This is a genomic window from Streptomyces sp. NPDC055189, from assembly GCF_053606765.1.
Genome location: NZ_JBSGSG010000027.1, coordinates 55,634 through 97,956, shown reverse-complemented (window position 1 = coordinate 97,956; position 42,323 = coordinate 55,634). Strand labels below are relative to the sequence as shown.

At 70.8% G+C, this 42,323-nt stretch carries 37 protein-coding genes (1 of these 37 cut by a window edge); 12 read left to right on the top strand and 25 right to left on the bottom strand.

Going from position 1 to position 42,323, the window contains the following annotated elements:
* Positions 1-54 precede the first annotated feature (54 nt).
* Entirely contained in the window at positions 55-357 is a 303-nt protein-coding gene (locus ACWFR3_RS21070; protein ID WP_365823753.1) for a WXG100 family type VII secretion target, read from the bottom strand.
* 341 nt (positions 358-698) lie between these two features.
* On the opposite strand from ACWFR3_RS21070, the gene ACWFR3_RS21065 reads away from it, so the two are divergent.
* On the top strand, positions 699-5,402 hold the full coding sequence (locus ACWFR3_RS21065) for an FtsK/SpoIIIE domain-containing protein (RefSeq protein ID WP_453736120.1): 4,704 nt from the start codon (positions 699-701) through the stop codon (positions 5,400-5,402).
* Between the two features lie 31 nt (positions 5,403-5,433).
* Positions 5,434-6,033, top strand: coding sequence for a hypothetical protein (locus ACWFR3_RS21060; protein ID WP_453736119.1), 600 nt, complete (start codon positions 5,434-5,436; stop codon positions 6,031-6,033).
* An 18-nt stretch (positions 6,034-6,051) separates the two neighbouring features.
* Here the strand turns inward: ACWFR3_RS21060 and ACWFR3_RS21055 are convergent, their stop codons facing one another.
* Entirely contained in the window at positions 6,052-7,674 is a 1,623-nt protein-coding gene (locus tag ACWFR3_RS21055; RefSeq protein WP_453736118.1) for a serine/threonine-protein kinase, read from the bottom strand.
* Between the two features lie 141 nt (positions 7,675-7,815).
* Positions 7,816-8,724, bottom strand: a complete 909-nt coding sequence (locus ACWFR3_RS21050; RefSeq protein WP_453736117.1) for a menaquinone biosynthetic enzyme MqnA/MqnD family protein — start codon at positions 8,722-8,724, stop codon at positions 7,816-7,818.
* Between the two features lie 312 nt (positions 8,725-9,036).
* On the opposite strand from ACWFR3_RS21050, the gene ACWFR3_RS21045 reads away from it, so the two are divergent.
* Positions 9,037-9,240: a cold-shock protein gene (locus tag ACWFR3_RS21045; RefSeq protein WP_006138897.1), complete on the top strand. Its 204-nt coding sequence runs from the start codon at positions 9,037-9,039 to the stop codon at positions 9,238-9,240.
* A gap of 264 nt (positions 9,241-9,504) precedes the next feature.
* On the opposite strand, the gene ACWFR3_RS21040 is transcribed toward ACWFR3_RS21045, so the two are convergent.
* From ACWFR3_RS21040 to ACWFR3_RS21015, 6 genes are read right to left on the bottom strand one after another with little or no spacing between them, the layout of a single operon-like run.
* A complete protein-coding gene (locus tag ACWFR3_RS21040; RefSeq protein WP_453736116.1) occupies positions 9,505-10,305 on the bottom strand; it encodes an ABC transporter ATP-binding protein in 801 nt (266 codons plus the stop codon).
* Positions 10,305-11,243 (bottom strand): ABC transporter ATP-binding protein, encoded by a 939-nt coding sequence (locus ACWFR3_RS21035; RefSeq protein WP_453736115.1) that lies wholly within the window; start codon positions 11,241-11,243, stop codon positions 10,305-10,307. The genes ACWFR3_RS21040 and ACWFR3_RS21035 overlap by 1 nt, the downstream gene beginning before the upstream one ends.
* Before the next feature lie 4 nt (positions 11,244-11,247).
* Positions 11,248-12,096 (bottom strand): ABC transporter permease, encoded by an 849-nt coding sequence (locus tag ACWFR3_RS21030; protein WP_453736114.1) that lies wholly within the window; start codon positions 12,094-12,096, stop codon positions 11,248-11,250.
* Complete coding sequence (locus ACWFR3_RS21025) at positions 12,096-13,043, bottom strand: ABC transporter permease (RefSeq protein ID WP_453736123.1); 948 nt, start codon at positions 13,041-13,043, stop codon at positions 12,096-12,098. Before ACWFR3_RS21025 ends, ACWFR3_RS21030 begins: the two co-directional genes overlap by 1 nt.
* 9 nt (positions 13,044-13,052) lie before the next feature.
* Positions 13,053-14,711, bottom strand: coding sequence for an ABC transporter substrate-binding protein (locus ACWFR3_RS21020; RefSeq protein WP_453736113.1), 1,659 nt, complete (start codon positions 14,709-14,711; stop codon positions 13,053-13,055).
* Entirely contained in the window at positions 14,708-15,898 is a 1,191-nt protein-coding gene (locus tag ACWFR3_RS21015; protein ID WP_453736112.1) for a C45 family autoproteolytic acyltransferase/hydolase, read from the bottom strand. The genes ACWFR3_RS21020 and ACWFR3_RS21015 overlap by 4 nt, the downstream gene beginning before the upstream one ends.
* A gap of 121 nt (positions 15,899-16,019) precedes the next feature.
* On the opposite strand from ACWFR3_RS21015, the gene ACWFR3_RS21010 reads away from it, so the two are divergent.
* The gene (locus ACWFR3_RS21010; RefSeq protein WP_453736111.1) at positions 16,020-16,958 is read left to right on the top strand and encodes a MurR/RpiR family transcriptional regulator; all 939 of its coding nucleotides are present in this window, start codon (positions 16,020-16,022) and stop codon (positions 16,956-16,958) included.
* 73 nt (positions 16,959-17,031) lie between these two features.
* Here the strand turns inward: ACWFR3_RS21010 and ACWFR3_RS21005 are convergent, their stop codons facing one another.
* Complete coding sequence (locus ACWFR3_RS21005; protein WP_453736110.1) at positions 17,032-17,601, bottom strand: helix-turn-helix domain-containing protein; 570 nt, start codon at positions 17,599-17,601, stop codon at positions 17,032-17,034.
* 97 nt (positions 17,602-17,698) lie between these two features.
* On the opposite strand from ACWFR3_RS21005, the gene ACWFR3_RS21000 reads away from it, so the two are divergent.
* Positions 17,699-18,472 carry an AzlC family ABC transporter permease gene (locus ACWFR3_RS21000; protein WP_453736109.1) on the top strand — a complete coding sequence of 258 codons (774 nt, stop codon included), beginning with the start codon at positions 17,699-17,701 and terminating at the stop codon, positions 18,470-18,472.
* A complete protein-coding gene (locus tag ACWFR3_RS20995; RefSeq protein WP_453736108.1) occupies positions 18,469-18,783 on the top strand; it encodes an AzlD domain-containing protein in 315 nt (104 codons plus the stop codon). The genes ACWFR3_RS21000 and ACWFR3_RS20995 overlap by 4 nt, the downstream gene beginning before the upstream one ends.
* A 13-nt stretch (positions 18,784-18,796) precedes the next feature.
* Here the strand turns inward: ACWFR3_RS20995 and ACWFR3_RS20990 are convergent, their stop codons facing one another.
* Positions 18,797-20,545, bottom strand: coding sequence for an AMP-dependent synthetase/ligase (locus ACWFR3_RS20990; RefSeq protein WP_453736107.1), 1,749 nt, complete (start codon positions 20,543-20,545; stop codon positions 18,797-18,799).
* A 188-nt stretch (positions 20,546-20,733) separates the two neighbouring features.
* On the opposite strand from ACWFR3_RS20990, the gene ACWFR3_RS20985 reads away from it, so the two are divergent.
* The gene (locus tag ACWFR3_RS20985; protein WP_453736106.1) at positions 20,734-21,768 is read left to right on the top strand and encodes an AraC family transcriptional regulator; all 1,035 of its coding nucleotides are present in this window, start codon (positions 20,734-20,736) and stop codon (positions 21,766-21,768) included.
* 97 nt (positions 21,769-21,865) lie between these two features.
* Complete coding sequence (locus tag ACWFR3_RS20980; protein WP_453736105.1) at positions 21,866-23,053, top strand: lipase family protein; 1,188 nt, start codon at positions 21,866-21,868, stop codon at positions 23,051-23,053.
* A gap of 72 nt (positions 23,054-23,125) precedes the next feature.
* Here ACWFR3_RS20980 and ACWFR3_RS20975 read toward each other — a convergent pair whose 3' ends face one another.
* From ACWFR3_RS20975 to ACWFR3_RS20965, 3 genes are all read right to left on the bottom strand, one after another.
* Positions 23,126-24,025 (bottom strand): AraC family transcriptional regulator, encoded by a 900-nt coding sequence (locus ACWFR3_RS20975; RefSeq protein ID WP_453736104.1) that lies wholly within the window; start codon positions 24,023-24,025, stop codon positions 23,126-23,128.
* Between the two features lie 133 nt (positions 24,026-24,158).
* Complete coding sequence (locus tag ACWFR3_RS20970) at positions 24,159-24,818, bottom strand: hypothetical protein (protein WP_453736103.1); 660 nt, start codon at positions 24,816-24,818, stop codon at positions 24,159-24,161.
* A 699-nt stretch (positions 24,819-25,517) separates the two neighbouring features.
* Entirely contained in the window at positions 25,518-26,939 is a 1,422-nt protein-coding gene (locus tag ACWFR3_RS20965) for an MFS transporter (protein WP_453736102.1), read from the bottom strand.
* Between the two features lie 260 nt (positions 26,940-27,199).
* On the opposite strand from ACWFR3_RS20965, the gene ACWFR3_RS20960 reads away from it, so the two are divergent.
* Positions 27,200-28,054 carry a helix-turn-helix transcriptional regulator gene (locus ACWFR3_RS20960; RefSeq protein WP_453736101.1) on the top strand — a complete coding sequence of 285 codons (855 nt, stop codon included), beginning with the start codon at positions 27,200-27,202 and terminating at the stop codon, positions 28,052-28,054.
* 34 nt (positions 28,055-28,088) lie between these two features.
* Here ACWFR3_RS20960 and ACWFR3_RS20955 read toward each other — a convergent pair whose 3' ends face one another.
* The 3 genes from ACWFR3_RS20955 to ACWFR3_RS20945 all read right to left on the bottom strand — a co-directional run bounded on the left by ACWFR3_RS20955 (position 28,089) and on the right by ACWFR3_RS20945 (position 33,135).
* Positions 28,089-29,699 (bottom strand): alpha/beta hydrolase, encoded by a 1,611-nt coding sequence (locus tag ACWFR3_RS20955; RefSeq protein ID WP_453736100.1) that lies wholly within the window; start codon positions 29,697-29,699, stop codon positions 28,089-28,091.
* A 94-nt stretch (positions 29,700-29,793) separates the two neighbouring features.
* Complete coding sequence (locus ACWFR3_RS20950; RefSeq protein WP_453736099.1) at positions 29,794-31,692, bottom strand: AMP-dependent synthetase/ligase; 1,899 nt, start codon at positions 31,690-31,692, stop codon at positions 29,794-29,796.
* 165 nt (positions 31,693-31,857) lie between these two features.
* Positions 31,858-33,135, bottom strand: a complete 1,278-nt coding sequence (locus ACWFR3_RS20945; protein ID WP_453736098.1) for an acetyl-CoA C-acetyltransferase — start codon at positions 33,133-33,135, stop codon at positions 31,858-31,860.
* A gap of 72 nt (positions 33,136-33,207) precedes the next feature.
* Here ACWFR3_RS20945 and ACWFR3_RS20940 point away from each other — a divergent pair, with 72 nt between their 5' ends.
* Positions 33,208-34,563, top strand: coding sequence for a 3-oxoacyl-ACP reductase (locus ACWFR3_RS20940; RefSeq protein WP_453736097.1), 1,356 nt, complete (start codon positions 33,208-33,210; stop codon positions 34,561-34,563).
* A 275-nt stretch (positions 34,564-34,838) separates the two neighbouring features.
* On the top strand, positions 34,839-35,654 hold the full coding sequence (locus ACWFR3_RS20935; protein WP_453736096.1) for a MaoC family dehydratase: 816 nt from the start codon (positions 34,839-34,841) through the stop codon (positions 35,652-35,654).
* Between the two features lie 10 nt (positions 35,655-35,664).
* Here ACWFR3_RS20935 and ACWFR3_RS20930 read toward each other — a convergent pair whose 3' ends face one another.
* From ACWFR3_RS20930 to ACWFR3_RS20905, 6 genes are all read right to left on the bottom strand, one after another.
* Positions 35,665-36,312 (bottom strand): TetR/AcrR family transcriptional regulator, encoded by a 648-nt coding sequence (locus tag ACWFR3_RS20930; RefSeq protein ID WP_453736122.1) that lies wholly within the window; start codon positions 36,310-36,312, stop codon positions 35,665-35,667.
* Between the two features lie 184 nt (positions 36,313-36,496).
* Positions 36,497-37,858, bottom strand: coding sequence for a dicarboxylate/amino acid:cation symporter (locus ACWFR3_RS20925; RefSeq protein WP_453736095.1), 1,362 nt, complete (start codon positions 37,856-37,858; stop codon positions 36,497-36,499).
* A 435-nt stretch (positions 37,859-38,293) separates the two neighbouring features.
* Positions 38,294-38,584, bottom strand: coding sequence for a DUF4229 domain-containing protein (locus ACWFR3_RS20920; RefSeq protein ID WP_453736094.1), 291 nt, complete (start codon positions 38,582-38,584; stop codon positions 38,294-38,296).
* Between the two features lie 117 nt (positions 38,585-38,701).
* The gene (locus ACWFR3_RS20915; protein ID WP_453736093.1) at positions 38,702-39,226 is read right to left on the bottom strand and encodes an N-acetyltransferase family protein; all 525 of its coding nucleotides are present in this window, start codon (positions 39,224-39,226) and stop codon (positions 38,702-38,704) included.
* A 114-nt stretch (positions 39,227-39,340) separates the two neighbouring features.
* Complete coding sequence (mqnE, locus tag ACWFR3_RS20910) at positions 39,341-40,504, bottom strand: aminofutalosine synthase MqnE (RefSeq protein ID WP_453736092.1); 1,164 nt, start codon at positions 40,502-40,504, stop codon at positions 39,341-39,343.
* A 98-nt stretch (positions 40,505-40,602) separates the two neighbouring features.
* Positions 40,603-41,058, bottom strand: a complete 456-nt coding sequence (locus ACWFR3_RS20905) for an Lrp/AsnC family transcriptional regulator (RefSeq protein ID WP_383269287.1) — start codon at positions 41,056-41,058, stop codon at positions 40,603-40,605.
* A gap of 148 nt (positions 41,059-41,206) precedes the next feature.
* Here ACWFR3_RS20905 and ACWFR3_RS20900 point away from each other — a divergent pair, with 148 nt between their 5' ends.
* Positions 41,207-41,347: a hypothetical protein gene (locus tag ACWFR3_RS20900; RefSeq protein ID WP_453736124.1), complete on the top strand. Its 141-nt coding sequence runs from the start codon at positions 41,207-41,209 to the stop codon at positions 41,345-41,347.
* On the opposite strand, the gene ACWFR3_RS20895 is transcribed toward ACWFR3_RS20900, so the two are convergent.
* Both ACWFR3_RS20895 and mqnP read right to left on the bottom strand, forming a co-directional pair.
* Complete coding sequence (locus ACWFR3_RS20895) at positions 41,344-42,024, bottom strand: UbiX family flavin prenyltransferase (protein WP_453736091.1); 681 nt, start codon at positions 42,022-42,024, stop codon at positions 41,344-41,346. The genes ACWFR3_RS20900 and ACWFR3_RS20895 overlap by 4 nt on opposite strands.
* 9 nt (positions 42,025-42,033) lie before the next feature.
* Positions 42,034-42,323: the 3' end of a menaquinone biosynthesis prenyltransferase MqnP gene (gene mqnP, locus ACWFR3_RS20890; RefSeq protein WP_453736090.1), read on the bottom strand. It continues 634 nt past the right edge of the window; the window shows 290 of its 924 coding nt (coding positions 635-924); its start codon lies off the right edge, out of view; the stop codon is at positions 42,034-42,036.

Here is a 42,323-nt window from a genome sequence, read left to right as displayed (position 1 = left end):
CCGCGGAATGCGGCGGCCCATCGCACCGGGTTGTTGCTCACCTGCAAAGCAGGGCTACTTGCCCTTGACGCCCTTGGCGAGGTCGTCGTCCAGGTCCTCGTACGCCTTCGCGGCGCTGGTCAGGAACTTGCCCATGCCCGTGAGGCCCTCGATCGTGTCCTTGGCGCCCTTCTTGAACTCCTTGAAGGAGTCCTCGAAGGCCTGCGAACCCTTGCGAGTCGTGTAGCCGTTCTTCACCAGGTTCTCGACGAAGCGCTCGAGTGCGTCGAGCTTCTCGTCGATCTTGTCCTTGGCGTCGTTCAGCTTGCCCGCCGCGGTCCGCATCTCCTCATAAGTGATATCGGCGTCTTTGGCCATGTGGCTTCACATCCAATCCAACTCGCCGCAGGGCCATCCCCCTTGGCTCCACCAGTGCGGGCCCGCTCAAGCCCGTGCGCCCCCGCGTGCGAGGACGATCGGTTGCTCGTGCGATCTTCCGCTCTTGGGTCAGCAGCTTACGGGTGGGGCAGAAGTGAGCACAGCCCGGTTGAGTCACAGCTCTGCTATGAGCCCGTGCGGCCCGTGCACAACCCGTTGCCTGCGGGAAGGGTGGAGCGGCTATCGTCACAGGAACTGTGGACAGCCTCACAGGCACTGTGGACCAGCCGCTGTGACCGCGTTCCGGAAGCGGTCAAAAGGGGCTTATGGGGAGGACGATCGTGCGCCTGACTCTGACCGTCGTCGATCCGCTCGGCGGCGCGAACGCCGACGTCGTGCTCGACGCCGATCCTGAGTCCTCCGTCGGGGACATCGCCAAGGAGCTGGCCCAACAGGTGGGATACGGCGGCGGTGACGCCCAGATCATCCCGATCGGCGGGCACCAACTCCAGCCCGGCGGCGGCCAGGGCGGGGCACCGGTCGTCTTCGTGGACGGCTACCCCATCGACGCCTCCGCGACCATCGGGACCTCCGCGCTGCGCGAGGGCGCCGTCGTCAGCCTGCACGACCCGGCGGGCTGCCTGCCCGGCGAGCCGACCGGCCTGGTCGAGCTGCGCATCGCGAGCGGGCCCGCGGCCGGCGCCGTGCACCGGCTCGGGATCGGGCGCTACGACATCGGCAGCGGACCCGCCTCGTACATCCGCATCGACGATCCGGAGCTGCCCTCCCGCGCCCTCACGTTGTCAGTTGCAACGGATGGCACCTGCCAAGTCGCCGTACATGGGGACATAGACGGCGTCACACTCGAAGGCAAGAAGTTCTCAGAGGCCGAGGACGGCGACAAAAAGGGCGAGAAAAAGGGCGAGGCGAGCGACAAGCCGGAAAAGCCCAAAAAGCGCGACAAGAACAACAGGGCCGACAGCGACGGGAAAAAGCGCGACAAGGGCGAATGGCCGCTCGGCGCCCAGATCGCCGTCGGAAACACCCTGCTCGAACTCGACAGGTACGCCCCGCCCAACGCCGCTCTGAAATGGTCCGAGGACGGCACGGGACTCGACTACAACCGGCCCCCGCGACTGCGTCCGCCCGAGCGTCAGACGAAATTCAGGCTGCCGGGTCCGGTACGTGATTTCGAGGCGCGTCCGCTGCCCTGGCTGATGGCGCTCACGCCGCTCGTCGGTGCCGTCGTATCCGTGATGATCTTCGGGCGCTGGTACTACCTGATCATGGCGCTGCTCAGCCCGCTGATCCTGTTCGGCAACTACTTCATGGACAAGAAGCACGGGCGGAAATCCCATGCCAAACAGGTCAAGGAGTACAACGAACACAAAGAGCGGATCGAGAAGGACGCGCAGGAAGCCCTCGTCGCCGAGCGGATCGACAAGCGGCAGGCCATTCTCAGTCCGGCCGGAGTTCTTTCGCTGAGCACCGGACCCCGCACGCGCCTCTGGGAGCGGCGGCGCACCGACTCCGACCACCTCCTCGTACGCGTCGGCACCGGGCGGCTCGACTCCGAGGTCGTGCTCGACGACCCCGAGCAGGACGACCACAAGCGCGAGGTCACCTGGAAGATCGAGGACGCGCCCGTCGCGCTCTCGCTGCGCGACCTCGGCGTCATCGGCATCGCGGGCCCCGGCGACTCGGCGAAGGCGCTCGGCCGCTGGGCCGTCGCACAGTCCGCGGTCCTGCACAGCCCCCTTGACGTGCAGTTCTACGTACTGACCGAGAACTCCGCGCGCGAGAACTGGGACTGGACGCGCTGGCTGCCGCACGCGCGGCCCTCCGGCTCCCAGGACGTCAACATGCTGATCGGCACGGACGCCGAGACCGTCGGCTCCCGCATCGGCGAGCTGACCCAGATCCTCGCCGCGCGCCAGAAGGCCGCCAAGGAGAACAACCGCGGCGGCGCCACGTCCTTCGGCGATCCCGACATCGTCGTGGTGTGGGACGGCTCGCGGCGCCTTCGCTCCATGCCCGGCGTGGTGAAGCTGCTGCGCGAGGGCCCCGCCGTCGCCATGTACGCGCTCTGCCTCGACGACGAGGAGCGGTTCCTGCCCGGCGAGTGCCAGGCCATCGTGATCGCCGAGCCGAAGGCCGAGGAGATCGCCCTGCCGGCCAGGCCCGCGCCCGGCGGCCAGGCTCCCGTCCCGCCCGCGCCCGGCGGCTTCCCCTCCTTCCAGGCCTGGCACACGACCGCCGGGGACGACGACGGGCAGGACGCCGAGAAGCCCCTCGAACTGCGGCTGCGCGTCGAGAAGACCGACGCCGCCCGCATCCGTGACGTACGGCCCGACTTCGTCTCCGCCGCCTGGTGCGGCCGCCTCGCCCGTGCGCTTTCCCCGCTGCGGGACATCAGCGGCGAGACCGAGGACTCGGCGCTGCCCGGCTCCTCCCGGCTGCTCGACGTGCTCCAGCTGGAGCCGCCGACGGCCGACCAGATCACCGCGCGCTGGCGGATGGGCGGCCAGTCGACGATGGCCGTCATCGGCGAGTCGTACGACGGGCCCTTCGGCATCGACATGCGGCGCGACGGGCCGCACGGTCTGATCGCCGGTACGACCGGTTCCGGTAAGTCGGAGCTGCTCCAGACCATCGTGGCGGCGCTCGCCGTGGCCAACACCCCCGAGAACATGACCTTCGTCCTCGTGGACTACAAGGGCGGGTCCGCGTTCAAGGACTGTGTGAAGCTGCCGCACACCGTCGGCATGGTCACCGACCTCGACGCACACCTCGTCGAGCGCGCCCTGGAATCCCTGGGCGCCGAGCTGAAGCGGCGCGAGCACATCCTCGCCGCCGCCGACGCCAAGGACATCGAGGACTACCAGGATCTGGTGCGCCGCGATCCCTCGCACCCGCCCGTGCCCCGGCTCCTCATCGTCATCGACGAGTTCGCCTCGATGGTGCGTGACCTGCCCGACTTCGTGACGGGTCTGGTCAACATCGCCCAGCGAGGCCGTTCCCTCGGCATCCACCTGCTCCTCGCCACCCAGCGTCCGAGCGGTGTCGTCTCCCCCGAGATCCGCGCCAACACCAACCTCCGCATCGCCCTGCGCGTGACGGACGGCGCCGAGTCCGCCGACGTCATCGACGACCCGGCGGCAGGACACATCGCCAAGAGCACGCCGGGACGCGCCTACGTCCGCCTCGGTCACGCCTCGCTGGTCCCCTTCCAGTCGGGGCGTGTCGGTGGCCGCAGGCCCGGCGCCACCGACCCCGCGCTGCTCGCGCCCTGGGCGGGCTCGCTCGGGTGGGAGGACCTGGGGCGTGCCGCCCTTGTGAAGCCCAAGGCGGCGGCGCGCGAGGAGGAGGAGATCACCGACCTCAAGGTCCTCGTGGACGCCGTGCGCGACGCGAACGCGACGATGGGCATCCCCTCCCAGCACAGCCCGTGGCTGCCTGCGCTGTCCGAGCAGCTCCAGCTGGACGAGATCCCGCTGCCGGCCGTGAGCGACAAGCCGGGCGCGCTCGCGCCCGCGCCCTTCGGTCTGGAGGACATCCCCTCCGACCAGGCGCGCCGCCCGGTGGTGGTGGACTTCCACTCCTTCGGGCACCTGCTCATCGGCGGCGCCCCGCGCAGTGGCCGCTCGCAGATCCTGCGTACGCTCGCGGGCTCCATCGCCCGCACGCACTCATCGGCCGACGTCCACCTCTACGGCATCGACTGCGGCAACGGCGCGCTCAACGCGCTGACCCGGCTTCCGCACTGCGGCGCCGTCGTCAGCCGTAACCAGACCGAGCGCGCGGTGCGGCTCATCACCCGGCTCAAGGGTGAGGTCACCCGCCGCCAGGACCTCCTCGCCGACAAGGGCTTCGCCGACATCGGCGAGCAGCGGGCCGCGGTGCCCGAGGAGGAGCGCCTCGCGCACATCGTCGTACTCCTCGACCGCTGGGAGGGCTGGCTGCCGACCCTTGGCGAGTACGACCACGGCGAGCTGACCGACGAACTCCAGGCGATGATGCGCGAGGGCGCGAGCGTCGGCATCCACCTGGTCATCACCGGTGACCGCCAGGTCCTCATCGGCCGCATGGCCTCGCTCACCGAGGACAAGTACGGCCTGCGGCTCGCCGACCGCTCCGACTTCTCGATGCTCGGCATGAACGCGCGCAAGGTGCCGGAGGAGATTCCGCCGGGCCGCGGCTTCAAGAACGAGCACGGTACGGAGACGCAGTTCGCGCTCCTCGCCGAGGACTCCACGGGCCAGGGCCAGGCCGCGGCGCTCTCCGAGATCGGCGAGGCGGCGGCCGCGCGGGACGCGGACGTACCGCGGGCCCGCAAGCCGTTCCGCGTGGACAGTCTGCCGAGCCGCATCGGCTTCGCCGACGCGTGGGAGATGCGGGACCCGGACGCCTCGCGCTCCAAGCTGTGGGCGCTCGCGGGCATCGGCGGCGACGACATCATGGGCTTCGGCCCCGACCTCGCGCAGGGCGTGCCCACGTTCGTGGTGGCGGGCCCCGCGAAGTCGGGCCGCAGCACGACCCTGATGAACCTGGCCCGTTCGTACATGACCCAGGGCGTACGCCTGATCATCGCCGCACCTCGCCCCTCGCCGCTGCGCGAACTGGAAGGCCAGGAAGGCATCCTGAAGGTCTTCAAGGACGACGACATCGAGAGCGACGACTTCAAGGAAGCCGTCGAGTCGGCGACGCCCGAGGACCCGATCATCTGGATCATCGACGACGGCGAGGTCCTGGAGGACTGCGACGCGGAACGCGAGTTCAAGCGCCTCGTGCAACGCGGCTCCGAGCGGGGCCTCGGCCTCATCATCGGCGGCGACGAGGAGGAGGTGTGCGGCGGCTTCTCCGGCTGGCAGGTAGAGGCAAAGAAGGGCCGCCGCGGCATCCTGCTCTCCCCCCAGGACTCCTCAAGCGGCGAACTGATCGGCATCCGCACGACCCGAAGCATGGTCGGCGGCCCGATCGCCCCGGGCAAGGGCCTGCTGTACACGGGCAGCGGGGAGCCGGTGACGGTTACTACGCCGATGTAAGTCCGGGGCGGTACGGAAGACGGGAAGATTGATGGCCGGTTCGGCGAAGCCCGCACGGCGCAAGGCCGCGCGGGCGGCGATCGGCGGGGGCGGCGCCTGGCAGGGCAGGCGGCCCCGCGAGCCGAAGGGACAGGGCCCGCGGGAAAACCGCTGGGGCAAGGCCGGGTTCGCCTGCCTGGTCCTTCTCGTCGCGATCGTCGCGGGCGGCGCCCTCGCCCTCGGCCCCTATACGTGGGCCGGCGAGATGTGGCGCGACCTCGCGCCGGTCTGGCCGGGCGAGGGTTATGGCTTCGCGGTCACGGCGGGGCTGCTGCTGCCCGTGGCGGGCGCGCTCGCACTGCTGCCGTTCACTCGCGTCAACTGGGCCGGGGACAAGACCCGTTCGGCGGGGTGGACTGCCGCCGCGCTGCCCGGAATCGGCGTCTGCGTCCTGATCCTCTCCATCGCCACGCACACGGTCAGCCCGAAGCGAAGCCACCGGTACGGATACTGCTCCGACTCCGCGGGCAGCGAGTACTGCTGGGTCAGCTCCACCTATCCCTATGTGTGGCTGGTGGGCCTGGGGGCGACGATCCTGGGCGTGGCGGTTGGCGCCTGGCTGTACTCGGCGTACCGGCGCAGGTCTGCCTGAGGCTTGGTCGGTCAGGCCTCACGTGCGGGACATCCGGGCTTCCGGGTTTCCTGATTCCGCGTTTTCCGAGAGGTACATGAGGTCGTCGCCCTTCGGGCGGAGGCGGACCGTGTGGGTGTTCTTCGTGCACTGGGCCGCGCTGTCCGCCTGGCCCTTGCCCTGTGCCACGATTTCCTTCTTCGTCACCGACTTCAGGGTGAGGTCCACCGCGCAGGTTCCGCCCAGTTGGTCGGTTTGGGTCATGACGGCGAAGTGGTCGCCCACCTTGCCCTGTTCGACCTTGAGCCGGAACGTGCCCATCGGGACCGCGCCGTTCGCCGCGACCGCCTGGCCTTCCCAGGTGCCTCGGTAGGACGCCGGTACCTTGCCGGCGGTGTCCTGCGGCTGCTCGCTCGCGGTGGCGGCCGGGGGTTGCTCGCTGCCCGCGTCGTTCGAGTTCTCTCCGTTTCCGGGGAGCAGGCCGAACACGAAGACCGAGCCGACCGTCACTGCGGCCAGCGCGCCCGCCACACCCAGGACCAGCGTGCAACTGACCTTGCGGCCCCGGCCGTCGGACCCGTTCGGCGTCGATGTCGCGGCCACCGAGAAGCTGACTCGGCCGGGTGGGGTGTCGGGCGGGGTGTCCGATGTTTGTGTGGGGATGTACTTCGCGGAGGGCATCGGTGCGTAGGAAGGGTCCGGGGGGCCGAAGGAGCCGCTGTTGAACGGCACCGGGCCCGACGGCTGCTCCGCGACCCCGGACCCCTCCGTCTCCAGGTCCAGGATCCGCACCGCACTGCGGCTCACCCGCTCCACCAGCGGCCCCGGCAGCCAGCCCGCCGCCACGAGCCCGTCCGCGCCCGTCGGCGCGAGCCGCCGCGCGATCTCCTCCGGCGCCGGGCGCTCAGCGGGGTCCTTGGCCAGGCACTGCCGAGCTAGGTCGCGCAAATCGCCGTCCAGGGAGCCGAGTTCCGGCTCCTCGTGCACCACCTTGTAGAGCAGTGACGCCGAGGAGTCGCCGGGGAAGGGAGACGATCCCGTCGCCGCGTACACCAGGACCGCTCCGAGGGAGAACACGTCCGCCGAGCCCGCGACGCCCCTGCCAAGGATCTGCTCCGGCGCCATATAGCCGGGCGAACCGACGGAGACCCCCGTCGACGTGAGTGAGGCCGTGCCGTCCGTCGCCCGTGCGATACCGAAGTCGATCAGCCGTGGCCCGTCCATCGTGAGCAGGACGTTCGACGGCTTCACGTCTCGGTGGACAAGGCCCAGTCCGTGTACGTGGGCCAGCGCCTCGGCCAGGCCCGCCACCAGGACGCGTACGGAATGAGTGGGCAGAGGGGACAGGTCCCGTACCGCCTGGGCCAGGGAAGGACCCGCCGCATATCCCGTGGCCACCCACGGGACGGCCGCCTCCGGATCGGCGTCCAGGACCGGCGCGGTCCAGTCGCCGCCCACCCGCCGCGCCGCGTCCACCTCCCGCCGGAAGCGGGCGCGGAACTCCTCGTCGAGCGCGAAATGCGGATGGACGACCTTCACCGCGACCGTACGGCCGCCCGAACTGCGCCCCAGATAGACCCGGCCCATACCGCCCGAACCCAGCCGGCCGAGCAGCCGGTAGGGCCCGATGGCGGTCGGTTCGCCGGGATCGAGCGGGTGCATGACGAAGGCCTCCCCCGGACGCGCCGCACGGCCGCGGCCACACGCGCCGCAGGCATTGTCTGCAGCTCAGAGTAGTCCGCGAGCACGCCCGGCGGGCGGGGCGTACAGCCGGGCCCTGCCCCGTCGCGCGCTGGTCGCGTACTAAGGGTGCGACTCCAGCAACTCCACCTTGACGTCCGCCGGGAACCCCGTCGTCTCGCCCACCCTGCGCGCGAATTCCTCCACGCCCTTCAACTGCGCGCTCCCGAACCGGAAGTCCAGCGTCGTGAAGTACTGCTCCAGGACGGTGGCGTCGAAGGCCTCCCAGCGCGATGCCTGCTCGGAGACCTTGCCGACCTCCTCCAGGGAGAGGTCACGCGAGGCGAGGAACGCCTTGTGCACCTCGCGGACGACGGCGGGCTCGCGCGCCGCGTAGTCCTTGCGTGCCGCCCAGACCGCGAAGACGAACGGCAGACCCGTCCATTCCTTCCACATCTCGCCCAGGTCGTATACGTCGAGCCCCAGCCGCGGGGCGTCGATCAGGTTCGCCCGCAGCGCCGCGTCCCCGATGAGCACGGCGGCATCCGCGTCCTGCATCATCAGGCCGAGGTCGGGCGGGCACGTGTAGTAGTCGGGCCGCACGCCGTAGCGCTCGGCGAGCAGCAGCTGCGCCAGGCGTACGGAGGTGCGCGAGGTCGAGCCGAGCGCGACCCTCGCGCCGTCCAGCTGGTCCAGGGGGACCTGCGAGACGATCACGCAGGACATCACCGGGCCGTCGCAGCCGACCGCGAGATCGGGAAAAGCGACGAGATCGTCGGCGTTCCTGAGGAACTCGACGAGAGTCACGGGTGCGATATCGAGATCGCCCCGCACCAACTGCTCACTGAGCTTCTCAGGGGTGTCCTTCGTGAGCTCGAAGTCGAGCAGGGTTCCGGTCCGCGCGAGACCCCAGTACAGGGGCATGCAGTTCAGGAACTGAATGTGACCGACGCGCGGCCTGGGGGTGCGGTGGTGGCCGGGGAGCTGATCTGAGCCGTCCCCGGCGATGGTGTCAACGGGAGAATTGTCCACATCGGGGAGGCTAGCCCCCTTGCGGTACGGTGCAGAAAGCGGGGCCCCGATCCCGCTCTTGTCAAGAGCTTCCGACCTGGTCCGTCAACCCCTCTGGGGGGTCCGTCAAACATCCGGGTGACGTGATCTTGCCCCCTATTGCTTTCGGCTGCCTGCGTGCTAAGCTCGCCGCAAGTTGCAGTTTGGTTTCCCTTGCAGTACAGAGCCTGCGGAGCATGTGACCCGCGGGCTCTCGTCGTTTTCAGACTTATGCAGTTGTTTCAACAATCGCAGGTTCTGGAGCAGGGCAACCCTTTGGCCCAAGGAGGGCTTATGGCTACCGGAACCGTGAAGTGGTTCAACGCCGAAAAGGGCTTTGGATTCATCGCCCAGGAAGGCGGAGGCCCCGACGTCTTCGTCCACTACTCCGCGATCAACGCAAACGGCTTCCGCTCCCTTGAGGAGAACCAGGCCGTGAGCTTCGACGTCACGCAGGGCCCGAAGGGTCCGCAGGCGGAGAACGTCACCCCCATGTAGTGGGGCGCCCCATGCAAATGGGGCGTGTGACAGTTCCGGTGACTTGATCCGGACATGGATAGCAGTACCCAAGGAGCCCTGCCTTCCCGCTTTTGCGGGTTGGCGGGGCTCCTGCCTTTTTCTGGCCCCTGGGCCTCGTGCGGGGTTGGGTGGGGTGGGGGGTAGGGGGTCTTTTCTTCTGCGGGTGCTCTTGGGCTGCGCGCGCAGTTCCCCGCGCCCCCTTCGGGGCGCGGACTTGCCCCGCGCCCCTTTCGGGGCGCGGCGCTACGTCCTTGCCTTGATTGCGTCCTCGGGGTTCCAGTTCTCGGTCGGGACCGAGGCCAGTAGGAGGGTTGTGTACGGGGCTTCGGGTGCTGTCAGGACTCGTTTCGTCGGGCCCTGTTCCACCACCCTTCCCCGTTGCATCACCAGGACCTCGTCCGTTACGTGCTGGACGACTGCCAGGTCGTGGCTGACGAAGACCAGGGCCACTCCGGTGTCCCGGCGGATTTCGCCGAGGAGTTGGAGGATCTGGGCCTGGATCGATACGTCCAGGGCCGCCACCGCCTCGTCAAGGACCAGGACTTGGGGGTCCACCGCGAGTGCCCTCGCGATGGCCAGGCGTTGGCGCTGGCCGCCGGAGAGTTCGCGGGGGCGGGCGCCGGCCTCGCGGGAGCCCAGGCCCACCTGGTCCAGGAGCCCTGACGCCAGTTCCTCGTCCCTGCCGTGCAGGTGCAGGGCCGTACGCAGGCACTGGGTGGAGGTGAGGCGGGGGTCCAGGGAGAGGTACGGGTCCTGGAACACCATCTGGATCTCCCTGGCCCTGGCCAGGCGTGCGGCCCGCTTGCGCGGTGTACGGGCTTCGCGGGGGCGGCCGTTCACCGTCACCGTGCCGGCGTCCTGGCGGGCCAGGCCCACCAGCATGCGGGCGACCGTCGTCTTGCCCGAGCCGGATTCGCCCACGATGCCGGTGGCTCCGCCGGGTTGGAGCGTGAACGTCACCTTGTCTGCCGCTTGGTGGCGGCCGCCACCCGGCAGGGGGTAGCTCTTGCTGAGGCCCGATACGGCCAGCAGGTCCCGGGGCATCAGTGGCTCACCTCTGTTTTGTCCGTGACGGCGCAGGCCGCCGTCCCTCCGTCCGGGAGCTTCAGTTGCTCCGGAACCCACGTCTCGCACCCCGTCTCCGCATCCCCGCACCGCGACACGAACGGGCAGCCCGTGAATGTGTCCGACAAGGAGGGTGGGCGGCCCGGGATCGGGTGGAGGGGGAGGGTCGTGTCGCCCAGGGTCGGTGAGCAGGAGAGCAGGCCCCGGGTGTACGGGTGTGCCGGGGTGTCGAACAGTGCCTTCGCCGTGCGCTCCTCCACCACCCGGCCCGCGTACATGACGTACACCCGGTCGCAGTACGCGGCCGCCAGGTGCAGGTCGTGGGTGATGAAGAGGAGGCCGAGGTCGCGGGTGGAGCGGAGTTGGCGCAGGAGCGCCAGGATCTCTGCCTGGGTCGTGACGTCCAGTGCGCTGGTCGCCTCGTCGGCCAGCAAAAGGCTGGGCTCCGCCGCCAGCGCGCCTGCGATGATCACGCGTTGCAGCATGCCGCCGGAGAGTTCGTGCGGGCGTTGGCGTACGCGGTGTTCGGGGTCGGAGAGACCCACCGCGTCCAGGAGTTCCACCGCGCGCTCGCGCGTCGCTCCCCTCTCGGTCAGGAAGTCGCCGATGCGGCGGACCGGGTTGAGGGCGGCGCGGGGGTCCTGGTGGACCATGGCCACCGTCCGGGCGCGGTGCGTTCGCAGGGCCTCGCCCGTGAGGGTCAGGATCTCGGTGCCGTTCACCCGGACCGAACCCGAGCAAGCCGCCTCCGCCGGGAGGAGGCCGAGCGCCGCCTTCGCCGTCGTGGACTTGCCGGAGCCCGACTCGCCCACCAGGCCGACCACTTCGCCGGGCCTGACGGTCAACGACACCGAATCGAGCAGCGGTCTTGCCGCGCCCGGCACCCGCAGCGTGAGGTCTTCGATCTCTAGCAGCATTGGGTCACTGCCTCCCTAGCCGGTCGGCGGCCCAGACCCCGACCACGTTGAAGGACACGACGACCAGTGCGATGGCCGTGCCGGGGACGAGGGCCGGGAGCAGCGCTCCCTGGACCACCGCCGCCTGCCCCTCCTGCACCATCAATCCCCAGTCTGAGGAGGGGGGTTGGGCTCCGAAGCCCAGGTACGAGAGGGTCGCCAGGGACATCAGGGCCTCTCCGAAAAGGACCACCAAGTAGCCCAGGATCGCGCGGCCCAGGTTCGGCACCAGGTGCGCCACGCAGATCCGCGCGCCGCCCATTCCCTGCACCCGGTAGGCATCCACGTACGCCTTGCGGGACTCCGAGAGGGCCAGCGAGCGGACGTACTTGGCGATGGTCGGGGTGAAGGCCAGGCCCAGGGCCAGTACGGACGTCGTCATCCCGGCGCCGAAGACCGCGATGATCAGGACCGTGAAGAGGAGGCCGGGGAACGCGTACATCACGTCCGTGAGCCGGGAGACCAGCGTGTCCACCCAGCCGCCGCGCCAGGCCGCGAGCACGCCCAGCGTGACGCCGAGTACGGCGGCGACGGCGAGGAGCAGGATCGGGGCGATCAGGCTCGTGCGGGTTCCGTACAGGGCGCGGGACAGCAGGTCCTGGCCTGAGGAGTCAGTGCCCAGGAGGTGTTCTCCCGACGTGCCGACCAGTGATGCGGAGAGATCGATCGCGTCGGGGGCGTAGGGCGCGAGGAGCGGTGCGAAGACCGCTGCCAGTACGACCAGGGCGAGCAGGGCCGCGGCCACCATCACCCCTACGGGGCGCCGACGGCGTACGGCCAGGGGCGCGAGCCCCACCGCTGCGGTGGAAGCCATCAGGGTCGTGCCTCCTTCACGCGCGGGTCGAGCAGCGGGTGGACCACGTCCACCAGCGTCGTCACCACGATGTAGCCGGTGACCATGAGCAGCAGGACCGCCTGCGCCACCGGGAAGTCGTGCGTATTGATCGCGCCCACCAGGAGCGAGCCGATGCCGCTGATGCCGAACGCCGTCTCCACGACCACCGTGCCCGCGAGCATTCCCGCCATGACGAGTCCGCACATCGTGATGATCGGCCCGAGCGCGTTGCGCAGGACGTGCCGCCGGATGATGTCGCGCTCCGGGACGCCCGAGGCGCGCGCCGCCTCCACGTGGTCCGATGCGGCGGCGTCCGCCATCGCCTGGCGGGTGACGCGGCTGATGATGGCCAGCGCCCCCAGTGCCAACGACAGGGCGGGCAGCGTGAGGTGGTGCAGTGTTCCGCCGAAGCCCTCGCCCGAGCCCGCGACCGGGAACCACCCCAGCTGTACGCCGAAGAGCGAGACGAGCGCGATCGCCGCCACGAACGAAGGCACCGATGCCGCGAGCGTCGTGCCGCCCACCACGGCCGAGTCGACCCACGTGGACCGCTTCACGGCGGCCAGGATTCCCGCACCCACGCCGAGTACGACGAACAACACCGTGGCGTAGGCGACCAGTTGGAGCGTGGTGGGGAAGCGGGCCGTGACCAGGTCCGCCACCTGGTCGCTGTATTTGAAGGACCGGCCCAGGTCGAAGTGGACGCAGTCCCACAACCACCGGCCGTACTGGACCACAAGCGGCTCGTCCAGGTGGTACTGCGAACGGACCTGCGCCAGGCGCTCCGGCGTCAGCTTGTCCCGGCCGCCCGCGAGGAACACCGCGGGGTCACCGGGCGCCGCGTACACGGCGGCGAAGATGACGAACGAGGCGGCGAAGAGGGTGGCGACAAGGCCGGCGAGGCGGCGTGAGATACGGGCGAGCACGACCCTCACCTAGCCTTTCTTCGGGCCGAGACGGGCGGCCCACGGGTAGTAGAGGTAGGCCTGCGACGCGGGCGGGCCCGTCAGCTTGTCGCTGATGACCAGGGCGGAGGGCACCTGCGCGACCGGGATCCAGACACCCGCGTCCACGAACCGCCGCTGTACGTCGATCGCGAGTTCGGCCCGCTTCGCGTCGTCCAGGGTGCTCAGCGCTTGGCGCACCAACTTGTCGTACGTCGCGTCCTTGAAGCCGACCCAGTTGTTGGAGGAGTCGGAGAGGCCGTTGTCGTAGAAGCCCATGGGGTCGGCCTTGGAGATGTACCAGTCGCCGACCAGCACATCGATGTCGGCCCGCGCGGCCGGATCGCTGTAGAACTCCTCGAACTGGGCCGTGGGCACCGTCTTGATCTGGCCCTTGAGCCCGATCCGCTGGAGCGCGGAGCGCACCGCGTTGGCGACGACCGTGCGGCCCTGGGTGCTGTCCGTGCCGATCACGATGGGGTCGGCCGGCGCCCCGGCCTCCTTCACCAACTCCTTTGCCTTGGCCAGGTCGTCGGCGTCCGGGGTGTCGGGCGCGGACGCGGACAGCTTCTCCTGCGCCGCCTCGAACGCGTCCTTCTCGTATCCCCAGGCGCCCGAGCCGACCGGTGTGGCCCACGGCTGGACGAGGCCGCCGTAGCCGGACTTGGCGATGCCCGTCCGGTCGATCGCGAGGGACAGCGCACGCCGGATCTGCGCGTCCTTCAGGCCGCCGCGGGCGGTCGGGATGAGCACGAGCGAGGCCGTGGACGGGCCGTAGTGCTCGTCGAGGCCCTTGGCCGTGCGCAGGGCGGACGCGGTGTTCGGGGATTCGGCGTACGTGCCGTCGGCGGCGCCCGTCTTCAGGGCGTTGACCAGCGCGCTGTCCGCGGCCCAGCGGAAGACGACCTGCCTGGTCGGCGGCTTCTCGCCCCAGTAGCCGTCGTACGCCTCGATGGTGATCGAGTCGCCGGACTTCCAGCCCTTCAGCTCGTACGGGCCGCTGCACGCGTCGCCCTGGCCGGGCGTACCGAAGTCCTTTCCGGCACCGGCCACCTGCTCCTTGTTCCAGACGATGCCCGCGTCGCCCGCGAGTGCCTTCTTGAAGAGCGCGTCGGGGGACTTGAAGCGGATGGTGATCTCGCGGTCGCCGGTCTTCTTCATGGACTTGACGTTGCCGAACTCGTCGGCCTGCTCCATGTCCGGATCGGCGTGCCGCTTCAGGGACCAGAGCACGTCGTCTGCGGTCAGCTTCGAGCCGTCGTGGAAGGTGACGCCGGTCCGGACGGTGAGGACGAGGGTCTTGTCGTCGGGTGCCTCGGCCTTCTCGGCGAGGAAGGGCTTCGTCGTCATGTCCGGCTGGAGCTGATACAGCCGCTCGCAGACGTTCGTGAGGACGACGCGGCCCGCGCTCGATCCCTGGGTGTCGAGGTCGAGCGAGTCCGGTTCGTCCTCCAGGAGCCAGTTCGCCTTGTCCAGCGTGCCCTTGGCGGCGGCGGTCGTCGCGGTCAGCTTCAGTTTCGCGGCGTCGGCGGGCTTGCCGCCGGTCGCGGACGTGTCGGCGCCGCTGCATCCCGCCACGGCGGTGAGGAGCGTGGCCGCGGCGAGCCCGGCGACCACCGGGCGCTTCGGAGTCCTGGTGAGAGGCGTCATCTGCTGTCTCCGTACGGGCCGTCGTAGAGGTTCCAGGGCATGTGCTGGTAGTCGCGGTCGCAGGGGGTGCCCGCGGTGACGTGGTAATCGCCGCTGGTCAGGTCCACGCAGGAGGAGACGAGCGTGGCCCAGTGCTTGACCTCGGGTCTGCGCGGGTCGGGGTGGGTGCAGAGCGACTCGGGGTGGCCGAGGTGGTCGGACATGGCCTGCTTGATCAGCCTGCGCGACTCTTCGGCGCCGGTGGAATCGCGCAGGGCCTTGAGGCCCTGTTCGGCGCGGGGTACGCGGACGAGCGAGTCCGACGACATGGGGCGGTAGTCGGCGGCGATCGCGGCCGGGACGCCCGCCTGGTAGTGGTTGCCGTGCACGAGGAGGCCGTCCGTGGGGTACATCCAGCCGTGCCCGGCCGGGGTCGTCTCCAGGTCGACGGCGAAGCCCTCGCGGCAGGTCAGCAGGGCGTTCGACGCGATGTGCGCGCGGGTGCGGCAGAGCACGTCCAGGGCGTCGGTGATGGCGTGCTGGTCGAGGACGCTGCGGCGTACGACGGTCTGCGGGAGGCCGATCGCGTCGTTGAAGCGACCGCCGAGGCCGTTCGCGTTCAGAGCGATACCCGCCGAGTTGGCGCCCTGGCGCCCGATCTGGCCCGCCTCGACCTGCATGATCAGGGTCGGGTGCGGGGGCTGGACGATGCGCAGCATGACGACGGTGTCGGCGACCCCGGCCCGCCAGTCCCAGTTCTGCCCGGCCCAGACGTGACCGTCCCCGCTGGCCTCTCCGTAGGCGGCGAAGGAGGTGCAGCCGTCGGCGGGCTCCTCGTCCTTGGCCTTCATCCCGGCGAAGGAGCGGTCGTAGATGACCTCGCCGCGTGCGTTGAGCGCGAGGACGTCGAGGAGGTTCACACCGGCGCCCTCCGCGATGCCCCGCATCTCGTCGATGAGATGGGGCGCGTAGTCGCGGACGGGCTCCAGCCAGCGGGCGGCCCGGTCGGCCACCTGGTCCCAGGTCAGGCCGGACGACTGGCCGAACGCCTCCTCGTAATAGGCGAGGGCGGCGTGCAGTTGGGGCCGGACGGCTTCGCCGTACTGGCGGCCCCGCTCGACGGGGGTGCCGGATATCTCGACGAGCGGGAGGGAGCGATCGGGGGCTGCGGGGGCGCTGCCGGGTGCGGGGGCGGTGCGGGGTGCCATTCTTCTCCTCGCGACGGAGAGCTTCCGGCGACTGTCCTGTAACGTCGATTACGGGAAGCTCTCCTTCTGGAATGCGTTGCCCAGGAGAGTAACGGCCATCACACGAGAGTCAATAGCTGTAATGGAAATTTCAGAGGATCAGACGGAGTCGGCGGAAGCGACGGGGTCCGGCGCCTCCACCGGCGGTGCGGGGCTCGCGCGGCTGCGGGCCGCCGTGCGCGACCAGTGGGAGACGCTCTCCACGTCCGAGCGGGCCGTCGCGCAGTACGTGGTCAGCGCCCCCGCCGAGTCGCTGCTCTTCGCCAGCGCCCAGGAACTGGGCACGGCGAGCGGCACCAGCAACGCGACGGTGGTCCGCGCCATGCAGCGCCTCGGCTACGCGGGCCTGCCGGCGCTCAAGCGGGAGCTGGCGTCGGACTTCACGTCGGCGGTGCCGCCCGAGGTGCGCCTGAAGCAGCGCATCGCGCACGTGGGCCGGGACCTCGACGACATCTGGGGTGAGGTCTTCGACGAGGCGCAGGAGCGCATCGAGCACGCGCGGCGCCTGACGCCGGGCGAGGCACTGCGGGACGCGGTGGGCTTCCTCGCGGAGGCACCGGAGATCCACTGCTACGGCATCGCGGCATCCGAACTGGCCGCCCGCCACCTGGCGTTGGCGCTGGGCAGGATCGGCCGCCGGGCCCGCTACTTCGGCGACACCGGGTTCGCCCTCGCCGACCACCTGCTCGCGGTCCGGCAGGGCGACGCGGTGGTGATCTTCCAGCCGGGGCGCGCGCTGACGGAGCTGACGGTGCTGATCGAGCGGGCCCGGGCGGTGGGGGCGCGGGTGGTCCTGGTCACGGACGAACTGGCGGAGCTGTACGGGTCACGGGTCGACGCGGTCCTGACGGCACCGCACACGCCGACCGGCATCACGACGGAGGCACTCACTGCACTCCTGGTGGCGGACGCGCTGCTGCTCGCGCTGGCGACGCTGGACGAGGGCCTCGCGGTGGAGACATCACACCAACTCACGGCGCTGCGGGAGCAGTTGCTGGGCTCCAGGCCGCGGAGGGGGTAGGGCCCCGAAAGGGCGCGGGGAACTGCACGACAAGCCACGACGCACCCGCAGGGACAGAGCGCGCCCCGGAGCCCTAGACGTGCTGCATGACCAGCACAAAGGCCGTCCCCGGCTCCAGCGCCTCGTAGAGGTGCGGCACGTCGCCCCGGTACGACATGTAATCCCCGGCGGCCAGCTCCACCGTCGCGTCACGCGGCCCCGCGAGCAGCCGTCCCGTGGAGACGACCAGGTGCTCCATCGATCCCGGGATATGCGGCTCGGACTCGCGCACCGAGCCCGGCTCCAGCGCCGCGTGGTAGATGTCGCGCCGGACGCCGGAGGGCCCGGGGGAGAGCAACGTCCCCGCGTACGAAGCCTGTTCGGCGTGCATGGTCGGCCCCTCCCCCGCCCGGATCACCGTCACGGCGGGGGCCGGCGACTCCACCAGGACGCTGAAGGGCACGCCCAGGGCGACGGCGAGCGCCCACAGCGTCTCGATGCCCGGATTGCCGGTGGCCGCCTCCAGCTGGGAGAGCGTCGACTTCGCGATCCCGGCCCGCTTGGCGAGCTCGGAGAGCGAGATGCCCGCCTTGGTGCGCTCGCGGCGCAGGGCGGCGGCGACCCATTCCCTGGGCAGCGTCCCGGAACCTTTGCCGTCGGTCATTACTCGCGCTCCTTCGCCCTTCACCGACCTACCGTTCGCTACAGCGGACCATTCGTTCGGCTTGACGAACGCAGCCCGCTCCAGCCATCGTACTCTCATGCGTTCGTCACACCGAACAGACAGCCCACCAGAGCGAACGAACGAGGGTTTCGTCCGCCTCTCCCACCTGCCACGCGGCGTCCTGCGCGACATCGCCCTCGTCTGGCTCGCCGACGCCGTCGTCGGCGTCTCCTTCGGCGCGATCGCCGTCGCGGGGGGCCTTCCCGTGTGGGTGCCGGTCCTTATGTCGCTGCTCGTGTACGCGGGCTCCGCCCAGTTCAGCGCGATCGGCATCCTCGTCGCGGGCGGCGGTCCGGTGGCCGCGGCGGCGACCGGCCTGCTGCTCAACTCCCGCACGGCGGCGTTCAGCCTCGCCGTCGCTGACAGCCTGGGCCGTTCCCGGGCCGCGCGGCTCTTCGGGGCACATCTGATCACCGACGAGACAGCGGCCTTCGTGCTCGCGCAGCCAGACCAGAAGCAGCGCAAGGCCGCGTTCTGGATATCCGGGCTCGGCCTGTTCGCCGTATGGAACGTCAGCGTGCTCGGCGGTGCGCTCGCCGGGTCCGTCATCGGCGACACTGCCCGCTTCGGGCTCGACGCCGCGTTCCCCGCGGTGCTCCTCGCCCTGGTCCTGCCCGCCCTGCGCGCCGACAGCATGACGCGGCGGGCCGCGGCCGCCGGTGCCGTGATCGCGGTCGCCGCCGCGCCCGTGCTGCCCGCCGGGGTGCCGGTACTGCTTGCCCTGCTGGGGCTGCTGGCGGCGCGGCGGGGGCCGGGACGCCCCGCCTCCCGTCGACCGAACCGCCCCGCCGACCGGAGGAGCGCCTCGTGAACGCCTACCTCGCCTGCATCCTCGTACTCGCCGCCGGAACGTACGCCTTCCGGCTCGCGGGACCCCTGCTGCACGGGCGCGTCGAGCTGCCCGCCCGCGTCCAGGAACTGCTGACCGTCGGGGCCACCGTCCTGCTCGTCGCGCTGCTCGCCACCGGCGCGCTCACCGAGGGACACGGTTTCGCCGGGTGGGCGCGGCCCATCGGCGTCCTGGCCGGCGGGGTGCTTGCCTGGCGGCGGGCGCCCTTCGCCGTGGTCGTGGTGGGCGCGGCGGCGACCACTGCGCTGTTGCGTCTTGCGGGAGTGTGCTGAGCGGCGGCCCGCCCTACCGGTACAGCCCTTCGACCACCTCCGCGTACCGCTCCGTCACCGCCCGTCTGCGGACCTTCAGGCTCGGCGTGAGCAGCCCGTCCTCCACCGTGAAGTCCTCGTCCAGGAGGGCGAAATCGCGGATGCGGGCCGGGCGCGACACCTGTGCGTCGACCTCGTCCACGACGTCTTGGACGAGAGCGCGGACGCGGGGATCGCGCGAGAGCGGCTCGGTCAGTCCGACGCCCTCCCGCCCGGCCCAGCCTCTGATCTCCTCCGCGTCCAGCGTGATCAGGGCGACCGGGTAGGGGCGCTTGTCCCCAACCATCACCACCCGTGACACGAACCGGGAGCGCTGGATGGCGAGTTCGCTCAGCGACGGGGTGAGGTTCTTGCCGCCGGAGGTGATGATCAGGTCCTTCTTGCGGCCGGTGATGCGGAGGTAGCCGGCGGCGTCGATGGCGCCCAGATCGCCGGTGTGCAGCCAGCCTTCGTCGTCCAGGGCGTCGCGAGTGGATTCCGGGTCCGCGTGGTAGCCGGGGAAGATCATCGCGCCCCGGGCGAGGATTTCTCCGTCGTCGGCGATACGGACCTCGCAGCCGTCGACGGGGCGGCCGACCGTGCCATACCGCACGGCGCCGGGATGGTTGAGGGTGATGACACCGGCCGACTCGGTCATCCCGTACCCCTCGAAGAACGCGATCCCGCAGGCCCGCAGGAAGTCGATGACGTGCGGCGCGATGGGAGCGCCGCCGGTCAGCGCCCACCGCAGACGCCCTCCGAGCGCCTGTCGGACCAGGCTGTAGAGGGCCTTGTCGGCGGCGTCGTACGCGTCCTGGAGTTCGGGCGGCAGGACGCCGTCCGCCGCGAGGACCCCGATGCGTATCGCCTCCTCGAACCGTTCACGGCCCCCGTCCTGCGACTCCGCGAGGGAGAGGACGACCGAGTACACCTTCTCGAACAGGCGGGGCACGGACGGCAGATGCGTGGGCTTCGCCTCGGCGAGTTCGGCGACGACGTTCTCGATCTTCCCGCCGTAGAAGCAGAGCTCGCCGCCCTGGATGAGGGTCGTGAACTCGATCAGCTGGGCCAGGAGATGGGCGAGCGGCAGGTAGAGGTACGTGGAGTCGCCGGGGCCGCCCTGGATCAGGGGCAGCGTGGCGGACTGGACGGCGCCGAGATTGCCGTGGGTGAGGAGGCATCCCTTGGGCAGGCCGGTGGTGCCGGAGGTGTAGATGATGGTGGCCAGGTCGTCGGGGGTACGGGCGCGGGCGCGGGTCAGCAGGGCTTCCGGGTCGTGTTGTTCGGTGCCTTCATCGCCGCCTTCCGTCATGAGCAGTACGTGCCGCACTCCCGGAAGCCGGGCCCGCAGGCGCTCGATCTTCGCTGCCTGTGTGGCGTTTTCGCAGAGCACCACCGACGTTCCCGAGTCGCCGATGACCCACTCGACCTCCTCGTCGCCCGCCGTCGGGTAGACGGGGACGACCACCGCGCCCGCCGCGAACGCGGCGAAGTGGGCGTAGGTCCACTCGGGGCGGGTCTCGGAGAGGATCGCCACGCGGTCGTCCGGGCGGACGTCGAGTGCGAGCAGCCGGGCAGCGAAGTGCCGTACACGGGCGCGCAGTTCCTCGTACGAGATTTCCTCCCACGTCCCGCCGCCCGCGGAATCCGTGGACCTGAAGCGGAGAGCGGGCCGCTTTCCGTGGCGGTCGGCCGCCCATTCGGTGAGGACGGCCAGGGTCTCGGGACGCTCCGTCGGCTGCATGCGTACGACGCTAAGGACAGTGCGGCCCCTCGCGGGATGACGGGAAGCGTCAGCGGAGTTGGCCGCGGCGCTCAGCGGGGAGTTCGCGGAGCACCCCAAGCCGAGCCGCCGAAACCGCACCGCATCGACCGCGCTCCCAAACCGCCCCGCCGAGTTCGAGAAGCCGCCGGACTGGGGAGGGACACCCCATGCCGAGCCGGACCATCACCGTCCACCACGTCCGCGCCATGCTGCACGGCGCCGAACGGCACGGAATCGACACCGTCCCGCTGCTCCGCACCGCCCAGATTCCCCCGCTCCTCCTCGGCGACGACCGGGCCCGCATCACCGAGGTGCAGTTCGCCCGCCTGTTCCGGGGGCTGTACCGCGCCACCGGCGACGAGTTCCTCGGCCTCGGCTCGGCGGCCAGCAGGCCCGGCACCTTCGCGATGATGTGCCACGCATCCATCGGCTGCCGGGATCTCGGCGCCGCGATGGAGCGGGCCGCCACCTTCTACGGGCTGTTTCCGGGCGGGCCCGACTTCACCCTTGAGCACCGCGGCTCCGGTGGCTCCAGTAACTCGGGCAGCGCCGTCTTCGCCGTACGCAACGACCTCGAACACGACTACTTCCTCGCCGAGTGCCTCGTCATCATCTGGCACCGCCTGTGCAGCTGGCTGATCGGGCGCCGCATCCCGCTCCACTGGGCCGAGTTCGGGCATCCGCCGCCCCCGCACAAGGACGAGTACGGGGTGCTCTTCGGCTGCACCGTCCGCTTCGGCGCGCCGCGTACCGGCGCCGGGTTCGACGAGCGCTGGCTGGCCGCCCCGCTGATCCGGGACGAGGCGGCGCTGGAGGGGATGCTGAACCGGGCGCCCTTCGATCTGCTCTCACGGCGCGAGTACGGGACGACCGTCGCCGAGCAGGTGCGGCGCGCCCTAACCCGCGCGCTGCGCACCTCCCCCCGCCTGCCGTCCCTCGGCGAGATCGCGGCCCGCCTCGCGGTGAGCCCGGCGACACTGCGGCGGCGCCTCGCCCTGGAGTCCACCTCGTACCAGCAGTTGAAGGACGCGGTCCGGCGCGACGCGGCGATAGCGGGGCTCGCCGAGGGCTCGGAGCCGATCGCCGAACTGGCCGCGCGGCTCGGCTTCTCCGAGGACACCGCCTTCCACCGGGCCTTCCGCCGGTGGACCGGGACCACGCCGGGCGCCTACCGCTATGAGAACCGGGGTCAACAAAGCTGAGCGCTCCCGCCAGCGCCGGACTTACCCGTCAGTCACTACGGTCGTCGCCTGCACACTCGTGCACACCCCAGCCACTGAGGACAGTTGGGAGAGCCGCATGCACGTTCGTACCAGCGCGAGAGCTCTGGCCGTGGTGGCCGCGCTCGGGCTATCGGTCGCCACCCCCGCCGTCACTCCGATGACGGTCACGGCGCAGGCCGCCCCCGCAGCCGACTCCGCGCCCGACTCCGCGCCCGGAGACATCGTCAGCTCCGCACCCAGCAGCTTCCACCCGCTCCCCGGCCAGCCGACCAACACCAAGGCCTGGAAGGTCAACTACCGCTCGACGACGGCGAAGGGCGAGCCGAACACCGTCTCCGGCACCGTCATCGTGCCGCAGGACGGCAGGAAGGGGCCCCGCCCCCTCATCACGTACGCCGTCGGGACCATCGGCATGGGCGACCACTGCGCCCCGAGCGCCGGCTTCCCCAAGGGCACGACCCTCGAAGCCAATCTCATCCAGCAGCTCACCCTGCGCGGCTGGGCGGTGGCGGTGACGGACTACGAGGGCCTGGGCACCCCCGGCGACCACACCTACACGGCGGGCAGGGCCGAGGGGCAGGCCATGCTCGACGCCGCCCGCGCCGCGATCCGCCTCCCCGAAGCGGGGCTCGGCGAGGACACGCCGGTCGGCATCATGGGCTACTCCCAGGGCGGCCAGGCCTCGGGCTGGGCCGCCGAACTGCACGGTTCGTACGCCCCCGACCTGAAGGTGAAGGGCACGGCGACCGGCGGGATTCCCGGCGACCTGATGAAGGTGGCGGACTTCAACGACGGCTCGTACGGCTCCGGCCTGGTCTTCATGGCGGCGATCGGCCAGAACGCGGCCTTCCCCGAACTGAACCTGGAGTCCTACCTCAACCCGGCGGGCAAGAAGCTGATCGGCACCCTGCGCAACAGCTGCGTGGCGGACGGGGCGGTGCTCGGCGCCTTCAAGAAGATCTCCGACATGACGGTGAGGAACCCCCTCGACCAGGCCGACTGGCAGCAGCGCCTGCGCGAGTCGACGGTCGGCACGCGGGCTCCGGACGCGCCGGTGTACCAGTACCACGTGATCACCGACGAGCTGATCCCGTACGGCGTGGGCAAGCAGGTCCGCAAGGACTGGTGCGCCGAGGGCGCGAACGTCGAGTGGCACACGGTTCCGCTCGGCGAGCACGTCTCGGGAGTCATCACGCAGTCGCCGCTTGCGGCCAACTGGCTGGCGGAACGGTTCGCGGGGAAGCCGGCGCGGGGCAACTGCTAGCCGCGGCCGGGGCAGGGGGTGACGGCGGCGCGTGACGGCCCGCGAGGGCGGACCGTCGCACGCCGCCACCGCTCAACTCACCGCCCGCTCCACCGGAATCCACAGCTCCGCGTCCGCGTGCTTGCCGTCGTCCGAGAGGCAGGTCCGCAGGATCTCGGGGCCCGGCCTGCTCTGGTACGGGTTCGAGGGGAACCACTGCGTGAACACGTCCCGCCACAGATTCTGCAGCGTCTGAGGAAACGGCCCCGCGCTCTCGAAGACGGCCCAGCTCCCGGCGTCGACGGGGAGCGCCACCATGTCATCGGGCACGTCAGGGGTGTGCGGGCCGGTCACCACGCCCTGGTAGTAGTCGAGTTCGGTCCCTTCGGCGCGGCTGCCGTCCAGGTCGTCGCTGACCGAGACAAGCCCGCCCGGCTCCTGGCCCTGGCCTTGACCTTCGTCCTGGTCCGAGAGGCTCTCGATGCGCCGGAGGGTCTCCTGCCCGAGCCCACGGATGAACTCGGCGATGTACGGGTTCACGCCCTCGTGGACGAGCGGAACGCGCGCCTTCATCCCCACGACCCGGAACTCACCCTTGTCCACAACCCGGTACCGCATGCTGCTGCTCCCTTCGACGACGAGGCGGAAGGACATCCGTGGCTGGGATTGCAGCGTCGCGCCGCCGCGCCGGGCCTCGCCCGGACCGACCCCGTGCATGGCACGGAACGCCCGCGCGAAGGCCTCCCCCGACGAGTAGCCGTACCGCACCGCGATATCGAGCAGCGTCCGCTCCCCGGCGAGCACCTCGCCGCCCGCGACGGTCAGCCGCCTGCGCCGGATGTACTCCGACAGCGGCAGTCCCGCGAGGCCGGAGAACAGCCGCCGGAAGTGGTACTCCGACGTCACCGCCGTCCGCGCCAGGTCGGCCACGTCGATCGGCTGATCGAGATGGCTCTCGATCTGCTCCATGGCCTGGTTGAACCTCTCAAGCACCCCGGCCTCCTTCCCTTCCCTTTCACTCACCGACGCTAGGCAGGACCCACCCTGCCGGACCCGACAGTCTGTGCCCGGTTCGGTAGGGCAGGTGACGGGGCTCGCGGCTCGGCCCGGGCCGCCGGGCGCTGGACTAGCCGCGGGGCTCCCCGTACCAGCGCCAGGACGTCAGGCGGGGGTGGCCCGGGAGGTCCCCGCGGCCGGTGGCCCAGAGCAGGGTGGGCCAGGGGGCGGTGTCGTGCGGGGCGTCCGGGAAGAGCCGGGCGAGTACGCGGGCGCAGATGTCGGCCGGGGCTGACCAGGGCAGGCCGAGGCCCTCGGCCAAGTCGTGGGTGTGGACGAGGGTTTCGACGATGCCCATCGCCGCGAAGCCCTCGGGGTCGGAGACGCCGAAGCCGTGGTAGGCGCGGGTCGTCGGCGGTGCCGTGCGGACCATGGCGATCAGCAGCGCGCCGCTCGCCTCCAGGACCTGGAGCAGCCCGGCGGGGCCGGCGGAACGGTCCGCGTGGATGGCGTTGGAGGGGCCGCCCGGTCGGCGGGGCTCCCAGATGAAGGGCACTTCGCCCGTCATGGGCGGCTGCCGGGGGCCGAGTTGGGCGGCGTACGCGAAGAGGTCGTCGCTCAGGTGCTCCACCGTCTCCCAGCAGTCCCACTCCAGCGTGCCCGCCTTGCCCTCCCAGGCCTCGGGCGGCGCCTCGCGGAGGGCGGCGAGGGCGAGCTGGACGGCCCGGTCGAGGTCATCGGGGGTTACGGGAGCGGGAGTGGGGGCATCTTCGTCGGCTTGTCGGCGCATGCGGCGAACGGTATCCGCGCACCGGCCGCCACCCCAGCGAAATTCCCGCCGGGCCCAGCGAGACAAACCGCCCGGGCCCCGCCCTGGGCACACTTCCGAGCGCCGTCCCGGGCACACCTCCGGGCCCCACCCGGGGCACACCTCCGAGCGCCGCCCCAAGCACACCTCCGTGTCCAGCCCCCAACCCCGCCCCCGGAACACCTCCGTGTCCAGGCCCCAGCCCCGCCCCCGGAACACCTCCAGCCGCCGGCCCCGCCCCCGGCACACCTCCGGGCCCCGGACCAAGCACACCTCCGGGCCCCGCCCCGGGCACACCTCCGGCCCCGGACCAAGCACACCTCCGAGCCCCGCCCGGGCATATACCTCCCGGCCCCGGCCCCGGCCCCGGCCCCGTCCCGGGCACGCGGAGCCGCCGAGGCCCGGCGGAGGCCGCACCGCCCAGCTGGGCCCGGCGGAGTCCGCACCGCTCAGCTGGGCTGGGCGGAGGCCGCACCGCTCAGCCCCGACGCAGACCCACCACCCAGGCCCCCCGGTCCCGACGCAGACCCACCACCCGAGCCCGGCCGGACCGCACCACCGCTCCCCCGGGCCCAGCAACATCCGAGCGCGCTGCAAAAAAGTCCCGCTCCAGCAGGCCTTTCCGTGGCCCTGCGCGGGACTTTCCTGCAATCCACCTTCCAGCCCCCCTGCCCGGAGGGCTCAGCCCCGGCCGTCCCTCGGGAGCAGCCACGCCGCCAGCGCAGTCGTCCCGCACAGCAGCAGGCCCACCGCCACCAGCGCCTCCCGCATTCCCGTGACCGAGAAGCCCGTGCCGCCCTCCGTCGCCAGGAGTGCGCCGAAGAGGGCCACCGCCATCGCGCCGCCCGTCTGGCGCAGGGCGTTGAGCAGGCCCGATGCCGTGCCCGCTCGGTGGGCGGGGACCGCGTCCATCAGGAGTGCCGTCAGTGCGGGGACCGCGAACGCGCCGCCCATGCCGGTCGGGATGAGCAGGACGAGCACCAGCCAGAGCGGGGTGTCCGCAGCGAGGGGCAGGAGTACGAACATGGCGAGGGCGAGTACCGCCTGGCCCGCGACGATCACCCGGCGGCGGCCGATCCGCTCCGCCATGCGCGGCGAGACGAGGTTCGTCGACGTGATGATCACCGCGAGGGGCACGAACATCAGGCCCGCCGCGATCGCGGACATCCCCCGCAGCTGCTGGAAGTAGAGGCCGAGCAGGAAGACGATGCCGTAGAAGCCCGCGTTGACGGCGAAGCCTATGGCGAGCGAGACGCTGACCTTGCGCTCGCGCAGGAGGCCGAGCGGGACCATGGGCGCCGCGTGCCGCTTCTCGGCGGCGTGGAAGCCGAGGCCCGCCACTACGGCGAGGGCGGCGGCGCCGAGCACCGGCGCGCTGGTCCACCCCAGGTGCGCGCCCTCGATGACGGCGAACGCGAGGCCCGCGAGGGCGAGTACGGCGGTGGCCTGACCTGCGAGGTCGAGCGGCGCGGGGCGGCGGGGGGAAGGGGCGGTGCGGGCGAGCAGGGCGAGGATCACGGCGCCGATGGGCAGGTTGAGGAGGAAGACCGCGCGCCAGCCTGCCGCCTCGGTGAGTACGCCGCCGAGTACGGGCCCTGCCGCCATGGCGACGGAGCCGCCGACCGTCCACAGGGCGATGGCGCGGGCCCGGCGGCGCGGGTCGTCGTACGCCTGGCGGATCAGTGCGAGCGAGGCGGGCATGACGATGGCCGCGGCCCCGCCCTGTGCGACGCGGGCGGCGATGAGGGCGCCGATGCCGGGGGCGAGGGCGCAGGCGAGCGAGGCGAGGGTGAAGAGTCCTACGCCCCAGGCGTAGGCGCGCCGGGCACCCGCCCGGTCGGCGAGGGCTCCCGCGGAGAGCATGAGGGCGGCGAACATCAGCGTGTACGCGTCCACGACCCATTGCAGGCCGGCCATGCCGCCGTGCAGGGAGGTGCGGATGGCGGGGAGCGCGATGTTCACGGCGGACACGTCGACGGTGATGACGGTGAAGCCGAGGAGGGAGGCGAGGAGGGCGACGGTGGGGGTGCGGGTGGGGTGTATGGGAGGTGCGGTTCTGGGGGCGGCGGGAGCGAGGGCCGGGGCAAGGGCGGAGGGCGGCATATCCAGTAACTCCTGTGACGCGGGGCAAACGGGCGGGTGGGTGGGAGAGGCTTGTTCGGCGAGACGCAGATCCGGGGCATCGGGCGGGTGGGCGGGAGAGGCTTGTTCGGCGAGACGCAGATCCGGGGCAACCGGACCGCCGGGAGAGAACAGGCCCCGCAGCAACAGACTCCGCCCAGGCCCGCCGCCCAGGCAGACCGCAGCGTTCCTGGCCCTGACACGGCCCCCCACATCCCGCCCCCGGCGGGGACAATGGACGGATGGCGAAAGCAGAGGGCACTGAACTGGGCAGATACCTGCGGGCGAGACGCGCGCAGATCAGCCCCACCGACGCGGGCCTCCCGGAAGGGACCGGCCTGCGCCGCACCCCCGGCCTGCGCCGCGAGGAACTCGCCGCCCTCGCCGGGGTGAGCGTCGACTACTACACCCGCCTGGAGCGCGGCCGCGAGACGAACCCCTCCCCCTCGGTGATCGACGCCCTGGCCCGCACCCTGCGTCTGGGCGGCGACGCCCACGAGCGCCTGCACGACCTCGCCGAGCTGGCCTCCGGCCGCCTCACGGAGCCGCACCCCACCACCGGGGACACGGTCCGCCCCAGCGTCCAGCACATGCTGGACAACCTGAGCCCGCTGCCCGCGTACGTGGTCAGCCGGTACAGCTACATGCTGGCCGCGAACCCAGCGGGCCGGCGCCTCATGCCGGGCCTGTGGGACTGGCCCGCCGAGCAGCGCAACGTCACGCGCTATCTGTTCCTGCACCCCGTGGGCCGCGTGCTCTACCAGCCCTGGGAGGAGACCGTCGCCAAGTCCGTCGCGCACCTGCGCGCGGTCGCAGGCGCCGACGTGGACTCGCCCCGCCTTGCCGCGCTGGTCGGCGAACTCCTCCTCAAGTCACCGGACTTCGCCCGCCTCTGGGAGCGCTACGAAGTCAGCGAGCGCGGCGGAGGCATCAAGTCCTTCGACCATCCGAAGGTCGGCGCGATGACACTCACGTACGAGGTGATGAAGCTGGCGCGGACGGACGGCCAGCGCCTGGTGGTCTACCAGGCCGATCCGGGCACCGCAGACGAGGAGGCGATGCTCCGCCTCGCCCCGGCGGCCCGCACCCCCCGCTAGCCGGCCGCCCACGGTCACGAGCCGCCGCTAGTCCCTAGTCCTCCTCCTCCACCCCGCACGAGCTCCCGTTCGGCGGCATCTCCCCGTACAGCAGGAACCCGTCCACCTTCTCCCGCACGCACTTCGACCCGGCGTAACCGGTGTGCCCGTCGCCCTTGTTGTCCAGGACGACGGCCGCGGAGCCGAGCCGCTCCGCGGTCTCCTCGGTCCAGCGGTAGGGCGTGGCCGGGTCGCCGCGGGTGCCGACGAGGAGGAAGTCGGGGCTCTTCACGTCGCGTACGTCCTTGCGGATGTAGTCCGTACCGGCGGGCCGCCCGAAGCAGAAGAGCACCGGCATCAGCATCGACTTCCCGAAGATGGCGGACGTCGACTCGAACTCCTCCTGAAGCTTGGTGACTTCCTTCTCGACGTTCTTCTCCGATGGCCGGTCCGGGTCGTCCGCGCAGTTCACGGCCATGAGCGCGGCGGCCATGTTGTCGGCGGGCACGTCCGCGGGCGCGCGCCCGACGGGCTCGGTCTGCTGTGCGAGCGATCCGCCCATCCGCAGCAGCGCCCGCGGGTCCCCGTCCGCGAGGAGCGCGCCGAGAGCCTGCGAGAGCGCGGGCCACGACTGCCTGCTGTAGAGCGCCTGCCCGAGTACGTCGACGACGTCCTGGCCGGTGAACTCCGCGCCGTCGGAGGACTGGAGCGGATACGAGTCGAGCCCCTTGATCAGCTCGGACATGTGGCCACGGGCCGCGCGCGAGTCCGTGCCGAGCACACAACCCGCGTTCTCCGTGCACCACTTGATGAAGTTGTCGAGCGCGGTCTGGCGCCCCTCCGCGCTGATCAGCGCCTGCTCGGCGACGTCCTCGGTGAGGGTGTCCACGCCGTCGAGGACCATCCGCCCGACGTTGTCGGGGAACTGCGCCGTGTACACGGAACCGAGCCGCGTCCCGTACGAGAAGCCCAGGTAGTTGAGCTTCTTGTCGCCGAGCACCTGGCGCATGACGTCCAGGTCCCGGGAGACGTTGACGGTCCCGACGTACGGGAGGACGGGTCCGGACTTCTTCTTGCACGCCTCGGCTATCTTCCGCATCTGGTCGAGCATGGCCGCGGCGTCGTCGGAGCCGCCCTTGGCCTCCGGGTCGTCCGCACCGGCGTCGTCACCGCAGCTGACGGGCGAGCTCTCGCCCACGCCGCGGGGGTCGAAGGAGACCACGTCGTACCCCTTGCCGAGGTACTCGAACTCCTTCTGCGACTGAAGCAGCCCGGAGACTCCGGCGCCGCCCGGGCCGCCGAAGTTCAGCAGAAGCGAGCCCCGCGGCTTGCCGCTGGACTTGATGCGGACCATGGCGAGCTTGATCGTGTCGCGCTTCGGATGCGCGTAGTCGAGGGGCACCGTGATCTTGCCGCACTGGATGTTCTTGTCCTTGGGGACGGTCGTGGCGTCGGAATCGGCGACGAGGAGCCCCGCGCCTTCTCCCTTGCAGGCGCCCCACTTGATCTTCTGCGAGTAGTAACGGGACAGATCGGGTGAAGGTGAGGACGAGGACGACGCGAATGACGGCGAGGACACGGCCACCGCGCTCTCGCCCGGCAGCCAGGCCCCTGTCCCCATGACGGCCAGCGCGGTAGCGCCGGCGAGCGCAACAGCTCTGCGCACGGCAACCTCCCAGGGTCTGCCCCTCGATCACCCTAAGGGCGGGGCAGCGCCCCCGCCCGTCCAGGTGACAGTGAGTGACATTCGCCGGGCGGGATTACCGTGCGTGTCCGTACAGATCCTCGATCTCCGCCGCGAAGTCCCGCTCGATGGCGTCCCGCTTCAGCTTCAGGGACGGGGTCAGATGGCCGCTCTCCTCCGTGAAATCCACCGGCAGGACGGCGAACCGCCGGATGGACTCGGCCCGCGAGACGAGCTTGTTGGCCTCGTCGACGGCGCGCTGCAGGGTCTCGCGCAGATCGGCGTCGTCCACCAGGCCGGGGCCCGTGTGCACCTTCTTCTTCATGCGGCACCAGTGCGCGATGCCGTCCGCCTCCAGCGTGATCAGGGCGGTGATGTACGGCCGGGCGTCGCCGACCACCATGCACTGACCGACCAGCGGATGGGCGCGCAACCAGTCCTCCAGCGGGGCGGGCGTCACGTTCTTGCCGCCAGTGGTGATGAGGATGTCCTTCTTGCGGCCCGTGATCGACAGATACCCGTCGGCGTCGAGGGCGCCGATGTCCCCCGTCGCGAACCACTCCTCCCGCGCGGGTACGACACCACCGGCCTGCCCGTCCCAGTAGCCGCCGAAGACCTGCCCACCGGCGAGCAGCACCTCGCCGTCGTCCGCGATCCGCACGCGCGTACCGGGCAGCGGCCAGCCCACCGTGCCGAGCCGCGGCTTCAGGGGCGGGGTCACGGTCGCCGCGGCCGTGGTCTCGGTGAGGCCGTACCCCTCGAAGATCTCGATGCCCGCCCCCGCGTAGAACGCGGCGAGGCGGCGTCCGAGCGGTGAGCCGCCGCAGATCGCGTAGCGCACCTTGCCGCCGAGTGCGGCCCGGATCCGCCGGTAGACGAGCGGGTCGTACAGCGCGCGGGCCATCCGCAGCCCGAACGTCGGGCCGGGGCCCGTGCCGTGCTGCCGCGCCTCGACCGCTTCCCCGTAGCGGACGGCGATACGGGCCGCGCGGTCGAAGGAGGAGGCGCGGCCCATCTTCTCGGCGGTGGCGCGCCCCGTGTTGAAGACCTTTTCGAGGACGTACGGGATGGCGAGCAGGAAGGTGGGCCTAAAGCCCGCAAGATCCCCCAGCAGGTCCTCGGTCTGGATGCTCGGCGCGTGGCCGAGCCGTACCCGGGCGCGCATACAGCCGACGGCGACCATGCGCCCGAAGACGTGCGAGAGCGGCAGGAAGAGCAGGGTGGACGCGGGCGCCTTGCTGACGGACTTGAAGACGGGGTGGAGCAGCTCGATCGCGTTGTCGACCTCGGCGAAGAAGTTGCCGTGGGTCAGCACGCAGCCCTTGGGGCGGCCGGTGGTGCCGGAGGTGTAGATGAGCGTGGCGACGGAGTCGGGCCCCGAATCCGCCCGCCGCTTCTCGACCTCGGCGTCGGATATCCCCTCCTTGCGCCCCAGCTCGGCTAGCCGCCGTACGTCGCCCTTCTCGAAGGACCACAGGTGCTCCAGGTCGGGCATCCGGTCCCGCTCGGGCCCCAGCGACGCGGCGAGCGCGACGGTCTCGACGGCGAGGGCGACCGCGCCCGAGTCCTGGAGTATCCACCGGGTCTGGTAGGCGGAGGAGGTCGGATAGACGGGCACGGTGACCAGGCCCGCCGCCCAGCCCGCGAAGTCGAGCAGCGTCCACTCGTACGTCGTACGCGCCATGATGGCGAGCCGGTCCCCCGGAGCGAGCCCCTCGGCGATCAGCCCCTTGGCCACGGCGAGAACCTCCGCGGCGAATTCGGCGGCCGTCACGTCCCGCCACCGCCCGTCGTCCCCCTTCCGGGAGAGCACGGCTTCGGCGGGGGCCTCGCGGGCGTTGTCGAAGGGAATGTCGGCGAGGGACCCCTGGCGGACGGCGGCGGCGAAGGGCGGCACGGAGACTTCGCGCACGGCGCCGTCGAGGTGCCGCAGGTGGGGTTCGACGAGGGCGGGCTGGGGGGTGACGGGGGGCATGGGGGCGGCTCCTTGTGCGGGTGGGATTCAGCCTGTCCGGCGTTTGAGGACGAACTCGGCGAAGCCGGTGATCAACGGTGCGCGGGGTCCGGCGGAGGCGGTTTTCGGGAAGGGGCAGGCTTGGGGAGCCAACGGCGAGTCGTCACCCCCGCTCAGGAAAAGCCCTCACTCCCGCTCCAAGATCGCCGTCACCCCCAGCCCACCCGCCGCGCAGATCGAGATGAGCCCACGTCCGGGAGCCCCCCGCTCGGCGAGCAGTTTGGCCAGGGTGGCGACGATCCTCGCACCCGTGGCGGCGAACGGATGCCCCGTGGCCAGCGAAGATCCTGTGACGTTGAGCCGCTCCCGGTCGACGACTCCGAGGCCCTGCTTCTCCCACGCGGCCAGCGTGGCGAGCACCTGCGAGGCGAACGCCTCGTGGATCTCGACGAAGTCGAAGTCCGCGAGCCCGAGCCCGGCCCGTTCCAGCATCCGCGGCACGGCGTACGCGGGCGCCATCAGCAGCCCGTCCCGACCCCCGACGACGTCACCCCCGACGAAGTCGACCGCGGCGGTCTCGTAGGCGCTCAGATAGGCCAGCGGTTCGAGCCCGCGCTCCTGCGCCCACTCCTCGCTCGCGAGCAGCGTGAGGGCGGCGCCGTCCGTCAGCGGGGTCGAGTTGCCCGCGGTCATGGTCGGGTTGGCGCCCTTCACACCGAAGACGGGGTTCAGCTTCGCGAGCTTCTCGACGCTCGATCCGGGCCGCAGGTTCTGATCCCGCTCAACTCCGCGGAACGGTACGACGAGCCCGTCGAGGAACCCCCTGTCGTACGCGGCGGCGAGCCGCTGGTGGCTGGTCGCGGCCAGTTCGTCCTGCGCCTCGCGCGTGACGCCCCACGCCTGCGCGGTCACGGCGGCGTGCTCGCCCATGGAAAGCCCGGTGCGGGGCTCGGCGTTGCGCGGGATGTCGGGCACGAGGTGCGAGGGCCGTACGCGGGCGAGCGCCTTGACCCGCGCCCCGGTCGTCTTGGCGCGGCGCGCGGCGAGGAGGATCTTGCGCAGGGAGTCGTTGACGCCGAGCGGGGCGTCGCTCGCGGTGTCGGCGCCGCCCGCCACGGCCGACTCGGTCTGCCCCAGCATGATCTTGTTGGCGGCGGCGATGACGGCTTGGAGGCCGGTGCCGCAGGCCTGCTGGATGTCGTACGCGGGCGTGGTGGCCGCGAGGCGCGAGCCGAGGACGGTCTCGCGGGCGAGGTTGAAGTCCCGGCTGTGCTTGAGCACGGCGCCGGCGACGAACTCGCCCACGGCGCCCGGCTCCTCCAGCCGGTACCGCTCCGCGAGCCCGTCGAGCGCGGCGGTCAGCATCTCCTGGTTGGACGCGGTCGCGTACGGGCCGTCGGAGCGCGCGAACGGGATGCGGCTGCCGCCGATGACCGCCACGCGGCGGGTGGTGGGCAGATTCATGTCTCGACCAACTCCTGACCCTTGAGTAACCTTACTCTGAAGTAAATTTACGACCGAGCTGGGAGTTGGACAATGGCCGACCGCTATCTGAACTTCACGGGCACCGCACCCGGCCGCTTCCTCACCCGGAGGCTCGGCCTGCCCCAGCCGTCGGCCCTGCGGCGCTGGACTCCGGAACATCCGCAGCTGGAGGGGGAGTTGCTGCACCTCACGGCCGGGAAGTCCGCGCACGAGAAGGACCTGGCGCCGATCTTCGCGCGAACGCACCTGAAGGCGGCGAAAGATTCCTCCTCCCCCTCCGACTCCTCCTCCGACTCCTCCTCCCGCTCCTCACGTCCCGCGGCGGTGGTTCTGGACGCAACCGGCATAAGCGACACTCCTGGCCTCGCCCTCGTGCACGCGGCGCTGCACCCCGTGGTGCGCTCGGTGGCGGAGAACGGCCGCGTGGTGGTGCTCGGCGCACCGGTCTCGCCCTCCGACCACCACCAGGCGGCGGCACAGCAGGCGTTGGAGGGCTTCGTACGCTCCCTGGGCAAGGAGCTGGGCAGGGGCCGCACGGCGACGCTGGTCCGCATGCGCTCGGCGGCGACCGCGGAGTCCACGCTGCGGTTCCTGCTCTCGCCCAGGTCGGCGTACGTCAGCGGCCAGGTGATCGAGGTGGGGGATGCCGAGCCGGCTGCCCCCGGCGACTGGGACCGGCCCCTGTCCGGCCGTACGGCGCTGGTCACGGGGGCGGCGCGGGGGATCGGCGAGGCGGTGGCGGAGGTCCTCGCGCGCGACGGTGCGCAGGTGGTCGTACTCGATGTGCCGTCCGCGCAGGCGGATTTGGTACGGGTCGCCGACCGGCTCGGCGGGACGGCCCTGCCGCTCGACATCACGGCGGACGACGCCGGGGAGCGCATGGCTTCGGCGCTGGCTCCCGGCGGCCTGGACATCCTCGTCCACAACGCGGGGATCACCCGGGACCGCAAGCTGGCCAACATGCCCGCGGAGCGCTGGAACCCGGTCCTGGACGTGAACCTCACGAGCGTGCTGCGCACGACGGACGCGCTGCTCAAGTCCGGGACGCTGAACCGGGGCGGGAGCGTCGTGGCCACGGCCTCGATCGCCGGGATCGCGGGGAATGTGGGCCAGACGAACTACGCGGCCAGCAAGGCGGGGATCATCGGGCTCGTGCGGTCCCTTGCGCCGGGCGCTTACGCGGAGCACGGGGTGACGGTGAACGCGGTGGCCCCCGGCTTCATCGAGACGAAGATGACGGCGGCGGTCCCTCTCTTCATCCGCGAGGCGGGCCGCAGGATGAATTCCCTTGCGCAGGGGGGCTTGCCGGTGGACGTGGCGGAGACCACTGCGTGGCTCGCCTCCGCCTCCGGCGGGGTGAACGGCCAGGTGATCCGGGTCTGCGGCCAGAGCCTCCTCGGGTCGTAGCCCTCGCCCGTACGGACCTCAGCCTGCCCCGCGGCGCGTTCCCCCAAACGAACCTCTCCCACCCACCCACCCGATCACCCCGCATCCACCTCCGCACGAACAAACCTCTCCCACCCACCCGCCCGATTGCCCCGCATCCACCCCTGCACGAACAAGCTCGCCCGCCCGATTGCCCGCATCCCCCTGCACGAACAAGCTCTCCCGCACGCCCGCCCGATTGCCCCGCATCCGCCCCCTCACGAACAAGCTCTCCCGCCCACCCCCGAAAGGACCCCATGCTCGCCCCCCTGCTCCTCCGCGGCGCGATCCTCTCCCCGCTCAAGCGGCCCCGCCCCGACGCCCCGCTCCCCCGCGACCACCAGACCCTCGGCGGCATCCGTCCCAGCGCCGCGCACCTCGCCGCCTACTCCCGCATCTGCGGCTACCCCACCCCCCAGCACACCCTCCCCCTCACCTACCCCCACGTACTCGGCTTTCCGCTGGCCATGCGGCTCATGACCACCCGTGCCTTTCCGCTGCCGCTGCTCGGGCTCGTGCACACGTCCATCGAGATCACCCAGCATCGCGCCCTGACGACCGCGGACAGCCTCGAACTCTCCGTCCACGCGGCCCGCTTGACCCCGCACCGCCGCGGCACCGAAGCCACGCTCGTCACGGAAGCCCGCGTCGACGGCACCCCCGTATGGACGTCGAGCAGCACCTATCTGGCTCGGCACCGCACCAGCGACGCGGGTACGCCCGACGCACCCCGCAAGAGCGACGACGCCCCCCTCCCCGCCCGCACCGAGTGGCGGCTGGCCCCGGACCTCGGCCGCCGCTACGGCGCCGTCTCGGGCGACCGCAACCCCATCCACCTGTACCCCCTGACCGCACGCCTCCTCGGCTTCCCCCGGGCCATCGCCCACGGCATGTGGACCGCGGCCCGCTGCCTCGCCGAGCACACGGAGTACGAGACACCCCAAGCCGCCCGCGTGCGCATCGACTTCAAGGCCCCCGTGCTGCTCCCGAGCACCGTCGCCTACGCCGCCGACGGCCCGCGCTTCGAGCTCCGCAGCGGCGACAAGACCCACCTCAGCGGCACCCTCAGCTGAGAAGCCCCCGCTAAGGAACCCACCGCCGACCCTCCATCAACTCCCCGAGCCCCGCCCACGCGAAGTTCATCAGCGTCGCCGCGGCCTCCTTCGCCGAGACCGACGCGTCCCCGTTCGCCCACCCCGCGAGCGACTCCGCCGCGCCCACCAACGCCTGCGCCAGACCCGCGACTTCACGATCCGCCAGCTCCGGCTTGCGGTGCGCCTCGCGTGCCGCTTCCGCGATCAGCGACGTCACGAACGCCACGATCTCCTCGCGCATCACGGCGACCTCGGCCGCGAACGGCTCCCCCTGCGTACGCGCCTGGTTGTGCAGCACCACCCACGCGTCAGGCCGCTCCGACGTATGCGTGAAGAACGCCTTCAGGCCCGCCCACAACTGCCGGTCGGCGGCCCCACGACCGCCACCCCCGCCACTACCCCCACCACTGCCCCCGCCGCTCACCCCGCCCCGCACCGCCGCGACCAACGCCGCCGCCTCCCGCCGGATGCACGCGGTGAACAACTCCTCCTTGGAGTTCAGGTACAGATACACCAGCGGCTTGGAGACCCCCGCGACCTCCGCGATCTCGTCCATCGAAGCCGCCCGGTACCCCCGTTGCCCGAAGATCCGCACCGCGGCATCCAGCATCTGCTGCTCCCGCACCGCCCGCGGCATCCGCTTCTGCCGCTTCCCCACCGCACCCGCACCCGCAGCCTTCACATCGCCCACCCCGGACGCCCGCCTTCCACACAACCTGTGCACAGACCAACCAGCCTACGGTCAGCCCCTGACGCAACAAACGTGCCCCGCACCCGGAACGAATCCGGGTACGGGGCACGCCCGCGACGAGCGGGGGACGTCAGGCGGCGACAGGCACCGTCCGACGCTCGTCGACGGGGCCTTCGAACTCGTCGAGCGGCGAAGCCGACGCGTGCTCGTAGGCCTCACGGTCCAGGATCTTCTCGCGAGCGGCGACGATCACCGGCACGGCCGCCTGCCCGGCCACATTTGTGGCGGTGCGCATCATGTCCAGGATCGGGTCGATGGCGAGCAGCAGGCCCACGCCCTCCATCGGGAGGCCCAGGGTCGACAGGGTCAGGGTCAGCATGACCGTGGCGCCGGTCAGACCGGCCGTCGCGGCCGAGCCGACCACCGAGACAAAGGCGATGAGCAGGTACTCCTTGATGCCCATCTGCACGTCGAAGATCTGCGCGACGAAGATCGCGGCGATCGCCGGGTAGATCGCGGCGCAGCCGTCCATCTTCGTGGTGGCGCCGAACGGCACCGCGAAGGACGTGTACTCCTTCGGCACGCCGAGGCGCTCGGTGACCTTCTGGGTGACCGGCATCGTGCCGACCGAGGAGCGCGAGACGAAGGCCAGCTGGATCGCGGGCCAGGCGCCCTTGAAGAACTGGACCGGGTTGACCTTGGCGACCGTGGAGAGCAGCAGCGGGTAGACGCCGAACATCACCAGGGCGCAGCCGATGTAGATGTCGGCGGTGAACGTCGCGTACTTGCTGATCAGGTCCCAGCCGTAGTCGGCGATGGCGAAGCCGATGAGGCCGATGGTGCCGATCGGCGAGAGCTTGATGACCCACCACAGGGCCTTCTGGAGGAGCGCGAGGACGGACTCGCTGAGGTCCAGGATCGGCTGCGCCTTCTCGCCGATCTTCAGTACGGCGATACCGGCGACGGCGGCCATGAAGACGATCTGCAGGACGTTGAGCTCGGTGAACGGGGTGATGACGTCCGTCGGGATGATGCCGGTGAGGAAGTCGATCCAGGAGCCCGAGGTCTCCGGCTTGGCGCCGTCCTTCGGGGTGAGGCCGGTGCCGGCGCCCGGGTTCGTGATGAGCCCGATCGCGAGGCCGATGACGACCGCGATCAGCGACGTGATCATGAACCAGACCAGCGTCTGCGTGGCGAGCCGCGCGGCGTTGTTGACCTTGCGCAGGTTGGTGATCGACACCAGGATCGCGAAGAAGACGAGCGGGGCGACCGCCAGCTTCAGGAGCCCGATGAAGGTGCTGCCCACCTTGTCCAGGGTGGTGACGAGCCAGGACACGTCCTGGCTGCGGGCCAGCCAGCCGAGCAGGACACCGAGGACCAGACCGCCGAGGATCTGGGCCCAGAACGGCAGCTTGAGGAATCTGGGTATCCGGGAGCCGGACTTCGGCTGCTCGGCCTTGTCGGCCGGGGATACGGGGGAGTTCGCGGACACGGACACACTCCGGGTAATGGCGGGGGGACGTGAGGGAGCGGCGACCGCGAGGGGGTCAGACGGAACGGCCTTGACGGCGCCGCTGCAGTGCAGATGTCACTTGGTGCTTGTCGCTTGCGCTGGTCGCAGAGGACTCGGAGAGCTCAGAGACGGCGGCGACAGGCCGCGGACATGCAGCGGCAGAGATCGACATGCAGGCGCTCCACGAGCGGAACGCTCGTGGCGATGCGGGGCGCGGCTGCTGTCTTCATGTCGAACACGTTAACACTTGAACTTTGAGAACATCAAAGGTGTTGTTTGAGGTAGACGAGGCGGATCGGAGGCGAGGGGACCTCCGGGACGCAAGAAACCCCGGCCGGGAGCAGTTGCTCCCGTACCGGGGTCGAGGCTTTTGTGACGAACCTTACGGCTGTGCGCGCAAGGGTCCGCGGGTGGTTACGACTTCGCGCGAGCGGTGTCGTCGGCGACGTCCTCCATGGTGCGGTTCGCCTCCAGGTTGGCCTTGGTGCGCTCCACGCGCTCGACGACCTGGACCGACGCCCGGTCCCGCTCCTTGCGCAGCAGCACCAGGCTGAGGGGGGCGGAGATGATGAGGGCGAGCAGCAGCACCCACAGGAGGTTGGAGTCCCCGAGGCCCTTCGGCAGGATCCCGGCGTAGACAAGTCCCCAGACCGCGAAAAAGCAGCCCACGAAGAGTCCGAGGCGCATCAGCGTGTAGCGGAGCATGTCAATCCACTCTTCCGTTCCGAAATAGGCCCGAGTAGGACGAGCCACTCCAGTGAAGCATGGGAGGGGGAGCGCCCGGCAGGGGGGTGAGCCCTCGCCGAACGCCCGGCCGGACGGTCAGCCGAGCGGGAGCAGCATCGTGATGTCGTCGCGGTCGTCACCGGGGGCCACGCGGATCGCGCCGGGCACCCGTCCGACCTCCTTGTATCCGCAGGATGCGTAGAACCGGTCGACTCCCGTGCCGCCCCGGCAGGTGAGCCGGATGGCCTCGATGCCGCCGAGCCCGCGGGCGGCGTCCGCGGCGGCGGCCATCAGGTCGCGCCCGTATCCCCTGCCCTGGTGCTTGGGGTGCACCATCACCACGTACAGCCAGATCCAGTGCTTCATCAGGCGGTGCGTGTTGTACGCGAGGAAGGCGGTCGCGGCGACGTTGCCGTCCTCGTCGTACCCGACGAGGAGCCGGGTGTGCCCCTCGCTCAGCTGGGCCAGGCGCTTGAGCCACTCCGGCCGTATGTCCTCGACCGTCACGGGCGGTACGAAGCCGACGGCTCCGCCGGCGTTGGACACGTCGGCCCAGAGGGCGAGGACGCCGTCGCGGAGGGCGGGGTCGATCTCCGGGTCCAGCTGGAAGGTAAGCGTCATAGGCCGAGAGTAACCATTACAGCCAGCACACCTCAACCACGTTCCGCATGCCGGACAACGCGACGAGCCCCGGCCGGATCGGCCGGGGCTCGCGCGTCGTGCACAGCGGGCGGGTCAGACCCGCATCGCCTGCGGGGACTCCCTCAGCGACCGGTCGGGCCCTTCGTACTCACGGATCGACTCGTAGCGCGTGTTCCGCTCGACGGGGCGGAAGCCCGCCTCGCGGATGAGGTCGAGCAGGTCCTCGCGCGTCAGCTTGTTCGGCGTACCGAAGTTGTCCGCGTCGTGCGTGATCTTGTACTCGACGACCGAGCCGTCCATGTCGTCCGCGCCGTGCTGCAGCGCGAGCTGTGTGGTGTGCAGGCCGTGCATGACCCAGAAGACCTTGACGTGCGGGACGTTGTCGAAGAGGAGGCGCGAGACCGCGAAGGTCTTCAGGGCCTCGGCGCCCGACGCCATGGTCGTGCGCGCCTGGAGGCGGTTACGGACCTTGCCGTCCTTCATGTCCACGAAGTCGTGCTGGTAGCGCAGCGGGATGAAGACCTGGAAGCCGCCGGTCTCGTCCTGCAGCTCGCGCAGGCGAAGGACGTGGTCGACGCGGTGGCGGCGCTCCTCGATGTGGCCGTACAGCATCGTGCTCGGGGTCTTGAGGCCCTTCTCGTGCGCGAGGCGGTGGATGCGCGACCAGTCTTCCCAGTGGGTGCGGTGGTCGACGATGTGCTGCCGGACCTCCCAGTCGAAGATCTCCGCGCCGCCGCCGGTCAGCGACTCCAGGCCCGCCTCGATCAGCTCGTCCAGGATGTCGGAGGCCGACATGCCGGAGATCGTCTCGAAGTGGTGGATCTCCGTGGCCGTGAACGCCTTCAGGGAGACGCTCGGGAGCGCCTTCTTGAGCTCGCTCAGCGAGCGCGGGTAGTAGCGCCACGGCAGGTTCGGGTGCAGGCCGTTGACGATGTGCAGCTCGGTGAGGTTCTCGCCCTCCATCGCCTTGGCGAGGCGGACGGCCTCCTCGATGCGCATCGTGTACGCGTCCTTCTCGCCCGGCTTGCGCTGGAACGAGCAGTAGGCGCACGAGGCGGTGCACACGTTCGTCATGTTGAGGTGCCGGTTGACGTTGAAGTGCACGACGTCGCCGTTCTTGCGCGTGCGCACCTCGTGGGCGAGACCGCCGAGCCAGGCCAGATCGTCCGACTCGTAGAGGGCGATGCCGTCCTCGCGGGACAGCCGCTCACCGGCCCGGACCTTCTGCTCCAGCTCGCGCTTAAGTCCCGCGTCCATGCGCCGGCCACCTCTCCAAATGTCTACGCAAATCAGGCCTCGCCCACGGTACTCCCCCACCCTTCGGGCGGGAGGTGCCCCCAAATGGCGCTCCGCGCCTAGGACTCTTCCGGCAGCTCCCCGACCCGGTTCTCCCACTTCGTGGAGAGCACGATCGTCGTACGCGTCCTGGAGACGCCCTTCGTGCCGCTCAGCCTGCGGATCGTCTTCTCCAGGCCGTCCACGTCGCTGGCCCGCACCTTGAGCATGTACGAGTCGTCGCCCGCGATGAACCAGCAGTCCTCGATCTCGTGCAGATCCTTGAGGCGGCGTGCCACGTCCTCGTGGTCGGCGGCGTCCGAGAGGGAGATGCCGATGAGGGCGATGACGCCCAGACCGAGCGACGCGGAGTCCACCGTCGCGCGGTAGCCGGTGATGACGCCCGCCGCTTCGAGGCGGTTGATCCGGTCCGTGACGCTCGGTCCCGAGAGGCCGACGAGCCGGCCGAGTTCGGCGTACGAGGCCCTGCCGTTCTCGCGCAGGGCCTGGATGAGCTGCCTGTCCACGGCGTCCATAGGTGCGATGCCTTTCATTATTCAGCGATACCGCGAGTCTATGTGTAGAATCTAAGGCGCAACAGGGTCTAGGCCCTGTGAATCTTTCAGAATCTCCGCCGATCGGCGACGATTCTTCAAACACTGGTTTCCAGTCGACACAGCAGGAGTGAGACACACCGTGTACTCGATCGAGATGGCCTACGCCCGGATGCGCGAGCTGCAGGACCTGGCCAACCGCTCGCGTGCCCACAAGCCCACCGCGCCCACGGCCGAGCGACGCACGAAGCGCGCCGCCAAGAAGCGCTAATCCCCCGGAGCGGCAGAGCCCGAACCGAGCTCTCCCTCCCAGCGGCGGTACAGCTGATGCGGCACCCCTGCCGCGTCGAGCGTCCGCCCGGCGACGAAGTCCACCAGATCCTGGATGTGCGTCGCCCCCGCGTAGAACGCCGGAGAGGCGGGCAGTACGATCGCGCCCGCCTCGTCCAGCGTCACCAAGTGCTTCAGCGTCTGCCCGTTGAGCGGTGTCTCACGGACGCAGACGACAAGCTGCCGGCCCTCTTTGAGCGTCACGCTCGCCGACCGCTGCAGCAGATCCTTCGAGAGTCCGAGCGCGACCCCGGCCACGCACGCCGTGGACGCGGGCACGATCAGCATCCCCTTGGTCGCGTACGACCCCGACGAAGGCCCGGCCGCCAGATCCCCGGCCGCCCAGTACCGCACGTCGTCCACCGGAACGTCGAAGGTCCCCGGCTTCCCGTCGGCACCGCGCCCGAGCCACTCCCGCAGGTCCTCCTGCCAGTGCGCGTCCCGGAAGGCGATGCCCGTCTCATCGAGGATCGTGAGCCGCGAGGCCCGTGAGACCACCAGGTCCACGCTCTCCCCCGCCGCGAGCAGCGCCCGCAGCACGGCGGCGGCATAGGGGGTTCCTGAGGCCCCCGACACCCCCACGATCCAAGGCTTACGCTGCGTATCTCCTGGCTTCACGCTGTGAGCCTAGACGGTCAGGCCGCGCACCAGCAGATCGAGCAGCGCGCAGACGAAGAGCGCGATGCCGATGAAGCCGTTGACCTGGAAGAAGGCGCGATTGAGCCGGGAGAGGTCGTGCGGCTTCACGAGGGAGTGCTCGTACACGAACGCGCCCGCCACGATCGCGAGCCCCAGCCAGAGGAACGGGCCCGCGCCGGTGTCGGCGGCGTACCAGACGAACAGCGCGGTGGTCACGAGGTGGCAGCCGCGGGCGCCCCAGATGGCAGCGGGGATGCCGAACCGCGCGGGCACCGACT

What these genes read in the sequence shown, in the direction of transcription:
- ACWFR3_RS21070 (WP_365823753.1), bottom strand. Translation starts at nt 357, where the DNA reads ATGGCCAAAGACGCCGATATCACTTATGAGGAGATGCGGACCGCGGCG.
- ACWFR3_RS21060 (WP_453736119.1), top strand. Translation starts at nt 5,434, where the DNA reads ATGGCCGGTTCGGCGAAGCCCGCACGGCGCAAGGCCGCGCGGGCGGCG.
- ACWFR3_RS21055 (WP_453736118.1), bottom strand. Translation starts at nt 7,674, where the DNA reads ATGCACCCGCTCGATCCCGGCGAACCGACCGCCATCGGGCCCTACCGG.
- ACWFR3_RS21045 (WP_006138897.1), top strand. Translation starts at nt 9,037, where the DNA reads ATGGCTACCGGAACCGTGAAGTGGTTCAACGCCGAAAAGGGCTTTGGA.
- ACWFR3_RS21040 (WP_453736116.1), bottom strand. Translation starts at nt 10,305, where the DNA reads ATGCCCCGGGACCTGCTGGCCGTATCGGGCCTCAGCAAGAGCTACCCC.
- ACWFR3_RS21035 (WP_453736115.1), bottom strand. Translation starts at nt 11,243, where the DNA reads ATGCTGCTAGAGATCGAAGACCTCACGCTGCGGGTGCCGGGCGCGGCA.
- ACWFR3_RS21030 (WP_453736114.1), bottom strand. Translation starts at nt 12,096, where the DNA reads ATGGCTTCCACCGCAGCGGTGGGGCTCGCGCCCCTGGCCGTACGCCGT.
- ACWFR3_RS21020 (WP_453736113.1), bottom strand. Translation starts at nt 14,711, where the DNA reads ATGACGCCTCTCACCAGGACTCCGAAGCGCCCGGTGGTCGCCGGGCTC.
- ACWFR3_RS21015 (WP_453736112.1), bottom strand. Translation starts at nt 15,898, where the DNA reads ATGGCACCCCGCACCGCCCCCGCACCCGGCAGCGCCCCCGCAGCCCCC.
- ACWFR3_RS21010 (WP_453736111.1), top strand. Translation starts at nt 16,020, where the DNA reads ATGGAAATTTCAGAGGATCAGACGGAGTCGGCGGAAGCGACGGGGTCC.
- ACWFR3_RS21005 (WP_453736110.1), bottom strand. Translation starts at nt 17,601, where the DNA reads ATGACCGACGGCAAAGGTTCCGGGACGCTGCCCAGGGAATGGGTCGCC.
- ACWFR3_RS21000 (WP_453736109.1), top strand. Translation starts at nt 17,699, where the DNA reads ATGCGTTCGTCACACCGAACAGACAGCCCACCAGAGCGAACGAACGAG.
- ACWFR3_RS20990 (WP_453736107.1), bottom strand. Translation starts at nt 20,545, where the DNA reads ATGCAGCCGACGGAGCGTCCCGAGACCCTGGCCGTCCTCACCGAATGG.
- ACWFR3_RS20985 (WP_453736106.1), top strand. Translation starts at nt 20,734, where the DNA reads ATGCCGAGCCGGACCATCACCGTCCACCACGTCCGCGCCATGCTGCAC.
- ACWFR3_RS20980 (WP_453736105.1), top strand. Translation starts at nt 21,866, where the DNA reads ATGCACGTTCGTACCAGCGCGAGAGCTCTGGCCGTGGTGGCCGCGCTC.
- ACWFR3_RS20970 (WP_453736103.1), bottom strand. Translation starts at nt 24,818, where the DNA reads ATGCGCCGACAAGCCGACGAAGATGCCCCCACTCCCGCTCCCGTAACC.
- ACWFR3_RS20965 (WP_453736102.1), bottom strand. Translation starts at nt 26,939, where the DNA reads ATGCCGCCCTCCGCCCTTGCCCCGGCCCTCGCTCCCGCCGCCCCCAGA.
- ACWFR3_RS20960 (WP_453736101.1), top strand. Translation starts at nt 27,200, where the DNA reads ATGGCGAAAGCAGAGGGCACTGAACTGGGCAGATACCTGCGGGCGAGA.
- ACWFR3_RS20950 (WP_453736099.1), bottom strand. Translation starts at nt 31,692, where the DNA reads ATGCCCCCCGTCACCCCCCAGCCCGCCCTCGTCGAACCCCACCTGCGG.
- ACWFR3_RS20945 (WP_453736098.1), bottom strand. Translation starts at nt 33,135, where the DNA reads ATGAATCTGCCCACCACCCGCCGCGTGGCGGTCATCGGCGGCAGCCGC.
- ACWFR3_RS20940 (WP_453736097.1), top strand. Translation starts at nt 33,208, where the DNA reads ATGGCCGACCGCTATCTGAACTTCACGGGCACCGCACCCGGCCGCTTC.
- ACWFR3_RS20935 (WP_453736096.1), top strand. Translation starts at nt 34,839, where the DNA reads ATGCTCGCCCCCCTGCTCCTCCGCGGCGCGATCCTCTCCCCGCTCAAG.
- ACWFR3_RS20930 (WP_453736122.1), bottom strand. Translation starts at nt 36,312, where the DNA reads ATGCCGCGGGCGGTGCGGGAGCAGCAGATGCTGGATGCCGCGGTGCGG.
- ACWFR3_RS20920 (WP_453736094.1), bottom strand. Translation starts at nt 38,584, where the DNA reads ATGCTCCGCTACACGCTGATGCGCCTCGGACTCTTCGTGGGCTGCTTT.
- ACWFR3_RS20915 (WP_453736093.1), bottom strand. Translation starts at nt 39,226, where the DNA reads ATGACGCTTACCTTCCAGCTGGACCCGGAGATCGACCCCGCCCTCCGC.
- mqnE (WP_453736092.1), bottom strand. Translation starts at nt 40,504, where the DNA reads ATGGACGCGGGACTTAAGCGCGAGCTGGAGCAGAAGGTCCGGGCCGGT.
- ACWFR3_RS20905 (WP_383269287.1), bottom strand. Translation starts at nt 41,058, where the DNA reads ATGGACGCCGTGGACAGGCAGCTCATCCAGGCCCTGCGCGAGAACGGC.